Source organism: Arthrobacter sp. Soc17.1.1.1, from assembly GCF_036867195.1.
GTDB lineage: Bacteria > Actinomycetota > Actinomycetes > Actinomycetales > Micrococcaceae > Arthrobacter_D.
The window spans coordinates 3410018-3464815 of the sequence record NZ_JBAJII010000001.1; the positions used below are offsets into that span (position 1 = coordinate 3410018).

59 protein-coding genes, 1 tRNA gene and 1 pseudogene (2 of these 61 only partly in view) are annotated in these 54798 nt (G+C 70.3%); 42 read left to right on the forward strand and 19 right to left on the reverse strand.

The window, feature by feature from the left end; genetic code table 11:
* A protein-coding gene (locus V6S67_RS15775) for a thioesterase family protein (RefSeq protein WP_334211126.1) crosses the window boundary here: on the reverse strand, window positions 1–226 show its 5' portion. 317 nt of this gene lie to the left of the window's left edge; the window shows 226 of its 543 coding nt (coding positions 1–226); it begins with the start codon at window positions 224–226; its stop codon lies off the left edge, out of view.
* A gap of 145 nt (window positions 227–371) precedes the next feature.
* On the opposite strand from V6S67_RS15775, the gene V6S67_RS15780 reads away from it, so the two are divergent.
* Window positions 372–1373 (forward strand): NADP-dependent oxidoreductase, encoded by a 1002-nt coding sequence (locus V6S67_RS15780; protein ID WP_334211127.1) that lies wholly within the window; start codon window positions 372–374, stop codon window positions 1371–1373.
* An 80-nt stretch (window positions 1374–1453) separates the two neighbouring features.
* Here the strand turns inward: V6S67_RS15780 and V6S67_RS15785 are convergent, their stop codons facing one another.
* The gene (locus tag V6S67_RS15785) at window positions 1454–2083 is read right to left on the reverse strand and encodes a GNAT family N-acetyltransferase (protein WP_334211128.1); all 630 of its coding nucleotides are present in this window, start codon (window positions 2081–2083) and stop codon (window positions 1454–1456) included.
* A 142-nt stretch (window positions 2084–2225) separates the two neighbouring features.
* On the opposite strand from V6S67_RS15785, the gene V6S67_RS15790 reads away from it, so the two are divergent.
* A complete protein-coding gene (locus V6S67_RS15790) occupies window positions 2226–2426 on the forward strand; it encodes a hypothetical protein (protein ID WP_334211639.1) in 201 nt (66 codons plus the stop codon).
* Window positions 2427–2555: 129 nt separating this feature from the next.
* Here the strand turns inward: V6S67_RS15790 and V6S67_RS15795 are convergent.
* Window positions 2556–2696: pseudogene (locus V6S67_RS15795) on the reverse strand (alpha/beta hydrolase); the annotation flags it as partial.
* On the reverse strand, window positions 2645–2962 hold the full coding sequence (locus V6S67_RS15800) for a hypothetical protein (RefSeq protein WP_334211129.1): 318 nt from the start codon (window positions 2960–2962) through the stop codon (window positions 2645–2647). The gene V6S67_RS15800 and the pseudogene V6S67_RS15795, both read right to left, overlap by 52 nt.
* A gap of 112 nt (window positions 2963–3074) precedes the next feature.
* On the opposite strand from V6S67_RS15800, the gene V6S67_RS15805 reads away from it, so the two are divergent.
* The 4 genes from V6S67_RS15805 to V6S67_RS15820 all read left to right on the forward strand — a co-directional run bounded on the left by V6S67_RS15805 (window position 3075) and on the right by V6S67_RS15820 (window position 6643).
* Window positions 3075–3935: an aldo/keto reductase gene (locus V6S67_RS15805; RefSeq protein ID WP_334211130.1), complete on the forward strand. Its 861-nt coding sequence runs from the start codon at window positions 3075–3077 to the stop codon at window positions 3933–3935.
* A gap of 131 nt (window positions 3936–4066) precedes the next feature.
* Entirely contained in the window at window positions 4067–4681 is a 615-nt protein-coding gene (locus V6S67_RS15810) for a Rho termination factor N-terminal domain-containing protein (protein ID WP_334211131.1), read from the forward strand.
* A gap of 133 nt (window positions 4682–4814) precedes the next feature.
* Window positions 4815–5591: a sulfite exporter TauE/SafE family protein gene (locus V6S67_RS15815; RefSeq protein ID WP_334211132.1), complete on the forward strand. Its 777-nt coding sequence runs from the start codon at window positions 4815–4817 to the stop codon at window positions 5589–5591.
* A gap of 32 nt (window positions 5592–5623) precedes the next feature.
* Window positions 5624–6643 carry a zinc-binding metallopeptidase family protein gene (locus V6S67_RS15820; protein ID WP_334211133.1) on the forward strand — a complete coding sequence of 340 codons (1020 nt, stop codon included), beginning with the start codon at window positions 5624–5626 and terminating at the stop codon, window positions 6641–6643.
* A gap of 31 nt (window positions 6644–6674) precedes the next feature.
* On the opposite strand, the gene V6S67_RS15825 is transcribed toward V6S67_RS15820, so the two are convergent.
* Window positions 6675–7337 carry a pyridoxine/pyridoxamine 5'-phosphate oxidase gene (locus V6S67_RS15825; protein WP_334211134.1) on the reverse strand — a complete coding sequence of 221 codons (663 nt, stop codon included), beginning with the start codon at window positions 7335–7337 and terminating at the stop codon, window positions 6675–6677.
* 108 nt (window positions 7338–7445) lie between these two features.
* Between V6S67_RS15825 and V6S67_RS15830 the strand changes: the two genes are divergently transcribed.
* The 5 genes from V6S67_RS15830 to V6S67_RS15850 all read left to right on the forward strand — a co-directional run bounded on the left by V6S67_RS15830 (window position 7446) and on the right by V6S67_RS15850 (window position 12646).
* The gene (locus tag V6S67_RS15830) at window positions 7446–8240 is read left to right on the forward strand and encodes a phosphatase PAP2 family protein (RefSeq protein WP_334211135.1); all 795 of its coding nucleotides are present in this window, start codon (window positions 7446–7448) and stop codon (window positions 8238–8240) included.
* Window positions 8224–8844 carry a TetR/AcrR family transcriptional regulator gene (locus V6S67_RS15835; RefSeq protein ID WP_334211136.1) on the forward strand — a complete coding sequence of 207 codons (621 nt, stop codon included), beginning with the start codon at window positions 8224–8226 and terminating at the stop codon, window positions 8842–8844. The genes V6S67_RS15830 and V6S67_RS15835 overlap by 17 nt, the downstream gene beginning before the upstream one ends.
* A gap of 79 nt (window positions 8845–8923) precedes the next feature.
* Window positions 8924–10384 (forward strand): amino acid permease, encoded by a 1461-nt coding sequence (locus V6S67_RS15840; protein ID WP_334211137.1) that lies wholly within the window; start codon window positions 8924–8926, stop codon window positions 10382–10384.
* A gap of 143 nt (window positions 10385–10527) precedes the next feature.
* Entirely contained in the window at window positions 10528–12009 is a 1482-nt protein-coding gene (locus V6S67_RS15845; RefSeq protein ID WP_334211138.1) for an APC family permease, read from the forward strand.
* A 151-nt stretch (window positions 12010–12160) separates the two neighbouring features.
* The gene (locus V6S67_RS15850) at window positions 12161–12646 is read left to right on the forward strand and encodes a DUF4190 domain-containing protein (RefSeq protein ID WP_334211139.1); all 486 of its coding nucleotides are present in this window, start codon (window positions 12161–12163) and stop codon (window positions 12644–12646) included.
* Window positions 12647–12741: 95 nt separating this feature from the next.
* On the opposite strand, the gene ppk2 is transcribed toward V6S67_RS15850, so the two are convergent.
* Window positions 12742–13923 carry a polyphosphate kinase 2 gene (gene ppk2, locus V6S67_RS15855; protein ID WP_334211140.1) on the reverse strand — a complete coding sequence of 394 codons (1182 nt, stop codon included), beginning with the start codon at window positions 13921–13923 and terminating at the stop codon, window positions 12742–12744.
* 206 nt (window positions 13924–14129) lie between these two features.
* Between ppk2 and V6S67_RS15860 the strand changes: the two genes are divergently transcribed.
* Entirely contained in the window at window positions 14130–14945 is an 816-nt protein-coding gene (locus V6S67_RS15860; RefSeq protein ID WP_334211141.1) for a DUF1684 domain-containing protein, read from the forward strand.
* Between the two features lie 59 nt (window positions 14946–15004).
* Here V6S67_RS15860 and V6S67_RS15865 read toward each other — a convergent pair whose 3' ends face one another.
* Both V6S67_RS15865 and V6S67_RS15870 read right to left on the reverse strand, forming a co-directional pair.
* Window positions 15005–15235: a hypothetical protein gene (locus tag V6S67_RS15865; RefSeq protein WP_334211142.1), complete on the reverse strand. Its 231-nt coding sequence runs from the start codon at window positions 15233–15235 to the stop codon at window positions 15005–15007.
* Window positions 15236–15238: 3 nt separating this feature from the next.
* A complete protein-coding gene (locus tag V6S67_RS15870; protein ID WP_334211143.1) occupies window positions 15239–16753 on the reverse strand; it encodes a glycosyltransferase family 2 protein in 1515 nt (504 codons plus the stop codon).
* 239 nt (window positions 16754–16992) lie between these two features.
* Between V6S67_RS15870 and V6S67_RS15875 the strand changes: the two genes are divergently transcribed.
* On the forward strand, window positions 16993–17655 hold the full coding sequence (locus tag V6S67_RS15875) for an alpha-ketoglutarate-dependent dioxygenase AlkB family protein (RefSeq protein WP_334211144.1): 663 nt from the start codon (window positions 16993–16995) through the stop codon (window positions 17653–17655).
* On the opposite strand, the gene V6S67_RS15880 is transcribed toward V6S67_RS15875, so the two are convergent.
* Both V6S67_RS15880 and V6S67_RS15885 read right to left on the reverse strand, forming a co-directional pair.
* Window positions 17652–18158 (reverse strand): mycothiol transferase, encoded by a 507-nt coding sequence (locus V6S67_RS15880; RefSeq protein ID WP_334211145.1) that lies wholly within the window; start codon window positions 18156–18158, stop codon window positions 17652–17654. The two genes, V6S67_RS15875 and V6S67_RS15880, sit on opposite strands and share 4 nt — an antisense overlap.
* A complete protein-coding gene (locus tag V6S67_RS15885) occupies window positions 18155–18865 on the reverse strand; it encodes a GNAT family N-acetyltransferase (RefSeq protein ID WP_334211146.1) in 711 nt (236 codons plus the stop codon). The genes V6S67_RS15880 and V6S67_RS15885 overlap by 4 nt, the downstream gene beginning before the upstream one ends.
* Window positions 18866–19115: 250 nt before the next feature.
* On the opposite strand from V6S67_RS15885, the gene V6S67_RS15890 reads away from it, so the two are divergent.
* From V6S67_RS15890 to V6S67_RS15930, 9 genes are all read left to right on the forward strand, one after another.
* Window positions 19116–20405, forward strand: a complete 1290-nt coding sequence (locus V6S67_RS15890; RefSeq protein ID WP_334211147.1) for an alpha-hydroxy acid oxidase — start codon at window positions 19116–19118, stop codon at window positions 20403–20405.
* A gap of 119 nt (window positions 20406–20524) precedes the next feature.
* Window positions 20525–20824, forward strand: a complete 300-nt coding sequence (locus V6S67_RS15895; protein WP_334211148.1) for a hypothetical protein — start codon at window positions 20525–20527, stop codon at window positions 20822–20824.
* Window positions 20825–20874: 50 nt separating this feature from the next.
* Window positions 20875–21471: a DUF2243 domain-containing protein gene (locus V6S67_RS15900; RefSeq protein WP_334211149.1), complete on the forward strand. Its 597-nt coding sequence runs from the start codon at window positions 20875–20877 to the stop codon at window positions 21469–21471.
* Window positions 21464–22300 carry a cytochrome c oxidase assembly protein gene (locus V6S67_RS15905; RefSeq protein WP_334211150.1) on the forward strand — a complete coding sequence of 279 codons (837 nt, stop codon included), beginning with the start codon at window positions 21464–21466 and terminating at the stop codon, window positions 22298–22300. The genes V6S67_RS15900 and V6S67_RS15905 overlap by 8 nt, the downstream gene beginning before the upstream one ends.
* A 45-nt stretch (window positions 22301–22345) precedes the next feature.
* The gene (locus V6S67_RS15910) at window positions 22346–23110 is read left to right on the forward strand and encodes a hypothetical protein (RefSeq protein WP_334211151.1); all 765 of its coding nucleotides are present in this window, start codon (window positions 22346–22348) and stop codon (window positions 23108–23110) included.
* Between the two features lie 118 nt (window positions 23111–23228).
* Window positions 23229–23489 (forward strand): SHOCT domain-containing protein, encoded by a 261-nt coding sequence (locus V6S67_RS15915; RefSeq protein ID WP_334211152.1) that lies wholly within the window; start codon window positions 23229–23231, stop codon window positions 23487–23489.
* A gap of 111 nt (window positions 23490–23600) precedes the next feature.
* Complete coding sequence (locus V6S67_RS15920; protein ID WP_334211153.1) at window positions 23601–24035, forward strand: hypothetical protein; 435 nt, start codon at window positions 23601–23603, stop codon at window positions 24033–24035.
* 72 nt (window positions 24036–24107) lie between these two features.
* Window positions 24108–25463 (forward strand): alpha-amylase family protein, encoded by a 1356-nt coding sequence (locus tag V6S67_RS15925; RefSeq protein WP_334211154.1) that lies wholly within the window; start codon window positions 24108–24110, stop codon window positions 25461–25463.
* Between the two features lie 93 nt (window positions 25464–25556).
* On the forward strand, window positions 25557–25823 hold the full coding sequence (locus tag V6S67_RS15930; RefSeq protein ID WP_334211155.1) for a hypothetical protein: 267 nt from the start codon (window positions 25557–25559) through the stop codon (window positions 25821–25823).
* 104 nt (window positions 25824–25927) lie between these two features.
* On the opposite strand, the gene V6S67_RS15935 is transcribed toward V6S67_RS15930, so the two are convergent.
* Window positions 25928–26000 (reverse strand) — tRNA-Ala (locus V6S67_RS15935).
* 112 nt (window positions 26001–26112) lie between these two features.
* On the opposite strand from V6S67_RS15935, the gene V6S67_RS15940 reads away from it, so the two are divergent.
* From V6S67_RS15940 to V6S67_RS15955, 4 genes are read left to right on the forward strand one after another with little or no spacing between them, the layout of a single operon-like run.
* Complete coding sequence (locus V6S67_RS15940; RefSeq protein WP_334211156.1) at window positions 26113–27666, forward strand: DHA2 family efflux MFS transporter permease subunit; 1554 nt, start codon at window positions 26113–26115, stop codon at window positions 27664–27666.
* A gap of 36 nt (window positions 27667–27702) precedes the next feature.
* Window positions 27703–29199 carry a S10 family peptidase gene (locus V6S67_RS15945; protein ID WP_334211157.1) on the forward strand — a complete coding sequence of 499 codons (1497 nt, stop codon included), beginning with the start codon at window positions 27703–27705 and terminating at the stop codon, window positions 29197–29199.
* A gap of 59 nt (window positions 29200–29258) precedes the next feature.
* Window positions 29259–29381, forward strand: a complete 123-nt coding sequence (locus tag V6S67_RS15950) for a hypothetical protein (RefSeq protein ID WP_334211158.1) — start codon at window positions 29259–29261, stop codon at window positions 29379–29381.
* A 27-nt stretch (window positions 29382–29408) separates the two neighbouring features.
* On the forward strand, window positions 29409–31184 hold the full coding sequence (locus tag V6S67_RS15955; protein ID WP_334211159.1) for a glycoside hydrolase family 15 protein: 1776 nt from the start codon (window positions 29409–29411) through the stop codon (window positions 31182–31184).
* Window positions 31185–31199: 15 nt separating this feature from the next.
* Here the strand turns inward: V6S67_RS15955 and V6S67_RS15960 are convergent, their stop codons facing one another.
* Window positions 31200–31700: a DUF456 domain-containing protein gene (locus V6S67_RS15960; protein WP_334211160.1), complete on the reverse strand. Its 501-nt coding sequence runs from the start codon at window positions 31698–31700 to the stop codon at window positions 31200–31202.
* 129 nt (window positions 31701–31829) lie between these two features.
* On the opposite strand from V6S67_RS15960, the gene V6S67_RS15965 reads away from it, so the two are divergent.
* Complete coding sequence (locus V6S67_RS15965; RefSeq protein ID WP_334211161.1) at window positions 31830–32876, forward strand: YrzE family protein; 1047 nt, start codon at window positions 31830–31832, stop codon at window positions 32874–32876.
* Window positions 32877–32974: 98 nt separating this feature from the next.
* On the opposite strand, the gene V6S67_RS15970 is transcribed toward V6S67_RS15965, so the two are convergent.
* A complete protein-coding gene (locus tag V6S67_RS15970) occupies window positions 32975–33892 on the reverse strand; it encodes an SDR family oxidoreductase (protein ID WP_334211162.1) in 918 nt (305 codons plus the stop codon).
* A 458-nt stretch (window positions 33893–34350) separates the two neighbouring features.
* Between V6S67_RS15970 and V6S67_RS15975 the strand changes: the two genes are divergently transcribed.
* From V6S67_RS15975 to V6S67_RS16005, 7 genes are all read left to right on the forward strand, one after another.
* On the forward strand, window positions 34351–35190 hold the full coding sequence (locus tag V6S67_RS15975) for a sugar phosphate isomerase/epimerase family protein (protein WP_334211163.1): 840 nt from the start codon (window positions 34351–34353) through the stop codon (window positions 35188–35190).
* A 75-nt stretch (window positions 35191–35265) separates the two neighbouring features.
* Window positions 35266–36039 (forward strand): SDR family NAD(P)-dependent oxidoreductase, encoded by a 774-nt coding sequence (locus V6S67_RS15980; RefSeq protein WP_334211164.1) that lies wholly within the window; start codon window positions 35266–35268, stop codon window positions 36037–36039.
* Window positions 36040–36143: 104 nt separating this feature from the next.
* The gene (locus tag V6S67_RS15985) at window positions 36144–37481 is read left to right on the forward strand and encodes an MFS transporter (RefSeq protein ID WP_334211165.1); all 1338 of its coding nucleotides are present in this window, start codon (window positions 36144–36146) and stop codon (window positions 37479–37481) included.
* Window positions 37482–37526: 45 nt separating this feature from the next.
* Window positions 37527–38426, forward strand: coding sequence for a transketolase (locus tag V6S67_RS15990; protein ID WP_442884889.1), 900 nt, complete (start codon window positions 37527–37529; stop codon window positions 38424–38426).
* Window positions 38423–39448 (forward strand): transketolase family protein, encoded by a 1026-nt coding sequence (locus tag V6S67_RS15995; protein ID WP_334211167.1) that lies wholly within the window; start codon window positions 38423–38425, stop codon window positions 39446–39448. Before V6S67_RS15990 ends, V6S67_RS15995 begins: the two co-directional genes overlap by 4 nt.
* A 117-nt stretch (window positions 39449–39565) precedes the next feature.
* Window positions 39566–40249 (forward strand): GntR family transcriptional regulator, encoded by a 684-nt coding sequence (locus V6S67_RS16000; protein WP_334211168.1) that lies wholly within the window; start codon window positions 39566–39568, stop codon window positions 40247–40249.
* Window positions 40246–40902: a histidine phosphatase family protein gene (locus V6S67_RS16005; RefSeq protein ID WP_334211169.1), complete on the forward strand. Its 657-nt coding sequence runs from the start codon at window positions 40246–40248 to the stop codon at window positions 40900–40902. Before V6S67_RS16000 ends, V6S67_RS16005 begins: the two co-directional genes overlap by 4 nt.
* A gap of 91 nt (window positions 40903–40993) precedes the next feature.
* Here V6S67_RS16005 and V6S67_RS16010 read toward each other — a convergent pair whose 3' ends face one another.
* Complete coding sequence (locus tag V6S67_RS16010; RefSeq protein WP_334211170.1) at window positions 40994–41797, reverse strand: SGNH/GDSL hydrolase family protein; 804 nt, start codon at window positions 41795–41797, stop codon at window positions 40994–40996.
* Window positions 41798–41897: 100 nt separating this feature from the next.
* Between V6S67_RS16010 and V6S67_RS16015 the strand changes: the two genes are divergently transcribed.
* From V6S67_RS16015 to V6S67_RS16025, 3 genes are all read left to right on the forward strand, one after another.
* The gene (locus tag V6S67_RS16015; protein WP_442884821.1) at window positions 41898–42770 is read left to right on the forward strand and encodes an SDR family oxidoreductase; all 873 of its coding nucleotides are present in this window, start codon (window positions 41898–41900) and stop codon (window positions 42768–42770) included.
* Entirely contained in the window at window positions 42763–43392 is a 630-nt protein-coding gene (locus V6S67_RS16020; RefSeq protein ID WP_334211171.1) for a flavin reductase family protein, read from the forward strand. The genes V6S67_RS16015 and V6S67_RS16020 overlap by 8 nt, the downstream gene beginning before the upstream one ends.
* Window positions 43393–43507: 115 nt before the next feature.
* Complete coding sequence (locus V6S67_RS16025) at window positions 43508–44590, forward strand: fatty acid desaturase family protein (protein WP_334211172.1); 1083 nt, start codon at window positions 43508–43510, stop codon at window positions 44588–44590.
* Between the two features lie 78 nt (window positions 44591–44668).
* Here V6S67_RS16025 and V6S67_RS16030 read toward each other — a convergent pair whose 3' ends face one another.
* From V6S67_RS16030 to V6S67_RS16045, 4 genes are all read right to left on the reverse strand, one after another.
* Window positions 44669–45469, reverse strand: coding sequence for an anti-sigma factor (locus V6S67_RS16030; protein WP_334211173.1), 801 nt, complete (start codon window positions 45467–45469; stop codon window positions 44669–44671).
* A complete protein-coding gene (locus V6S67_RS16035) occupies window positions 45456–46025 on the reverse strand; it encodes an RNA polymerase sigma factor (protein ID WP_334211174.1) in 570 nt (189 codons plus the stop codon). Before V6S67_RS16035 ends, V6S67_RS16030 begins: the two co-directional genes overlap by 14 nt.
* A 134-nt stretch (window positions 46026–46159) precedes the next feature.
* The gene (locus V6S67_RS16040; RefSeq protein ID WP_334211175.1) at window positions 46160–46873 is read right to left on the reverse strand and encodes a class F sortase; all 714 of its coding nucleotides are present in this window, start codon (window positions 46871–46873) and stop codon (window positions 46160–46162) included.
* Window positions 46874–46966: 93 nt separating this feature from the next.
* A complete protein-coding gene (locus tag V6S67_RS16045; RefSeq protein ID WP_334211176.1) occupies window positions 46967–47785 on the reverse strand; it encodes a DUF4397 domain-containing protein in 819 nt (272 codons plus the stop codon).
* Window positions 47786–48010: 225 nt separating this feature from the next.
* On the opposite strand from V6S67_RS16045, the gene V6S67_RS16050 reads away from it, so the two are divergent.
* Window positions 48011–48241: a zinc-ribbon domain-containing protein gene (locus tag V6S67_RS16050; RefSeq protein WP_334211177.1), complete on the forward strand. Its 231-nt coding sequence runs from the start codon at window positions 48011–48013 to the stop codon at window positions 48239–48241.
* Between the two features lie 18 nt (window positions 48242–48259).
* Here the strand turns inward: V6S67_RS16050 and V6S67_RS16055 are convergent, their stop codons facing one another.
* Window positions 48260–49108, reverse strand: coding sequence for an HpcH/HpaI aldolase/citrate lyase family protein (locus V6S67_RS16055; protein WP_334211178.1), 849 nt, complete (start codon window positions 49106–49108; stop codon window positions 48260–48262).
* Window positions 49109–49336: 228 nt separating this feature from the next.
* Between V6S67_RS16055 and V6S67_RS16060 the strand changes: the two genes are divergently transcribed.
* The 4 genes from V6S67_RS16060 to V6S67_RS16075 form a co-directional block, all read left to right on the forward strand.
* A complete protein-coding gene (locus V6S67_RS16060) occupies window positions 49337–50701 on the forward strand; it encodes an MFS transporter (protein ID WP_334211179.1) in 1365 nt (454 codons plus the stop codon).
* Between the two features lie 224 nt (window positions 50702–50925).
* Window positions 50926–52572, forward strand: coding sequence for a thiamine pyrophosphate-binding protein (locus V6S67_RS16065; RefSeq protein ID WP_334211180.1), 1647 nt, complete (start codon window positions 50926–50928; stop codon window positions 52570–52572).
* Between the two features lie 148 nt (window positions 52573–52720).
* Entirely contained in the window at window positions 52721–53830 is a 1110-nt protein-coding gene (locus V6S67_RS16070; protein WP_334211181.1) for an SDR family oxidoreductase, read from the forward strand.
* Window positions 53831–53916: 86 nt separating this feature from the next.
* A protein-coding gene (locus tag V6S67_RS16075; protein WP_334211182.1) for an alpha/beta hydrolase crosses the window boundary here: on the forward strand, window positions 53917–54798 show its 5' portion. Its footprint extends 450 nt past the window's final position; only the first 882 of its 1332 coding nucleotides appear in the window; it begins with the start codon at window positions 53917–53919; its stop codon lies beyond the right edge, outside the window.

Consider the following 54798-nt stretch of genomic DNA (forward strand, 5'->3'; position numbering starts at 1 on the left):
GACTCCATCGGCGCGCTCGCATCATCCGCCAGACACCGCTGCGGACCATGAGGTCGAAGCGCCCGAGGTCGAACACCGAGAAGTACATGCCGTTGTTCATGTGCAGCGCGATGTCGATGTCCGTCAGGAGGACGCGCAGGGGGATGCTGCCGGAGTCCCAGATGCCGAGGGCGGGCCGCCTGCCGGAGACGAACAGTTGCAGCATCGTGCGGAGGAACAGGTGCATGCCGTCATATTACTCATCGGTAACATAGCCGTCGACGACGCCGGTGAGTGCGCGACAACGGCCAAAACGGAATATTTTCTCCGCTTTGGCCGTTGTCGCCGTCAGGACACCATCCACGAGGAATCGATCAGCACCAGGAGCAGTCATGACCACCAGCACCCAGATCCAGCTCGTCTCACGCCCCGTCGGAGTTCCCACCGCCGAGGATTTCGCCACGGTGGAGGTCGAGCTCGCCGCACTCGGGGAGAACGAGGTGCGCGTCCGCAACGAGTACGTGTCCGTCGACCCCTACATGCGGGGCCGGATGAGCGACTCCAAGTCCTACATCCCGCCGTTCGAGCTGGGCGAGACCATGACGGGTGGCGCCGTGGGCAGGGTCGTGGAGTCGACCTCCGACGCCCTCCCCGTGGGCAGCGCGGTCCTCCACAGCCTCGGCTGGCGTGATGTCGCGCAGGGGCCCGCCGGCCACTTCTCCGCCCTCCCGGAGACGGACCTGCCCCTGTCGGTCTTCCTCGGCGCCGCCGGCATGACCGGGCTCACCGCGTACGCCGGACTGAAGCGGGTGGCAGGACTGCAGGAGGGGGACATCGTCTTCATCTCCGGAGCAGCCGGCGCCGTCGGCTCCATCGCGGGGCAGGTGGCCCGCAAGCTCGGCGCGTCACGGGTCATCGGCTCGGCCGGGTCGGACGAGAAGGTGGCACTCCTGAAGGAGAAGTACGGGTACGACGACGCGTTCAACTACAAGGACGCCCCCGTCCGGAAGCAGCTCCGGAGCGTCACACCCGACGGCATCAATGTCTACTTCGACAACGTGGGCGGAGATCACCTCGAGGCGGCACTCGACCGCCTCAACCGCGGTGGCCGTGCCGCGCTCTGCGGAGCCATCTCCCAGTACAACGCCACGGAGCGCATCCCGGGCCCCGACAACATGGCCAACCTCGTGAAGAACTCCCTGAAACTCGAGGGATTCATCGTCGGCCAGCACCAGGACCTGCAGGCCGAGTTCGCGGAGAGGATGACGGGCTGGCTCGCCGACGGCAGCGTGGTGTTCGACGAGACGGTCGTCGACGGCATCCAGAACGCCGTCAGCGCCTTCCTGGACATGATGGACGGCGCCAACACCGGCAAGATGCTCGTGCGCCCCTGACCGCTCCGCGGGTGCGGCAGGGACCCCGGCCGGGCCGGCGGCCCCTGCCGGACCGCGATCCCGACGGTGCCCGGTTCCGGCTAGGCCTCCGCCGCGCGCAGTGCCGCCTCGAGCCGCTTGCGCTGGTCGACCGGCAGGAGCGCACGGTACTGCGGGAACTCCGTGAGGAACTCGCGGACGCGCGGGCAGTAGGGGACGACGGCGATGCGGCGCCTGTGGGCATTGAGCAGGACCTGGCGGATGAGCGCCGGCTCGACGTCGACGGCGTCGAAGCGCGGGTCCACGACGGACTGGATCAGGACCGCGTGCGCCCCCTTCATCTCGTACTTGACATGCCCGACCATCGTGCCGTCGCTGAACAGCTCGAAGCGGGCGAACAGGGCGTTGTCCCGGAACCCGCTGCGGGTCCTCACGGGAGCGGAGCGCACCTCCGCCTGCACCTCGCGCCGCTCGATCTCCTCGACCAGCAGTTCGTAGTGGGCCACTGCCTCGATCGGCGGGAAGTCCCGATCGAGCAGGCGGTAGGCCTGGTTGCACAGGACGCGCAGCTGGCGCGTCGAGACGACGGACAGGTCCTCGGGGAATTCCGCGTCGTCGGTGCGAGGCAGGGGGCTGGGCGAGATCCGGGGAATGGCACCCCACCCCGCCTGGTCCACGTCAGTCGGCTGCGCGGACTGGTGCCCGTAATCGGCAAAAGAGGTTGTTTCCATGGTCAGCTCCACGATCGTGGTTCGATGGCCCGCTGCTAGGCCTTTCAGAAACTATAGGCGCATTCTTTCCCGATGGGAAATGAAGGAGCCTTACTATATCTTCATCGAAGCGGTTCCGGGCCTCCGGCTCGAAGGAATAGTGATGCCGCGATCGGCCCGGCCTGACGGCGGCCGGACCACGGCGGGCGACGTACCCGCGCGGTCGACGCCCGGGCGATCCTGGACCTCCAGCTCCGGTCTCGTCGGCTGGCGCCCGAGGAATCCGTTCGTCACCGCGACGATCCCGTCCTGCGCCGTCCGCCGGTCCGTGGTGGCGACCCCGTCGCCGGGCTGGTCCCCGTAGTCGCCGAAGAAGGCATGCACTCCCCCCGCTGATCTCCGCGAAGCGGGCGTCGGCCGGCAGCCGCCGCCGGTCCACGTCGTCGTTCCCTGCCGCGACGACGGATGCCGAGACACCGCCGAGAGAATGGCCGCCCACCGTCCACGCGGTGATCCCAGGATGGGCAGCCAGGGCCGAACGCGCCTGCCCCGTCTGGAGCAGCGCGATGCCGAGCGGCTCCTTCAGGACGACGACGGTGGTCCCCTCCTGCGCCACGCGGGCCAGGAGCGGCACGTAGGCGAGAGCCTCGACGCGGGCTCCGGGGCGATCACCGCCAGCGCGCCGATCCCCGCCCGCACCGGATGCCGCCGGGCCGGCGGAGGCCTCCTCGCTGCACGGAGCGTCAGCGCCGCCACACCGGATCCGGCGACGAGTGCTGCGATCAGGAGCGCCGGCAGCAGCGGGTGCGACCGCGCCACCGCGGGGTTCGTGGCGAAGAGCCACAGCGGTGTGACGAGGAGAGCGATGGCGGAGCATGCGGCGGGGGCACGGTGCAGCATGGCAGGCCTTCTCCCGGCGCTCCGCGCCCTGGGGACACGCCAAGGATATATCTCTACGGTGGAGATACAGGGCCTGTCCGGTTGACGCCGCAGGCGCGGGCGGGAAAGGCTGGTGCGGACACATCCCCCCGAGCAGGAGTTCCCCATGGCCCTGGCCCCCACCGTCCAGCTGCGCAGCGGCGCCCACCTCCCCCTCCTCGGGCTCGGAACCTGGCCGCTGGACGACGCCGGTGCAGCGGACACCGTGGAGCGGGCGATCGGGACCGGCTACCGGCTGATCGACACCGCCGAGAACTACCGCAACGAGAAGGGCGTGGGCGAAGGGATCCGCCGCTCCGGCGTGCCCCGCGAGGAACTGTTCGTCACCACCAAGTTCAACCGCGAATACCACGGCAGGGACGGCGTCCGGCGCGCCTTCGAGGCGAGCAGCGCGCTCCTGGGCCTCGACTACATCGACCTCCTGCTCGTGCACTGGCCCAATCCGGACCAGGGCCGCCAGGTGGAGGCCGTGCAGGGCATCGCCGCACTGCTGGAGGAGGGGCTCGTCCGCGCCGTGGGCACCTCCAACTACAAGCCGGCCCACCTGCAGCAGGTCATCGATGCCGGGATCGTCCCCGATGTGAACCAGATCCAGCTGGACCCGCAGCGGCCGCGCATCGAGGAACGCGCCTTCCACAACGAGCATGGCATCGTGACCGAGTCGTGGAGCCCCCTGGGCCAGGGCGGCGGGCTCCTCGACGAGCCCGGACTGGTGGCAATCGCCGAGGCGCACGGCCGGACACCGGCGCAGGTGGTGCTGCGCTGGCACGTGCAGCAGGGCATGGTCGCCATCCCGAAGTCCTCCGATCCGCGGCGCCTGGCGGAGAACCTCGACATCTTCGACTTCGAGCTCTCGGGCGCGGAGCTCGCCCGCCTCTACACGCTGGACACCGGCGACGCGGAGATCGTGGACTCGGACGAGTTCGGGCACTGACCTGCCGCCGGGGCCACCGGTTCTCCTTGACACCGGCCCCGCCCGCCGGGAACGTAGTAAGCACGCTTAGTTCTTCGCGCGGGCCGGGTGATCCGGCCTGCGCGGGGGCATCGACCGGAAGGAAGATCAGCATGGCGGACGAACCCGGCAACCAGACACCGAACACTCCTGACGTCAGCGAGACGGACCTGCGCGGCATGACAGTGGACGAGCTCCGCGAGGAGGCCAGGCAGGAGGGACTCCCGGGCACCTCCGGGATGCGGAAGGCCGAACTCGTCGACGCGGTCGCCGAGGCGAAGCAGGGCCACGCCACGGGGTCGGACGGGTCCGGCGACGGGCCCGAGGATCCCGACGAGGTCGGCGCCGGACCCGACGGCGGCAGGATCCGCACAGGACCCGAGACCTCGAAGTCCCTCAAGTACTCCCAGGAGATCACCTCTCCCGACGAGGACCCCGAGCGCGAGGGCCGCAGCCTGGCGACGACGCACCACGAGGTCATCAAGCAGTGGGCGGAATCCCGCGGCGCGCGCCCGGCCGCGGTGGAGGGGACGGACCATGGCGACCATCTCGGAGTCCTCCGCCTCGATTTCAACGAGGACACCGACAAGCTGCGCCACGTGAGCTGGGACGAGTGGTTCCGGACGTTCGACGAGCGCCGGCTGAACTTCGTCTACCAGGAGCAGCGCAAGGACGGGAAGCAGTCGAACTTCTTCATCCTCGAGAGCCCCGACCGCGAGGATGCCTGACGGGGCGCCCTGACCGGGGGCGAGGGTGATCGGGCATATCCTTGGCGTGGTGCCCCTTCCGCCGGCAGCCGCGCCTTCCTGACGGCGATGCCCCGGCCCGGCGGGCTCCCTCCATCCACCGAGAGGACCCCGCGTGCTCGAGATCGCCGTGATCCTGGTCGCCGGCTTCTGGGCAGGCATGATCAATGTGGTGGTGGGCTCCGGGACGCTCGTGACCTTCCCGACCCTCCTGCTGTTCGGTTACCCGCCGATCGTCGCCAACATCTCGAACAACATCGGCCTCGTGGGCGGCGGCCTGTCCGGTTCGTGGGGGTACCGCCGCGAGATCGCCGCCAACAGGCGGCTCCTCCTGAAGCTGCTGCCGCTGTCGGTGCTCGGCGGGCTGGGCGGCGCACTGCTGCTGCTCGTGCTCCCGGCGGCGGCCTTCCAGGCGATCGTGCCCGTCCTCATCCTCATCGGCCTCGCCATGGTGGCGCTGGCGCCGCGCGTGCAGCGCGCGGCTGCCGCGAAGGCGGGCGATGCCGACCCCGACGCCGCCCCCTCCCGGCGCCGCTCGCTGGTCCTGCTCGCCGGCATCGGCGTCCTCGGGGTGTACGGCGGGTACTTCGGGGCCGCGCAGGGCATCCTCATCGTCGGCCTGATGAGCATGGTCACCATCGAGAGCCTCCAGCGCATCAACGCCATCAAGAACGTCCTGACCACCGCCGTCAACGGCGTCGCGGCCGTCACGTTCATGGTGTTCGCGTGGAGCTCGATCAACTGGGCGCTGGTGCTCATCATCGCCGTCGGGGCCACCCTCGGCGGATTCCTCGGCGCCCGGGTGGGCCGCCGGCTCTCACCCCTCGCGCTACGCGCCACCATCCTCGTCATCGGCACCGCGGCGCTGATCCGCATCGTGTTCTTCGGCTGACCGCCACCCACCACCCCGGAAGCAGGAATCCCATGCAACGCTTCACCTGCGCCGTCTGCTCGGCGCCCCTGTTCTTCGAGAACTCCCGCTGCCTCGCCTGCGGCACGCAGCTCGGCTTCCATCGCGGCGAGCGCATCATCGCGCCGCTGGACGACGACGGCGTGTACCGGGACCTCGACGGCCTGTCCCTGCGCCGCTGCGTCAACCTCACGCTCTCGGGGTGCACGTGGCTGGTGCGGGAGGAGGGCGACGAATGCTTCAGCTGCACTCTCACCCGCAGCCGCCCGGACGACCACGACACCACCGGCCTGGCCCAGTTCCTCGACGCCGAGCGGTCCAAACGGCACCTCATCTACGAGCTGGACGTGCTCGGCCTGCCGATCGAGGACCGCACCCGGAACCCCGAGCGCGGGCTCGCTTTCGACCTGCTCTCCAGCGTCGAGGAGAAGGTGGTCATCGGGCACCAGAACGGCCTGATCACCATCGATCTCGCCGAGACCGTGGACTCCCACCGCGAGAAGATGCGGGCCAAGCTCGAGGAGCCCTACCGCACCATGCTGGGACACTTCCGCCACGAGACCGGCCACTACTTCGAGGGCACCCTCGTCTTCTCCGACCCGGCCCTGACGGAACGGGCCCGCAGCCTCTTCGGCGACGACCGGGCCAGCTACCAGGACGCCCTCGAGCGGCACTACGCGGAGGGTGCGCCCGAGGACTGGCGCCGGGAGCACATCTCGACATATGCCACCATGCACCCCTACGAGGACTTCGCCGAGACGTTCGCGCACTACCTGCACATCTGCGACACCGTGGACACGGCCCTGCAGTACGGGCTCGCCGAAGGCCCCGGGCCGAACAGCTCCGAGGACTTCGGCGAGGTGGTCCGCGAGACCTGGATCCCGCTCTCGGTGGCCCTGAACCAGGTCAACCGCAGCATGGGCGCCAACGACCTGTACCCGTTCGTCCTGCCGCCCGCCGTCATCGAGAAGCTGGACTTCGTGCACGCGCTGCGCGTCCGCGTCGGGGAGCCGGTGGTCGACGGGGCGGCCTGACGGCGTCGGGGTGTCGGGGCGTCCGGGACGCCTACGGCCAGAGCATCTCCCGGCGCCAGCCCTCGCCGAACCGCGTGTACAGCAGGCGGGTGTGGCGCCGTTCCTGGTCCGCCTGCCAGAACTCGACGGCGTCCGGGGCCACCGTGAAGACCGTCCACGTGGTCGAGGCGAGGCCGTCGGTGGCCTCGATGCGCGCCACCTGGTCCGCGACGGCGTCGTCGAGCTCGTCCCTGCTGCGCAGCACCGAGCTCTGCGACCCTGCCAGCACGAGGGCCCGGGCCACGGGGTGCCGGCGCTGGAAATCGGCGTCGTTCTCCTCGGTGGTGCCGGTCGAGACCGTCCCGCGGATGCGCACCTGCCGGCCCGCTGCGGGCCAGAAGAACGAGAGCGCGGCGGAGGGGTGCGCCGCCAGCTGCCGCCCCTTGGGGCTGTCCGCGCTGGAGGCCACCTGCCAGCCGGACCGGGTGAGGTCCTTGAGGATCACCACGCGTGCGTCGGGCAGTCCGTCGTCGTCCACGGTGGAGAGGGTCACCGCATGCGGCGCCGCGATGCCGTCCTCGACGGCGCGGGTCAACCACTCGACGAACAGGTCCACCGGGGAGTCGGGCGCCGCCAGCGGGTCGAAGGGCGGCATGTCGTCGGGGAACACGGGGACGCCGCGCACGAGGTCGCGGATGAGGCCTGGCTCGGTCATGCCGTCAGCCTAGTGGCCGGAGGTGACACGTGCGGATGAACGGCGCAAACGGCCGCCCGCTGCGCCGGGGGTGTGCTGCCGTGCGGGCCGGCGGCATAGAGTCGGTGGATGCCAGCGCACCAGGACCAGTACGTAGGACCCCGGGACCTCACCCGCTGGGAGTCGCCCATCGGCCGCCTCCTCGTGCGGTTCGTCCGACCGCTCGCCCGCTGGGCGGGACCGCACGGGGCCCTGCTGCTCCTCATCGGGATCGGCGGGGGGATCGCCGCCGCCCTGACGGCCGTGTCGGCCGAGGTCTACGAGGCGGTCGTGGAGTCGGACGGCGTCGCCGCCCTCGACCGCCCGGCGCTGGACCTCGCCGTCTCACTGCGCCAGGACGGGCTGAACGCCTTCATCACGGGCTACACGAACATCGGCGGGCCCATCGGCATGCCCATCCTCGCCGTGTCGATCATGGTGCTCCTCGCGGTGAGCCGCAGATCGTGGTCCCCCGTGATCCTGCTGCCGGCGGCCGCCTTCGGCTCCCTGCTGATGACCGTCGCGGGCAAGGACGCCTTCGGCCGGCTGCGCCCGCCGGTCGAGCTCGCCGTCCCGCCCTACGAGTCGTCGCCGTCGTTCCCGAGCGGGCACTCGCTGAACGCCCTCGTCATCGCCGGTGTCGTCGCGTACCTGCTCGTACTGCGGCAGCACCGCAAACGCACCCGTGCGCTCACGATCGCGCTCGCCATCCTGTTCGCGGTGACCATGGGGCTCAGCCGCGTCTACCTCGGTCACCACTGGCTCACGGACGTCCTGGTGGCCTGGACCCTCGGGATCGCCTGGCTCGCCGTCGTCATCACCGTCCACCGGCTCTTCCTAACCTTCCGGCTGCACCGGGCGGGCCCGCGTGCCGCAGCCGCCTGAGGCTCCCGGGCGGCCCCTGCGGCGGGACGCCCGCCGCAACCGCGAGGTGGTCCTCGCGGCGGCGCGGCGCATGTTCGCCGAGCACGGCGCGGACTGCAGCTTCGAGGACATCGCCCGGGAGGCCGGCGTGGGGGTCGGCACGGTGTACCGCAGGTTCCCGGACCGTCGCACGCTGATCGAGGCGATCCTGGAGCAGCGCATCGTGGACGTCGACGACGCCGCCGCAGCAGCGCTCCGGCTCGACGACCCGTGGGCGGCCGCGCGGCACTTCGTCGGGGCCACCGCCCGCATGCAGGTGGAGGACCGGGGGCTGCGGGAACTCCTGCACGACCACCGGTTCGTGTCGTCCGGGCTCGCCCTGCTGCGCCGGCGCATCACGCCGGCCGCCGATGAACTGGCGCGCCGTCTCCGGAAGGACGGCGCGGCGCGGACGGATCTCACGGGACAGGACCTGGTGGCGCTCATCCGCATGCTCGGCTCACTCGGCCCCGGGCCCGCCGACCGCGCCGACCCCGACGATCCCGCCGGGCCGCCGGCCGGGTTCGAACGATACCTGGACCTCGTCCTGGACGCGCTCGGTCGCGAACGCCCGATCCGCGGCTGAGGAGCGGGTTCCGCTGATCGACAGCCGGCTTCATACTTGCTGGGAAGACAGTGCACTCCCCTCCCCGGAAAGGACGATGATGTCGAAGACCTCAGGCGTACAGGCCACCCAGTCGGTAATGCGGCGCAAACCCATCGACTACGTCGAGGACGAGACAGGCCGCACCGGCCTGTTCAAGAGCCTCGGACTATGGCAGCTGACCGCGATCGGCGTGGGCGGTATCATCGGCGTGGGCATCTTCACGCTCGCCGGCCTCGTGGCCAACGGCGGGGAGGACGGCGACCCGGTGGGCCCGGCCGTGCTGATCTCGTTCCTCATCGCCGGCCTCGCGAGCGCCGCCGCGGCGCTGTCCTACGCGGAGTTCGCGGGGATGATCCCGCGTGCCGGCTCCGCCTACACCTACGGCTACGTGGCCCTGGGGGAGATCATCGGCTGGTTCATCGGCTGGGACCTCCTGCTCGAGTACATCGCGATCGTGGCGGTCGTCGCGATCGGCATCTCGGGGTACTTCACCGAGTTCATGTCCGGGATCGGGATCACCGTCCCCACCTGGATGCAGGGCACCCCTGACACCATCGAGGGCGGCCTGGTCAACGTGCCCGCGATCGTGGTGTGCCTGATCATCACGTTCATCCTCAGCCGCGGCACCAAGACGTTCGGCCGGTTCGAGCTCATCGCCGTGGGCCTCAAGATCCTGCTGATCCTCGGGATCGTGGGCCTCGGCTTCTTCTACGTCAACGCCGAGAACTACTCGCCGTTCCTCCCGTCGGGCTTCGGCGCCGTGTTCACGGGTGCCGCCACCGTGTTCTTCGCGGTCTTCGGCTACGACGCCATGAGCACCGCGGCGGAGGAGGCGACGGACGGCAAGAAGCACATGCCGAAGGCCATCCTCCTGTCCCTGGCGATCGCGATGACCCTCTACGTGCTGGCGACCCTCGTGCTCACGGGTATGCAGAACTACGAGGACATCAGCCCGACGGCCGGCTTCGCCTCGGCCTTCCAGTCCGTGGGCCTCCCCGTCATCGCGACCATCATCTCGGCCTTCGCCGTGATCTCGATCCTGACCGTCATGCTGACCTTCCTCCTCGGCGTGACCCGCGTGTGGTTCTCGATGAGCCGCGACGGTCTGCTGCCGGCCTGGTTCTCCACGACCGACCGTCACGGCACCCCGCAGCGGGTCACCTGGATCGCCGGTATCGCCTCGGCCCTGCTCGCCGGGGTGTTCCCCATCCGGGCCGTCGCGGACCTCACCAACATCGGCATCCTCGCGGCGTTCGTCGTCGTCTGCGTCGCGGTGATCGTGCTGCGCCGCACGCGGCCCGAGGTCCCGCGCACCTTCAAACTGCCGCTCATGCCGATCGTGCCTGCCTTCGGCGTCCTCGCGTCCCTGTTCCTGATGCTGCAGCTGCACTGGGAGACGTGGGTGCGGTTCGGCATCTGGCTCGTGATCGGCCTGCTCATCTACTTCTTCTACGGCCGCAAGCACTCGCTCATGAACCCCGACAGCCCCCGCCACGCACCGTCGAAGCGGGAGGCCTGACCGCTCCCGACATGGAAGGCAACGGGCCCGCCGCACCGTAACGAAGATGCGGCGGGCCCCGCCATGTCCCTATCCTCGACAGGGACCGGCGGCGCATCGTCGGTCGCCCACCGATGCCTACCCAGCGAAGGACCAGCACCTCCATGGACCTCTTCCGGACCAAGTCCGTCGAACAGTCGATCAAGGACTCCGGTGAGAAGGGACACGGTCTGAAGCGTTCCCTCACCACCTGGGACCTCATGATCATGGGCGTCGCCGTCGCCGTCGGGGCGGGGATCTTCTCGGTGGGCGCGCAGGCCGCCGCCTTCAATGCCGGCCCGGCCGTGACCATCTCCTTCGTGCTGGCGGCCATCACGTGCGCCCTCGCGATCATGTGCTACGCCGAGTTCGCCACCGCGATCCCTGTGGCCGGCAGCGCCTACGTGTTCACCTACGCCACCATGGGCGAGCTGCTCGCCTGGATCATCGGCTGGAACCTGATCCTCGAGCTGCTGATGGCGGCCGCCGTCATCGCGAAGTTCTGGGGCGTCTACCTCGGTGATCTCTTCACGGCCCTGGACCTCGACGTCCCCGCCGAGATCAGCGTCCTGGGCCTCGACCTGACGTGGGGGCCGCTGCTGATCGTCGCGGTGTTCACCGCCGTGCTCATCTACGGCACCAAGCTCTCGGCCCGGGTCAACAGCGTCTTCACCGTCATCAAGATCGCGATCGTACTGTTCGTGATCGTGGTCGGCTTCTTCTACGTCCGCCCCGAGAACTTCACGCCGTTCGTCCCCGCCTCCCAGCCCGCGGCGGACAGCGGCGCCGGCTGGGCAGACCAGCCCTTCCTCTCCTTCCTGAGCGGGGCCTCCCCTGCCGCCTTCGGCTTCACCGGGATCATCTCGGGTGCGGCGCTCGTGTTCTTCGCCTTCATCGGGTTCGACGTCGTCGCCACCTCCGCGGAGGAGGTCAAGAACCCGAGCCGCACCCTCCCGCGCGGTATCTTCGCCGGGCTCGCCGTGGTGAGCGTCCTCTACATCCTGGTGACCCTCGTGGTCACCGGCATGGTGCCGTACACGGAGCTCGGGGCCTCGGGGTCGCCGTCGCTCGCGACCGCCTTCCAGCTCGTCGGCGCCGACTGGGCGGCCGGCATCATCTCCCTCGGCAGCCTGATCGGCCTGACCACCGTCATCATGGTGCTGCTCATGGGCCTCGCCCGCGTGATCTTCGCCCTCAGCCGCGACGGCCTCCTGCCCCGCGGGCTGAGCCGCACCTCGGACAAGCACGCCACGCCGGCGCGCACGCAGGTTCTCTGCGGTGTCGTCGTCGCGCTGCTGGCCGGGTTCACCCAGGTGGAGGTGCTCGCCGAGATGATCAACATCGGCACCCTGACCGCATTCATCACGGTGAGCCTCGGGATCATCGTGCTGCGCAGCAGGCGCCCGGATCTCACGCCCGCGTTCCGCGTGCCCTTCGGCAAGGTCATCCCGATCGCGTCGGCCGCACTGTGCCTGTACCTGATGTTCAACCTGGCCACCATCACGTGGGTGTTCTTCGCCGGCTGGCTCGTGGTGGGCTTCGTCATCTACTTCGCCTACGGTTACCGCCACTCCCGCCTCCGTACGGAGCAGCAGGTCACGGTGTAGATCGCCGGTGGATCGCCGGTATGCCCCTGCAGATCGCTGCAGGGGCCGGCAGATCGCGCCTGCCGGAGTGCGCCGGCGCCCGGAACAGGAGATGATGGTGCCCCGGAGCGGCTGCTTCGGGGCACCCGCCAGCTGAACCAGGAGAACCACGATGTCCCAGGATCCGTATCCCGGCGAGCGCCCCTCCACAGGGGGCTCCGAGAACCAGTCCGGCGGCCCGTCCGACGGCGGCGCCTACGGCAGCAGGCCCTACCAGCCCACCCAGCCGTACCAACAGCCGTACCAGCCCGGTGGATACGAGGCCGGCGACTACCCGACGGGTGCGTACCAGTCAGGCGGCTACCAGGCGGGGCCCTACCGGTCCTACCAGCCCTCCTACGCGTCGATGGAGGGCGAGAAGGCCGCGCAGCTCTCCCTGATCCTCGGGATCGTGGGGCTGTTCGTGGCGGGCATCATCCTCGGGCCGCTCGCGATCTGGCAGGCACTCAAGGCCGAACGCCTCGGCGTGCCGGCGACGGCGGGGAAGGTGCTCGGCTGGATCACCACCATCCTCTACGCGCTGGCGGTCCTCGCGGGGATCATCTTCTTCGTGATCCTCGTGGTCGGGCTGGGCGCCACGTCCACCTACAGCAGCTGATCCTGCCGCCGTCAGGGCCGTCGGCCGCCGGGCCCGTGCCGTCAGGGCCGTCAATGCCGTCAGTGCCGTCAGTGCCGTCAGTGCTGTCAGTGCCGTCAGAGCGTGGGGAACAGGCGCGTGGACTGCTCGCCTGCCTCGAACACGCGTGAGTGCGGCCCGGTGCCGACGATCAGCGGATCCGGCGTGCCGACCACGTCATGGTCCTTCTCGTCGTAGTCGAGGACGGACAGGACGTAGCGCAGCGCCTCGATGCGGGCCCGCTTCTTGTCGTTGCTCTTGATGACCGTCCATGGGGCGTCCGCGGTGTTCGTGTAGAAGAACATGGCCTCCTTGGCCTCCGTGTAGTCGTCCCACTTGTCGAGGGACTGCAGGTCCATGGGGCTCAGCTTCCAGCGGCGCACAGGGTCGGTGTGGCGCTGGGCGAAGCGGCGGCGCTGTTCCGCCCGGGACACCGAGAACCAGAACTTGATCAGGTGCGTGTCGGCGCGGACGAGCATGCGCTCGAGCTCGGGGGCCTGCCGCATGAACTCGAGGTACTCCGTGGGGGTGCAGAACCCCATGACGCGCTCCACGCCGGCCCGGTTGTACCAGGACCGGTCGAACAGGACGATCTCGCCGCCCGAGGGGAGCACCGAGACGTAGCGCTGGAAGTACCACTGCGTCTGTTCCTTCTCGCTCGGCTTGTCGAGAGCGATGATGCGTGCGCCTCGGGGGTTCAGGTTCTCCGTGAAACGCTTGATCGTCCCGCCCTTGCCCGCGGCGTCACGCCCCTCGAACAGCACCGCCACCTTGGCCTGGTTCTTCTTCACCCACCCCTGCATCTTGAGCAGCTCGATCTGCAGGGCGCGCTTGGCCTTCTGGTACTCGCGTTCGGTCATCCGCTTGTCGTACGGGTAGTCCTCGCGCCAGGTCGGCTGGTCCGGGTGCGGCAGGAGCACGTGGTCCTCGCCCTCCGCGTGCGGCGTGGGCACCGGGATGTCGGGTGGTGCCCCGACATCCGACATCCCCGTACCTGCCGTGCCGGTCCTGTCGGCAGGAGCGTCCGACGGTTCGTCGGTCAGGGCGTCCGTCGGCTCGTCGCCGAGCACCGCCGCATCGGAGGTCGTCCCCTCCCCTGGATCGTCGGTCGGTCCGCCGGTCGCCTCGCCCGCTGATCGGGCGGTGTCGGCATCGGTGTCGGTGTCGGTGTCGATGGCAGTACCGGTATCGGTGGCAGTACCGGCAGCTTCCTGCGCCGGTTCGTCCGTCGTCTCCGTCGTCTCGGTCATCTCGGTCATCTCGGTTCCTCGTTTCCGCCGGGTCCTTCATGGTTCCAGACACCGCTCCGGGGGTACATCCAGCCCGACCGACCCGGCCGGGCTGGACGACTCCACCGCGGGCTTGGTACGGCGCAGGCAGCCCTCGCACGGGGGATGCCTCCGGGGAATGCCGGACGGGCGATGGGGGTTCTAGCCCGTGCAGCACCCGAACCAGGAGACGATGCATGAGCCCCACCCAGACCGCCGAAGACCGCTGGATCCGCTTCCGCGCAGCGCGCGACGCCGCACTCGCGGAGACGCACGGCTGGCTGTCCCTGACGTCCTTCCACTGGCTCCCCGACCAGCCCGCCGACGTCGGGGAGGTGCCGGGCCTCTGGTCCGCAGCCGGCGACACCGCGAGCGTGACGGCGCGGCCATCCGACGGCCTGACCGACCTGTCGACCGGCCACCTCGTGGACGGCACCATCACCGCCGCGCTCGACGACGAGGACTCGCTCATGTGGGTGGCCTACGGCGGGCCGGACGGGCACCGCGTGGTGGTGGAACTGGCGCGCCGCGCCGGCCGCTACGCCGTCCGGACGAGGGATGCCGAGGCGCCCACCCTGGCGGGCTTCAGCGGGACCCCCGTCTTCGACTACCGGCCCGACCTCGTGCTCGAGGGCCGGTTCGAACCGTTCCCGGAGCCGCGGCCCGAGCGCATCTCCACGTCCCATCCCGACGTGCCCGGGACACAGACGTCCGTCGGTGACGTCGTCTTCACACTCCCCGGCGATCCCCGCGAGCACCGGCTCCGGGCATCGCAGGACGGGACGGGGGCGCTCGCCATCACGTTCCACGACGCCACCAACGGCACGTCGACGGCGTCCTGGCGCAAGGTCACCCTGCGCCGCCCCCGCCCCGACGGATCCGTGGTCCTCGATCTCAACAGGACCATCAACTACCCGAGCGCCTTCACCCCGTACGGCACCTGCCCCCGGCCGGTGGCGGGCAACATCGTCGACGCCCCGATCGAGGGCGGCGAGAAGCGGCCCCTGCCCTGATGGACAGGGCAGGGGCCGCCTGCGGGGTCATGCCTCGGGTGCTCGCCGCAGCCGTGGCCTCAGGCCTCCGCTTCGGGGTAGATGCTCCGTGTCTCGGTGCGTCGGTTGCGGTTGGTCACCCAGTCCGTGGGGTAGATCTTCGGCAGGACGTTGGCCAGCGCCAGTGAGGCGTAGATGACCGTGTTGATCGCGACGAAGGCCGCCAGGATGGCGAACATGTTGGTGTGGAGCACGGCCTCGGGGAGGACGATGCCGGTGCGGATGACGGGTCCTGCTGCGCTGCTGATCATGGCCTAGGCCTCCTGGGACGAGAGTCGGGACGCCGGAGCGGCGTGGGTGAGGTGCTTCCAGTTGGCCTGGCGGCCGAAGGAGAGATCGATGATGCCCTTGACGTAGACGAGGTTGAGGAACATGTCGAAGAACAGCTCGGGGAACAGCGTGAGGGCCAGGATGCGGGCCTTCCAGCCTCCCTTCCACACCGTGACGACCCGCTCGAGGGTGAACAGCAGGCCGAGCCCCAGCCAGAACGGGAACCAGATCCAGGTCTCGAGGGACACGATGGTGAGGATGATGAGTGCGAGGTAGGCACTGAGGGCGATCACGCCGTAGCCGATACCCAGCTGCTGCGCCCAGTAGCGCATGGTGGGGGCCGTGACGCCGTACGCGCCGATGTTCTCGAGTGCGCCCCGCTGCCAGCGCAGGCGCTGGTTCCACAGCGTGCCCCAGGAGGGCATGAGTTCGGTCACCACGGTGCAGTCCTGAGGCGAGATCATGAGGCCTCCGAGGGACTTCAGCGCGATCGTCAGCTCGTTGTCCTCGGTCAGCGCCGCGGTGTCGTACACGTCCCCGTGCACCCCCGGGAGGCTGCGGCCGCGGTTGTCCGCGATGGTGCGCAGTGCCACGGGCCGGAAGAGCGATGCCGTACCGGTGAGCACGAACACCCGGCCGGGGCGCCGGCGCATCTGGCGGGAGTAGCGGATGTACTCGTTGCGCTGGAACTGGCCGATCAGGCCGTGGCCGCCCTCACCGTAGAAGAGGCCGCCCACCGCCATCAGGGCGCGGTCCTGGGCGAAGCGCACCACCGCGTTGGCGAGGAAGCCGTCGTCGAGCTGGGTATCGGCGTCCATGATCATGACCACGTCGTTGTCACCCTGCCCGGGCAGGACCCGCCGCAGCGCCTGGTTGAGCGCGCCCGCCTTCTTCTTCGTGTTGCCCACCGACTCGATGACCTCGACGCCGGCCTCGCGCGCCAGCCGCACGGTGTCGTCCGTGCAGTTGTCGGCGACCACGATGATGCGCTCGGGGCGGTGGGACTGGCTCTTCAGGGACGCGATGGTCTGCGGGAGCGATGCCTCCTCGTTGTGCGCGGGGATGAGCACCGTGACGGTCACCTCTCCGGCGAACTGGCCGCGGTTGGCCGCCATGATCACCTTCGGTGCCAGGGGCCGGCGGCCCGGGTTCATGGAGCGGCGTGTCTTCGTCGCGATGTGCCGTTCCATGAGGGCGAGGCCGGCGGCGGCGAGCAGCGCGAGCGCGATGGCCGTGAGGATGGTGCTCACATCCGGGGCGTCCGCGTTGTAGAGGACGCGCCAGATCCCGATGACGGCGTCGTTCGACTCCGCGATCGTCGTGTCCGGCCCTTTGGCCGCGACGGCGAGCCACAGGAGTCCGGCAGCGGCGGTCACGATGCCGGCGATCACGATGCCGACGATGCGGTCCAGCCGGACGATCGCCCGGCGGGACGTCCTCTCCTCCTCCGATACCGCTGCGGGGTCCTGCCCCTGGGGTGCGTCGAGTGTCATGGTCATTGCTGCGTCGTCTCCTGAGACCTGGTGCCGCGCCGCTCCCGGGGAGCAGCGGCATTCACGTGTTCGGCGCAGGTCCTTCCAGCAGGGCCCGCGCTCTTCTCGAACGAGTCTTCCGCTGCAACCTCGACGCTGCCCTGTGCTGAGACCGAAGAATGCTTCAACGAACGGCACGGGTGGACCCTGACCCTGCATCCATCCCGTAGCGGAGCTCAACCGATCCCCCGGCGCACAATGGGACGGTGAGCGAACCGACCGACGCCCTGATCCCCCGTCCGCGCCGGGAGGTGGCGCCCGGCGCCGTGCACCTGCCCGGCTGGCTCGACCCCGACCGCCAGCGCGAGCTCGTGCGCCTGTGCCGCTCCTGGGCGAGCGGGCCGGTCCCCATGCGCGCCGTGACGATGCCGAACGGCGGCGTGATGTCCGTGAAGAGCGTGAGCCTCGGGTGGCACTGGCTCCCCTACCGCTACAGCCGCACGGCCGACGACGTCGGCGGTCGCCCCGTGGCGCCGTTCCCCGACGTCCTCCGCTCCCTCGGACGGGACGCGGTCACCGCCGCGTGCGGCCCGGAAGCGGGGGCGGACTACGAGCCCGACGCCGCGCTGGTCAACTACTACGACGACGCCGCGAGGATGGGCATGCACCAGGACCGGGAGGAGCGCACGGACGCGCCCGTGGTCTCGCTCAGCCTCGGCTCCTCGTGCCTCTTCAGGTTCGGCAATACCGAGAACCGCAACCGCCCCTGGCAGGACCTCGAGCTCGCCTCGGGCGACTTGTTCGTGTTCGGCGGTCCGTCACGCTTCGCCTACCACGGCGTGCAGAGGATCCTGCCGGGGACGGCGCCGGCGGGGATCGGCTTCGAGGGCCGGCTCAACATCACGCTACGGCAAACGGGCCTGGCCTAGGCGAGGATGATGCCGCGCGCGTAGGCGGCCTGCCCGGCGTGCTGCACGGCGTCGTCGAGCACGCTCACGAGCCGGACGAGCAGGGTCACGGGCGGGTCCCAGCGTTCGTCGACCACGCGGGCGAGGTCCCCGTCGTCGAGCCCTGCCACCAGGCCCTCGGCCAGGGTGTGGACGGCGTCGAAGTAGTCCAGCAGCTGCTGCGCCGAGCCGACCCGGACGGCGTCCACCTGGTCCGACGAGTGGCCGTACCCGGTGTCGGAGGGCTCCAGGGGCAGCCCCCACCGCTCGGCGAAGCCGTCCGTGAGCCACAGCTCGTCGTGGCCGAACGCCTCCGCGAAGTGGCTGTCCTCCACGCGCGTGAGATGCCAGACGAGCCAGCCGATCGGGTTCGCCGATCCGCCCGGACGGAGTGCCAGCTGGTCGGCGTCGAGCCCGTCGACGGCGGTGCGCACCAGATCCGGCAGGCGTCCGTAGGCCTCGGAGAGCACCTCGGCCGGCGTCACCGCGCGTCCTGTCCCGTCGCCGCCGCGCGGGAGGCCATGAGCAGCCGGAACCGGCGCCGCTGCAGCGCAGGGATCAGTGAGAGGAACTGCGGGTGGTCGACCAGGAATTCCTGGGCCTCGGCGCAGCAGGGCAGCACGGCGAGCCGCCGGCGGCGCGCCTCGAGGAACACGGCCCGCATCAGGGCGGGTTCGAGACCTGCGTGCCGGAACCGCGGATCCACGACGGCGTGCAGCAGCAGCACCTGTCCGCCACGCAGCTCGTACTGCACGTAGCCGGCCAGGGCGCCGTCGCGGTGGAGCTCGAAGCGGGAGAACAGGGCGTTGTCGCGGAACCTCCCGCGGGCGTCGTCCCAGCCCGCCTGACCCGCGGCCTTCCGCTCGCGCCGTTCGAGCTCCCCGACGAGGGCGTCGTACTGTTCCCGCGTCTCGAGGGAGTGCTCCGCCAGGTCGAGGAGCTGGTAGGTGCGGTCGCAGAGCCGGCGCAGCTGCCGGGTGGGGAGCGCACCGAGATCGGCGGGGACGTCGCCCGTGTCGCCTGTGTCGGCGAGACTGTCGGCGGGACTGTCGGCGGGGACATCGCCCGTGTCGCCTGTGTCGGCCGGGCTCTCGGCGGGACCGGCCGGAAAGGGAACAGGGCGCCGGGCGGGCCGGGACCGCGGTACGCCTCGCCTGGCGAGGGGTTCGAGTATCTCCGGGATGCGTTCCATGGTGGCTCCACGTCGGGCGGTCCATGGCCTCCTGCTCGACCAGTCCTTGAAGTCTAGGTGCCCCCGGCCGGTCCGGGAACAGGGCGTACCGTGACGGAGATCCGCTGGCGGGGATGCCGGACCCGTTGTAGGGCGGTGTCGGCAGCACGTGCACGACCAGACGCCGTAGGATCTGGGATCAACCCGGGCGGTGCCGTGAAGTCCGCACCGCACGGGCCCGGCACGGTCCGACGACGAGCAAAGGCACACCATGCAGCAATCCTCCGGCCCCGCTGTCCCCCCGGCCCTCAGGCGCCGGGTCCCGAAGGTCGCGGACCTCGCCCCGCTCATGCAGTTCAAGCGCCCGGAGTTCGGCAACGCCGCACGGCTCCGCCGGGCGAACACCATCTGGGACCTCCGTGACCTGGCGAAACGGCGCACCCCCACGGCGCCCTTCGACTACACCGACGGCGCCGCCGAGGCGGAGATCTCCCTCGGCCGCGCCCGGGACGCGTTCCTCGACCTCGAGTTCCGGCCCGGGATCCTCCGGGACGTCCGGACCGTCAGCACGGTGACGCCGGTCCTCGGCAGGGACTCCGCGCTGCCCTTCGGGATCGCACCCACCGGCTTCACGCGCATGATGCAGTCGGAGGGCGAGTACGCCGGATCGCAGGCGGCCGCGGCCGCGGGCATCCCCTACACCCTGTCCACTATGGGCACCGCGTCCATCGAGGACGTGGCGCAGGCCGCCCCGGACGGGCGCAACTGGTTCCAGCTGTACCTGTGGACGGACCGGGACCGCTCCATGGAACTCATCGGCCGCGCGGCCGCCGCCGGGAACGACACCCTCATGGTCACCGTGGACACCGCCGTCGCCGGCGCCCGCCTGCGGGACGTCCGCAACGGCATGACCATCCCGCCGGCCCTCACGCTGAAGACCGTGCTGGACGCCTCGTACCGGCCCGCGTGGTGGTTCGACTTCCTCACGCGCGAGCCGCTCTCGTTCGCGTCGCTCTCACGCTACTCGGGCACCGTCGCGGACCTCATCAACTCGATGTTCGACCCCACCCTCACGTTCGACGACCTCGACTGGCTGCGGGGCGTGTGGAAGGGCAAGCTCGTGGTCAAGGGCATCCAGACGCTCGACGACGCCAGGAAGGCCGTGGACCACGGTGCCGACGGCATCGTACTGTCCAACCACGGCGGACGGCAGCTCGACCGGGCTCCCGTGCCCCTGCACCTGCTGCCGCGGGTGGCGGCGGAGCTCAAGGGCAGGACGGACATCATCCTCGACACGGGCATCATGAGCGGCGGGGACATCGTCGCGGCCCTGGCGCTCGGCGCGGATTTCACCCTGATCGGCCGCGCCTACCTGTACGGGCTCATGGCAGGCGGCCGCGCCGGGGTTGACCGCACCATCGAGATCCTCGGCACGCAGACCGCCCGCACCCTGCAGCTCCTCGGCGTGAACCGCATCGGTGACCTCACCCCCGATCATGTGAGGCTCCTAGGCGGTGCGCCGGACAGCGCGGACCGCTCCGGGTCCGCTCTCCCCCTCTGACGGCGCACACCCACCCCGGACGCACGACATGCCTAGTCAGGGCGCTATTATTCATCGAGTGGCACTGCCTGGGGGCGGGCCCGTTCAAGTCTGGGGAGACGAATATGGAGCGTAGGCGGATGCACTATCCGTTGCGTTATCGGCGCGCGCGATCACTGCTGTGGGTGATCGGCCTGTTCTGGCTGTGGCTGTGGCTCGGCAGCGCTGCGCTGATCGGCGCCCTCCACGACTCTCCGGTGCACGCCGTCCTCGTGACGTACGCGCTCGCCGTCGTCGTCCTGGTCTCGATCCCCGCGGCCCTGCTCGCTGCGATCCGGATGGTCCTCACGCACCCGCGCCGCGGCGGCGTCGTCGTGCCGCTGAATCCCGGCCGGCCGGGGGATTCCGCCCACTGGTGGTACGGCGAGAAGGCGTCCTAGCCCTCGCAGTCCGTGCAGTACTGCCGGCCGTCCTTCTCGAGCCGTCCTCGATGTCGACCGACGCCGAAAGAGGTGGACGGCGTGGGCGCACCGATGGCAGGCTGGGAGCGTCCCACCCTCCGACGACGGGGAACACCATCGCTTCGTCCACCAGACCACCGGCCCCTGCCGAGCAGCGCGGCGGCGCCCTGCTCCGGCGGCGCAACGTGCTGGTGGGGTTCCTCTTCGGGTGCGGGATCATCGCCTTCGTCGACGAGGCCGTGTTCCACCAGCTCCTCCACTGGCACCACTTCTACGACCGTTCCACGCCGGCCGCGGGGCTCGTGTCCGACGGCGTGTTCCACGCCTTCAGCTGGTTCGCCACGGTGGCCTCGCTCTTCCTCTTCGCCGACCTGAGACGGCGCGGCGCCCTCTCCACCCGGCGGTGGCTGGCAGGGATCCTGATGGGTATCGGTGCGTTCCAGCTGTTCGACGGGGTGGTGCAGCACAAGCTCCTCGGCCTCCACGAGATCCGCTACGCGGTGGACCTCCTCCCCTACGACCTGGCGTGGAACGGCGCGGCCGTCGTGATACTGGTGGCGGGGGTGCTCCTGCTCCTCGCCGTCCGGAGGGCCGAGCTCCGAGGTTCCCGCGCCGACGATGGCTGAGGCCCCCCACCACCCGGGCGGTGCCGCGGCGGGCACGGACGCCCTCGGCGCCTTCGCACTGGACACCGCCGTCGTGCTCGTGTGGCTCGGGCTCGCCGTCGCCTACCTGCTCGCCGGCCGTGCGGCCGCCCTGCGTGGACGCATCGACTGGCCGGTCCGGCGGGACGCCGCCTGGCTGGCCGGCTGCGCACTGGGCCTCGCCGCCGGCGCCGGCCCCCTCGCCCGGGCGGCCGGGAGCAGCTTCACCGCACACATGACGGTCCATCTCCTTCTCGGGATGCTCGTGCCCCTGCTGCTGGTCCTCGGTGCACCCGGGACCCTCCTGCTCCGCGCCGTGCCGGCACGGACCGGACGGCGCCTCACGCGGCTCGCGCGATCGGCACCCCTGCGGCCGGCCGCGCATCCGGTGGTCGCTACGCTGATCGTCACGGTGCCCATGGCCCTGTACTGGGATGCCGATGCTCTCGCCCTGCTCCACCACCCCGTGCTCGGCCCCCTGCTGCACGTCCACTTCGTGGCGGCGGGCGCCCTCTTCGCCTATGCCGTCGTGGGCGTGGACCCGAATCCGCACCGGGCCGCGGCCCGGGTCAGGGGTGGCGCGATCGCCGGGACCATCGCGGTGCACGCGGTGGTTGCCAAACACCTCTACGCCGTAGCAGGCTCCGGCTCCTGGCCGGCCGGCACGGAGCAGGCGGCGCAGCTCATGTACTACGGCGGGGACGCCGTGCACGTCCTGCTGCTCGGCGTGTTCTGCGCCCAGGCCTACCGTGAGGGCGGGCGGGACCTGCGGCGCACGGCCCCGTCCGGATCACCGGGGCGCAGTGTGTAGCCTTGCCGGAGCGGGCCGAGACCCGGCAGCCATCGAAGGAACACCATGCCACGCACCTCCCTTGCCGGGCCCTGCCTCGCCGTCCTGCTCGCACTGACCGCGTGCTCCCCCTCCGCGCCCGACCAGGGCGCCCCGGCCGACGCCGGAGGGACGACGTCGCCGGCCACGGGTCCCAGCGGCACACCGGGCCCCGCGCCGTCGGACCGGACCGATGCCGGTAGCTTCTCCCCGGCGGACCTCGCCGGGATCCTCGGCACCCTGAGCGAGGCCGACGGCGCACCCCTGCAGGTGATCCCGGCGGACCGGATCGACCAGAGCATGGCCGAGGCACGCCGGTTCCTCGAGAGCGTCACCATCACGCCCGAGGAGTGCGCGGTCTTCGTCTCCAACAGCCTCGAGGCACCCGAGGGGGCCGCCTACTCCACGGCGGTCTCGACCGTGAACGGCGACGCCGTCCAGACCGTCGTCACGGCGTCGTCCTCGGCGGACGCCGCACAGGCGGCGTCCCGCACCGAGGCCGCCGCGGCGGCCCTCGGGTCCTGCTCCTCGTTCAGTCTGGAGGCGCAGGGAGTGGCCATCGAGCAGACCGTGGAGGCCGTGGACGCCACGACGGCCGCGGAGACCACGTTTGGCACGGTGACCGTGCAGTCGTCCTCGGACGGCGCGAAGCAGCAGACCATGAGCCTGGTCGGCACCCGCGGCGGCCTCGCCGTGACCGCTGTCCGCACGGCGCAGGACGCCCTGCCCGCGGGCACGCAGGCCGAGCTCCAGGCGCTCGTCGACCAGACGTTCGCCGCCGCGAAGGGCTGATCCGGGGGGATCAGACCCGGCGTGTCCGTCCCGCCCGATAGGGTGGGCCGCACAGGGCCGCGGGCCTGTGCTCCGGGCCGACGGTGCACGCGCGGTCGTCGTCGGGGAGGGTACGGGCATGCGCCTTGAAGGCTGGCACATCATCATCATGATCGGTCTGCTGCTGATGCTGGCGGTGGTCGTCGGCGTCGTCCTGATGATCGCCGCCACCCGGCGCGCACGATCGGCGCGGGTGCCGGCCGGAGCCGGGACGAGCCGTGCCGACCAGGGATCCGGCAGCAAGGAACAGCGCCTGGGAGAACTCGACGACCTCCTCCGCAGGGGGGTCATCGAGGAGGACGAGTACCGGGCGGCACGCGCGCGCATCCTCGATTCCTGAGCCCGTACGGCGCCCCGATGCGGAGTGGACAGAGGTAGCTCAGTCCGCATATAACTAGTTTACCGAGCTAATCGGTTGTGGTTCCTGTTCTTGATCGAAAGGTGAGACAGCATGACGCAGACCATCAGTGATGCCATCGGCGCCGGAGATGTCGCCATCGGGTCACCCCTCCACTGCGGCGAACCGATGACCCTGCGCGAGACCTCCTACCGGGGATCGTCGTACGGCCTGGTCCCGCAGCCGGCCCCCGGGTTCGACGTCGAACTCGTCTGGGCCTGCGCATGCGGCTTCCAGCTCTCTCCCGAGGAGCCGAAGGAACTCGCCCACCCCCTCTCCCCCGTCCTGCTCCGCGTCGCGGCGGCTGCAGCGGACGTCGAGTACCTCCAGTGGCAGCTCGACCAGCGGACGGACGTGCTGGAGTCCGCGGTCCTGCACGCCGCCGAGGCGGGCGCGGCGGTCATCGACATCGCCGAAGCAGCACAGCTCGATCCGGCCGACGTCCAGCAGCTCGCTGCAGGCGGTCACCTGCTCGCCGACGTAGGCTAGACGGCACAGCAGGCCTCCCGGGCCCGCCTCCTGCCCGCGACGGGCCCCGTGCGAGGGAAGGGCAGCATCGCCATGAACGAACCCCGATGGGTGGAGCACGCCATCTGGTGGCAGGTGTACCCCCTGGGTTTCACCGGCGCCGAGAAGGCCGCCACCCCCGACCCTGCCGACGCCCACCGGCTGGCGGCACTGGTGCCGTGGCTCGACTACGCGGTGGACCTCGGCGCGTCCGGACTCGCGCTCGGCCCCGTCTTCGCCTCGGAGACACATGGGTACGACACCACGGACTACTTCCGGATCGACCCCCGCCTCGGGACCCTCGAGGATTTCGACACGCTCCTCGCGGAGGCGCACCGTCGCGGACTGCGCGTCCTGCTCGACGGCGTCTTCAACCACACGGGGCGTTCGTTCGCCCCGTTCCAGGACGTGCTGGCGCACGGCCCCGGTGCCTCCACAGCGCCCTGGTTCTCCCTGGAGTGGCCCGCGGGTGCGGGCGCCGGCACCGAACCGGCATACCGCGACTTCGAGGGCCATCACCATCTGGTGGCGCTCCACCACGGGGAGCCCGCCGTGGCGGACTTCGTCGTCGACGTCATGGAGTACTGGCTCGGCCGGGGCGCCGACGGCTGGCGGCTCGACGCCGCCTACGCCGTGCCGTCGTCGTTCTGGGCCGCCGTGACGGCCCGGGTACGCGTCTCGTACCCCGATGCCTACTTCGTGGGCGAGTACATCCACGGTGACTACGCGGCGGCGGTCCGCGACGGCGGGCTCGATTCCGCGACGCAGTACGAGCTGTGGAAGGCCGTGTGGAGCTCGCTGAACGACGCCAACCTCTTCGAGCTCGCCGCCGCCCTCGAACGGCACAATGCGCTCCTCGGATCCTTCGCGCCGCTGACCTTCATCGGGAACCACGACGTCACGCGGATCGCCAGCAAACTCGCCGATCCCGGCCTGCTGGCGCACGCCGTCGTCGTCCTGCTGACGGTCGGCGGCACCCCGTCCGTCTACTACGGGGACGAGCAGGGCTACCGGGGCGTCAAGGAGGACCGGGCCGGGGGAGACGACGACGTGCGGCCGCTCTTCCCGGCCGGACCCGGGGGGCTGTCGGGCGTCGGACGGCCCGTGTACGAGGTGCACCAGGAGCTCATCGGCGTCCGGCGGCGCCACCCCTGGCTGCACCGCGCCACCACGGAGGTGCTGCACCTGTCCAACGAGGCCCTCGTCTACCGCGTCTCCGACAGCACCGACAGCACCGACACCACCGACAGCACCGACGCGCTCGTCGTGGCACTCAACCTCGCCCACGAGCCCCGGTCCGTGGACGTCGCCGCCGGGCCGGTCCTCGCGGGCCGGGCCGCGGTGGACGCCGGGGCCGGCCGGATCCGCCTGCCCGCGCGGGGTTGGGCCGTCCTGGACGCCCCGGGATGACGCCCGACCGGGCTCCGGGATCCACGGGCCCGGACCTGACAGCGGGGGGACGCGCGGAGGGATAATGGTGTCAGGCACAGCGGAGGAGGACGCATGCACGCACAGCACCAGGACCAGGACACCACGGCGGTCGACTTCACGCCCTGGCCGCGGCCCGTTCCGTCGCACGTCCTCGGCGGTATCAAGAAGCTGCTGCTCGTGGCCGTGATCCTCGTGGGCGTGCATCAGCTGTTCCCCGCGACGAGCCTCGGCTCCTCCCTGAGCAGCACCTTCACGCTCCTCGTGGTGATGTCCTGGCTCAGCCCGCTCGCGCGCATCCTCGCGGCGCGGCCCTGGGTGCGCAGGGCCCCCGAGGAGTAGGCACCGCGGCAGTCGCCGGACGCGCCCGACGGGCGATCGATCCCCGGACGACGAAGAAGCGAGGCCCCCGGCGACGGGGGCCTCGCTTCTTCTTCCGGAAACCGTGGAGCTTAGGGGAATCGAACCCCTGACCTTTTCATTGCGAACGAAACGCTCTACCAACTGAGCTAAAACCCCGTACACCACTTCCGAACACCAACACTGTACCCGCGGGAGCCCGCTTGGCCCAAAGCGACCCGGTGCAGGTCCCCGGACCGGGAGTGTCAGGAGCCCGGCGTAGTCTTTCCCCATGCCCACCAACCCCTCCAAGGCAGCCGCTGCCCTGCCCCGGAACGACGACGTGAGGCCCTGGCCGGCGCTCTGGTCGCTCGTCATCGGCTTCTTCATGATCCTCGTCGACTCGACGATCGTCTCGGTCGCCACCCCCGCCATCATGGAGGGCCTCGACGCCGGCATCGACAGCGTCATCTGGGTGACCAGCGCCTACCTGCTGGCCTACGCCGTGCCGCTGCTCGTGGCAGGACGGCTCGGCGACCGGTTCGGGCCGAAGCGCATCTACCTGGTGGGACTCGTGGTCTTCACCCTCTCCAGCGTCTGGTGCGGCCTGTCCGGCTCGGTGGAGGCGCTCATCGTCGCGCGCGTCCTGCAGGGCCTGGGCGCCGCGCTCATGACGCCGCAGACCATGTCCGTGATCACCCGCATCTTCCCGCCCGAGCGTCGCGGCGCCGCGATGGGCCTGTGGGGATCCGTCGCGGGCATCGCCACCCTCGTGGGACCGGTCCTCGGCGGCGTGCTCGTCGACACCGCCGGGTGGGAGTGGATCTTCTTCATCAACGTGCCGGTGGGCGTCGTGGGGTTCATCCTCGCCGTCCGCCTCGTCCCCACCCTGCCGACGACGTCGCACCGCTTCGACATGCTCGGCGTGTTCCTCAGCGCAGCCGGCCTGTTCTGCCTCGTGTTCGGCATCCAGGAGGGTGAGAGCTACGACTGGGGCACCATCGCCGGGCCCCTGTCCGTGTGGTCGCTGATCATCACCGGCGTCGTACTGCTCGTGGCGTTCGTCATGTGGCAGAAGGTCAACCGCGGCGAGCCGCTGGTGCCGCTGACGCTCTTCCGCGACCGCAACTTCTCGCTCGCCAACACCTCGATCACCGCCATGGGCTTCGCGATCACCACCATGACGCTGCCCCTGATGCTCTACGCGCAGACCGTCCGCGGGCTCTCGCCCACCCAGGCCGCGCTCCTGCTGACCCCCATGGCCGTCATCTCGGGCGTCCTCGCGCCGTTCGTCGGCAGGTACGTGCAGCGCAACAACCCGAAGTACATCGCCATCGCCGGGTTCGCCGGCCTGTCGGTGTCCCTGTTCTGGCTGGGCTCCATCCTCACCCCCGACGTCCCGATCTGGCAGCTCCTGCTGCCGGTCTCGCTGCTCGGCCTCTCCAGCGCCGGCATCTGGGCGCCGGTGTCCCTGACGGCCACCCGCAACCTCGCCCCGTCCCTCGCCGGGGCGGGCTCCGGCGTCTACAACACCACGCGCCAGATGGGCGCCGTCCTCGGCAGCGCCGCGATCGGGGCCATGATGCAGTCGCGCCTGATGGCGAACCTCGGTGGCGGCGGGATGAGCGCCACGCCGTCCGCAGCCCTGCCGGACGAGGCGAGGGCCGGGTACGCCCTGTCGATGGGCCAGTCGCTCTACCTGCCCGCGATCGTCATCATCGTCGGCTTCGCTGCGGCCCTGTTCTTCGCACGACCCCAGCAGAACCGCGTGTGGGACCGGGATGCGGGCGCCGTGGGCGCGGCGCCGTCGGACCGCCGGGAGACCGCGACACCCGCCGACACGTAAGCCGTTGCCTCGGCGAACCGCCGGTAGTCTCGTGCCATGGCTGATGAGATGAAGGACACACCCGAGGACGCCGCGACGGACGCCGGGAGGGCCGGGAAGGACCCGGCGAAGGACGCCTCCGACGATTTCGCCGTCCGGCACCACACCTCCCCGTCCGGCCTGGAGTACACGACCACCACCGGGCGGCTGGTCCTCCGGCGCGAGGAGACGAAGGACGGCAGGTCCGACGGCTTCAAGCCGAAGGCCGAGATCTTCATCGTCGCCTACACGAAGCAGGACGCCGAGCCGGGCCGTCCCGTGACCTTCGCGTTCAACGGCGGCCCCGGGTCGGCCTCGGTGTGGCTGCACCTGGGGCTCCTCGGCCCCCGCCTCGTCGATTCCGGTGACGTCGGGGCCATGACCGCCGCGCCGTTCGGGCTCGTCCACAATCCCGAGTCGCTGCTCGAGTCCAGTGACCTGGTGATGATCGATCCCGTCAGCACCGGATACTCCCGCGTGGTGGAGGGCGAGAAGACCGACGAGTTCCACGCCTTCGTCCAGGACAGGGACCTGGTGGCGGAGGTCATCCGCCTCTGGACCACGCGCAACAACCGCTGGCTCTCCCCCAAGTACATCGTCGGGGAGTCCTACGGGACGCTGCGCGCCGTCGCGGTGGCCGGACGCCTCTTCGACGCGTACGGGATGGCCGTCAACGGGCTCGGGCTCATCTCCACGGTGCTGAACATGTCCACCCTGCGCTTCTTCCCCGGCAGCGATCTCCCCTACGCCCTGCACCTGCCCACTTACGCGGCGATCGCGCACTACCACGGCCGTCACGGCGACCGGGAGCTCGCCGACGTGGTCCGTGAGGCGGAGGAGTACGCGGCACGGGACTTCGGGTACGCCCTGACGCAGGGCAACCGACTGACCCCCGAGGAGCGGGCGGACGCCGTCGCGCGGCTGCACACCATCACCACACTCGACGAGGGATTCATCCGCCGCACCGACCTCCGCTGGGCGTACCACGAGTTCGCCGCGGAACTCCTGCGCACCGAGGGCCTCGCCGTCGGGCGCATCGACGGGCGGTTCGCCGCACGGCCCGAGCACCTGCAGTCCTCGGACTCCACCGACGATCCGAGCATCAGGGCCATCACGGGACCGTACTCGGCGGCCATGAACCACTACGTCCGCGCCGAGCTCGGGTACGAGAACGATCTCCCCTACGAGATCCTCACCGCCCGCGTGCAGCCCTGGAGCTACCGCACCTTCGAGGGTGCGCCCGTGGACGTCTCGGGAGTTCTCGAGCGGCTCCTCGTCCACAACCCCGCACTCCGCGTGCACGTCGACTACGGCTACCACGACGGTGCCACACCCCACTTCGCGGCCGAGTACGTGTGGGCCCACATGGACCTCGACGACGCCGCCCGTGCCCGCTTCACCCACCACTACCACGAGGCCGGCCACATGATGTACCTCAACCCGGTAGCACGGACCGCGCAGCTGCGCGCCCTGAACGCCTTCGTCCGCGAGGACCGGGACGACCAGGAACAGTAAGTAGGATGATGAATATGCCCGGCGGTGACCGCCGCCGGCCCCGACCGTAAGGACGCATCATGCTGAAGAAGATCCTCTGGGCACTGGTCCCTGTCATCGCATCCCGTCTGATGAACAGGAACCGTTCCGGGCAGCCGCCCCGCGCCAACAAGACCCGCTACAACGGCAAGTACGGCAGGTAGCAGTCCCCGGCGCCGGGGACAGGACCAATGACCAACGGGTTCAGGGACGAGGACGGCTTCGCCGACATCCGGTCCTACGCCGCGATCGGAGACGGCCGGACCGTCGCCCTGGTGGCACTCGACGGGTCGATCGACTGGTACCCGACGCCGGACCTGGACTCCACACCGTCCTTCGCGCGGCTGCTCGACGCGGACGAGGGCTTCATGAGCCTGGCCCCCGTGGCCGGGTTCTCCGTGGAGCGGCGCTACGTGGACGGCACGAACGTCCTCGAGTCGACGTACACCACGGCCACGGGCACCGTCCGCGTCACGGACTCCCTGAACACCGGTGTGGCCGGACGGCTGCCGTGGGGTGAACTCGCGCGGCGCGTCGACGGGCTCTCGGGCTCGGTGGACATGGCGTGGTCCATCACGCCCGGCACCTGCTTCGGATCCGCCTCGCCCTGGCTCGACAACGGCCCGGAGGACCCGGTGCTGCGCATCGACTCCGTGGCCCTCGGCATCCGGGGCATCGATCACGGGCTGAAGACCCCGGAGGGCCGCGCCGTGGAGGGCGCGTTCACCACCTCCGAGGGGAGCCGGCACCTCGTGGCGGTCGTCTCCACGCACGGCGAGCCGCTCCCGCTGGAGGACCCGCGGCAGATCGACGCGGGCGTGGACCGCACCATCCTCAACTGGCAGACGTGGTCGGACAACTTCGCGTACGACGGCGACTACCGGCACGCGGTGCTCCGCAGTGCCCTCACCCTGAAACTGCTCCTCCACAGCCCGTCCGGATCCATCGCGGCCGCCGCGACCACCTCCCTCCCGGAGAGCGCCGCGGGCGGCAAGAACTGGGACTACCGCTACGCCTGGGTCCGGGACACCGCGTACACCCTGCATTCCCTGACCCGCGCGGGGCTCCGGGAGGAGGTCCACGGCGCCGTGTCGTGGATGCTCAAGAACCTCCGGGCGCAGGGTGCCGACCTGCAGGTGTTCACGCGGCTGAACGGCACCGCACCGGAGGGTACGCGGCGGCCGGACCTGACCGGCTGGCGGAACCTGGGCCCCGTGGTGGACGGCAATCCCGCCGCCGGGCAACTGCAGCTGGGCGTCTTCGGGGACGTGTTCGACATCGTCTGGCAGTACGTGCAGGCCGGCCACGTGCTGGACCCTGCGACCATGCGGCAGCTCGCCGACCTCGCGGACCTGACGTGCGACATCTGGCACCGGCGTGACGCCGGCATGTGGGAGCTGCCGGAGGAACGCCACTACATCACGTCGAAGCTGGGCTGCTGGAATGCGCTCCGGTGCGCCCTGCTGCTCGCCGAGCGCGGCCAGCTGCAGGGGCCCGTGGAACGCTGGGCCGCCGAGCGCGACCGCATCCGCGACTGGGTGTACGAGCACGGCTGGTCGGAGGAGCGCCAGAGCTACGTCTGGTACCCCGGCTCCACGGAACTGGACGCCTCGATCCTCCTGCACGCGGTCAGCGGCTTCGACACGGGGCCGCGCATGTCCTCCACCATCGATACCCTGCGCGAGGAGCTCGGCGCCGGCCCCCTGCTCTACCGGTACAGCGGCATGCAGGAGGAGGAGGCCACCTTCGTGGCCTGCGCCTACTGGATGGTGGCGGCGCTCGTGTCCGTGGGCCGCCGCGACGAGGCCGTGGACCTCATGGAGGAGCTGCTGCCCCTCCAGAACGACGTCGGCATCATGTCCGAGATGATCGAGCCGTCGGACGACTCGTTCATGGGCAACGTGCCGCAGGGCCTGAGCCACCTCGCGCTGATCACCGCGGCCCTGTCCATCGCCGGCAAGTCCTAGCCCTCGGGCAACGGCTCAGGCCGTGGCGAAGTACACCCAGACGCCGATGACCCAGGTGGTGCCCGCGAGGCATGCCAGCGCCAGCTCCGCGAGGATCCCGAGGCCCGTCGCCCTCAGGGCGTGCAGGCTCGAGGTCAGCGCGGCACGGGCCTCACGCTGCCGCACGTACTCGCTCGCGAACAGGCCGAGCGCGAAGCCGACGAACAGGCCGACGACGGGGATCACGAACATCCCGGCGATCCCGGCGAGCACACCGATGGTCACGGACCGGCCCGGGATGCTCCGCTGCCTCAGCGTGCGTCCCGTGAGGATCAGCCCGGAGGCGAGACCGGCCCCGGCCAGGGTGGTGCCGATCGCGAAGACCACCCACCCCTCCGTACTGGTCACGGTGAGTGCCCAGACGAGCAGCGACACGATGATCAGGACGCTCCCCGGCAGTACCGGGACCACCACTCCTGCGATACCGACGGCGATGAGCGCACCGCACACCACCGTCATGAACACCTGTAGCTCCATGGCCCCAGTCTCGCATTCCGCCACGCGACGCGTGCCCCGGGGCACGCCCGGCGCGGCCCCGCGTGGAATACTGGGGGCAATAGTAAGCCACCTTAGCGAGCCTGCGGGCCCGGAACACCAGGAGGACCGATGAGCACCTCGGCAACAGGGAACACCGACGGCGACGGCAGGAGAGCGGGCGACGGCACCGATCCGACCGAACAGCTGGACACCGGCCGCCCGGGCAGCGGAGCGAGCAGCGTGGGACGCGCCGACACCGGCGCGTCCGGGAGCACGCCCACCGGTGCCAGCGGTGCCGGCGGCGGCCAGGGCGACTACGTGCCGGGCGGCTACTCCGCCGACGACGACACCAGCGGTGACTACGTGCCCGGCATGTACTCGGACACAGCGCACACGTCGGACACCCCGACCCGCCAGCAGGCGCAGGCTCCGGTCTCCGCGTCCAGGGACGCCTCGCCCACGCGTGACCCCGAGCCCAGGACGCAGGAGCACACGAAGGTGGTCCCCGTGACCGCGAGCAGGCCACACACCGGCTCCCGCGACGATGACCGGGGCCGCGACGTGCCGCGCGCAGCCGTCGCGGGTACGGGTGTCCCCAGCCTGGAGGACCGCAAGCTCCTCCACCAGCGCGAGAAGGAACACTTCGGAGGCATGAAGTTCGGGTCGGCGTTCTTCGGCTGGCTCACCGCCACCGGGATGTTCGTGCTCCTCTCCGCGCTCGTCGGCGCACTGGCAGCACTCTTCGGCGCCGGCGCCGACCTGTCGGTGGCGGACGTCGCGAGCGGCTCGGGAGAGGCGCAGACCACGGGCATCACGGCCGCCGTCCTCCTCGGCGTGATCCTGCTGGTGTCCTACTTCGCCGGCGGGTACGTCGCCGGGCGCATGGCCCGCTTCAGCGGCGTCAAGCAGGGCGTGGCGGTCTGGCTCTGGGCCCTCATCATCGCCGTCGTGCTCACCATCATCGGCGTCATCGTCGGCAACCAGGCCAACGTCACCGAGCGCTTCCAGGGGCTCGGCGTGCCGTCCGCCCAGGATCTCACGGGACCGGGCCTGATCGGCCTCCTCGTGGTGGCCGCCGTGGCACTCCTCGGCGCGATCCTCGGCGGACTCGCCGGCATGCGCTACCACCGGAAGATCGACCGCACGGACTACGACGCCCTCGACAGCGCCGAGTAGGAACGACGGGTAGCAGCACCCCGCAGGACAGGACAGCCCCGGACTCGCAGGAGTCCGGGGCTGTCCTTCTGTCGGGCGCCGCCTGTCGGCGCTGCGACTCAGGGCGAGGGCATCCCGCCGTTGACGTTGAGCGTCTCGCCGAGCACGTAGCTCGATTCCGGGGACGCCAGGAACACGTAGGCGGGAGCCAACTCGGTGGGCTGGCCGGCGCGGCCCAGCGGGGTGTCCTTGCCGAACTCCGGCAGGTCCTCGGCGGGCTGGCCGCCCGAGGGCTGCAGCGGGGTCCAGATGGGCCCCGGCGCCACGGCGTTGACGCGGATCCCCTTGGGCGCGAGCTGCTGCGCGAGGCCCTTGGTGAAGTTGTTGATCGCGGCCTTGGTGCTCGCGTAGTCCACGAGGGTGGGCGACGGCTGGTACGCCTGGATGGACGTGGTGTTGATGACGGCCGAGCCGGGCTGCAGGTGCTTGAGCGCCTCCTTCGTCACGCGGAAGAACGAGTAGATGTTCGTCTTGTACGTGTGGTCCAGCTGCTCGTCGGTCAGTTCCTCGAGCGACTCGACGGCCACCTGCTTGCCCGCATTGTTGACGAGGATGTCGAGCCCACCGAGCCCGTCCACCGCCTGCTGCACCAGAGAGGTGCAGTACTCAGAGTCCTTCAGGTCACCCGGGATGCAGACGGCCGTGCGACCCTCCGCCTCGATGATGCCCTTGACGACCTGGGCGTCCTCCTCCTCCTCGGGGAGGTAGGAGATGGCGACGTCGGCGCCCTCCCGCGCGTAGGCGATGGCGACGGCCGCACCGATGCCGGAATCCGCACCGGTGACGAGCGCCTTCCGCCCCTGCAGCCGGCCTGTTCCGCGGTAGGAGGTCTCCCCCCGATCCGCCTGGACCTCCATGGCGGATTCGAGCCCGGGCTCCTTCATCTGCTCGGGGGGTGGGGTGATGCTCTCGAAACGCGTCACCGGGTTCTGGAAGGTGTACTGGTCGGTCGATCCTGTTGCGCTCTCGGAGGTCATGCGTGTTCTCCCTGTACAGAGGGTGTGTCCGCTGCGGCTGGCAGCCTCATCGGGCACACGGATGGATGATCGGCGGCGCCGGTAAAGCTAAGCCTACTTATCACCTGGGGTACGCGAAAGCCCGGCCGATCCGCGGGGATGGATCGGGAAAGGGTGGCGTGGCACGGCGAAGCCCGCTAGGGGCAGCGGCGGAGGCGGCCCGGGTTGGTCAGAAGACGACGGAGAAGAACCCGGCGCCGACGGAGAGGACCATCGCGACGATCAGGAGCCAGATGATCGGGGTACGGAGCTTGCGTATGGAGTCCATGGTGCGCCCAGTCTAGTGGCCGGACGGCAGGAGCGGACCGGACCAGGATCGGCGCCCGGGACCTGCAGGCGAGAGCCCTTATGTTGACTGTCAACACTGACATGCGTAGTGTGCCTCACGTCACGTCCCGACTCCCTGAGGATCAACGCCGATGTTCCATCCCCGAGTGGTGTGCTCGTCCATCAGCTTCCGGCACCAGGATCTGCCGACCGCGCTCGGAACCATGCAGGGACTGGGTTTCACCGAGCTCGATCTCGGCGCCCTTCCCGGGGTGTGTGACCACGTGCCCTTCGTCCTCGACAGTCGGGCCGTCGGCGAGGTCAGTCGCACGATCCTGCGCTCGGGCATGGAGGTGCGGTCGGTCAACGGCGACATCGGGGACCTCAACTCCCCGCTGACATCCACCGAGCAGGCGGCCAGAAGCAGGCATCTCGACATGCTCCTCGACCTGGCCTCCGAGGTCGGGGCAGCAGCGCTCGTCCTCCCCTGTGGCGCCCAGTCGCACGATCCTCTGGTGTCGTTCGATGCGGACCTGGACCTGGTCGTCGCTGCCCTGAGCGAGGCAGCCGACCGCGCAGAAGCGACAGGCGTCGAGATCTGGGTCGAGGCGCCGCACTTCTTCCGCCTCTGCTGGGACATCGATCGCGCCCGGCGACTGCTGGATGCGGTACCGGAGGAGTCCGTCGGCCTTGTCATGGATTTCAGTCACATCGTCGCCTCCGGCGGGGATCCCGTGGACTTCGTGGGGCTCTTCGGCGACCGCATCCGCCACGTCCACCTTCGGGACGCCGTCGCCGGCAACATCAACCTGAGTATCGGCAACGGACAGGCGGACTTCGCCGCGGGCCTTCGAGCCCTCACCGACGCCGGGTATCAGGGGCGCTTCGCCCTGGAACTCGAGACCCGCGACGTGAGCGATGACCAGCGCCCCCAGGTGACGGCAGCGGCAGCCGCGTACATCTCACAACTCATCGGCACCCGTGCGGCCTAGCCGCCGCTGCCACCCGCACTCCGCCCACCTCACCCCACCAGATCCAGAACCCGCCTCAACGAGCACAGGAGCATCATGACCAGCATCCAACGAACCGCCGTCATCACCGGAGCCACCTCCCCCCGCGGGATCGGCATCACCACAGCACGCCGTTATGCCAGGGACGGGTGGGCTGTCGTCGTCCTGGACCTGAACGGCGAGACCTCGGCGAAGGTGGCGGCCGAGATCAGCAACGAGTTCGGCGTCCCCGGCTTCGGCTACGAGGTCGACGTCACCCGTGAAGCCTCCGTCGCAGCTGCACACGACGCAGTCGCGGCCGAGGTCGCCGCAGGCACCCTGCCTCCCGTCGGAGCACTCGCCAACATCGCCGGTATCACCTCCCCCGTGCCATTCCTGGAGACCACCCTGGAGCTGTGGAACAAGGTCATGGCGGTCAACGCCACCGGCACCTATCTGGTGACGAAGGCCTTCCTGCCGGCCATGCTCGCGAGCAAGTGGGGCCGCATCGTCAACATGTCCTCCGTCTCCGCGCAGCGCGGCGGCGGCGTCTTCGGCAAGGTCCCCTACTCCGCAGCGAAAGCGGCGATCCTGGGATTCACTAAGGCACTGGCCCGGGAACTCGCGGACAGCGGCGTCACCGTCAATGCCGTGACCCCCGGCGCCGTCGACACCAACATCCGGGTCGGCAGCACCCCGGAGCAGGAAGCGGCGCTGGCCAGGGACATCCCCCTCGGCCGCACCGCGACGACGGACGAGATCGCAGGAGTCATCGCCTTCCTGTCCTCCGACGACGCCTCCTACCTCACCGGGACCACGGTCGACATCAACGGTGGAAGCCACATCCACTAGATCAACGCCTCTCCTGTCGACTGTTGACAATAAATGTGCTCCCGGTCACACTTGTGAAAACGCACTGTCAACAGTCAACAGAACCTCCCAGCAAAGGATGCACGATGAGCAACGAAGCTCTGCAGATGCGAGGCCACGTCCACGGGACGAAGGATGCCCGCAAGGTAGCTGTCGGATCCGGGGTCGGGGCGGTGATCGAGACCTATGACTTCATCGGCTTCGGGACCGCCGCGGCTCTCTACTTCGGGCCGGCCTTCTTCCCCGGCGCGGATCCTGTCACGGCGACCCTGGCCTCGTTCGCCACCCTGGGCGTCGGTTTCGCGGCCCGCCCGCTGGGCGGCATCATCGGCGGCCACCTCGGCGACAAGGTCGGCCGCAAGCCCGTCCTCGTCGCCTCACTGATCATCATGGGCCTGGCGACCTTCGCCATCGGCCTGCTTCCCACCTACGCGACCGTGGGGATCCTCGCTCCCATCCTGCTGGTGGTCGTCCGCATCATCCAGGGACTGGCGTTCGGTGCCGAGTGGGGAGGCGCGATCCTGATGAGCTACGAGCACGCCCCGTGGAAGTCCAAGGGCAAGTACACCGGCATCGTGCAGGCCGGGTTCCCCGTCGGACTTCTCCTGGCGAACCTCGTCTTCCTCGCCAGCGCCGACCTGATCGGCGACTGGGCCTGGCGCATACCGTTCCTGGCCAGCATCGTGCTCGTCGCCGTCGGCTTGATCATCCGGTCGAAGGTCCCCGAATCCCCGGTCTTCGAGGACGTGAAGGAACACGGCGACATCGTCAAGAACCCGATCGTGCAGGTGATCCGCCAGGACTGGCGCAGCATCCTCCGCGGGATCTGCCTCCGCGTCGCCGAGACAGCCGGCTACGCCGTGGCCGTGACCTACATGATCTCCTACCTCAACACGACCGAGCTCGCGACCCGGACCGAGACCCTGACGTCCCTCTGCGTCGCGTCGGGCATCGGCATCTTCGCCACGATGGCATGGGCCCGCCTGACGGATCGGGTGGGGCGGCGCCCCGTCTACATCTGGTCCTGCGCGTTCGCCGTCCTGTTCGGCATCCCCATGTTCCTGCTCGCCAATACGGGCCTGTTCATCTGCGTGATGATCACCATCGTCATCTCCTACGCCGTCTGCCAGAATTCGCTGGCCGGTGCACAGGGAGCCTGGTTCCCCGAGCTGTTCCAGGCGAAGACCCGGGCGTCCGGAGCGTCCCTGGCCTACCAGATCTCAGCCATGGTCTCCGGGTTCACCCCCTTCATCACCACCCTGCTGTTCATCCAGCTCGGCTGGCTCGGCCCGGCCCTGCTGTTCTCCACCTACGCCCTCATCGGCCTCATCGCGGCAGTCATGACCCGCGAGACCTGGGGCCGCAGGGAACGCGAGCTCGCCGAAGAGGCCGGCAAGTCCGTCCCCCTGCCCCAGCACGTCTGAGCCGACACCTTTCCCGGGAACCAGAAAGAGCACCCCATGACTCTGATACCAACACACACCACCACCCAGGACCGCGGTACCCGACCGACTGATCTCGGCGCCCGGGTCACGAACGTCGAAGCGGCCGCCTACCGAGCCCGTCACTACGCCCTGAACATGGGCGAGGTGCAGGGACAGGGGTACGTCGGCCAGGCACTGGGTTCCGCGGACATGTTCGCGGCCGTCTACACCGACCAGCTCCGGCACCGGCCCGAAGACCCGCACTGGGATGACCGCGACCGGTTCCTGCTCTCCACCGGTCACTACGCCATCGGGCACTATGCGGCCCTCGCACAAGCGGGCATCATCCCCGTCGACGAGCTGGACACGTACGGGTCGGACGACTCCCGGCTGCCGATGTCCGGCATGGCGTCCTACACCCCGGGCATGGAGATCTCCGGCGGATCGCTGGGCCACGGCCTCGGCGTGGCGGTGGGAATGGCCCTCGGGCTGCGACTGAGGGACTCCGACTCCAGAATCTTCAACTTCCTCTCCGACGGTGAACTCGACGAGGGATCGACTTGGGAGGCAGCCATGGGCGCCCACCACCACCAGCTCGGAAACCTCACCGCACTGGTCGACATGAATGCCCTCCAGGCCGACGGGGCGACCAGCACCGTACTGAGCATCGAACCGGCCGCCGACAAGTGGGCTTCCTTCGGCTGGTACACGCAGCGCGTGGACGGGAACGACGCCGCAGCCCTCCTGGAAGCGCTCGACAACATCGCCCGGAACGCCCGTGCGACCGGGCAGCCCTCCATCATCCTGTGCGACACGAAGGTCGGTAAGGGCGTGCCCCTCCTCGAAGAACGCGAGAAGGCCCACTTCATGCGCATCGAGGAACACGAATGGCAGATCTGCCGCGAGCAGCTGACCGCCGGATACGAAGGGAAGACTGCCCGATGAGCACCAACACCACCACCGAGGCGCCCGATACGGCAACAGCCATGAAGCCGAAGCTGAAGACCTCGGCCATGATCGCGTCCTTCGCCGACCCGGGCCAGAAGACCGCGCCTGCACCCTTCGGCCACGCACTGGTCAGGGCAGCGGAACAGGATCCTCGCATCGTGGGCCTGACGGCAGATCTCGGCAAGTACACCGACATGCACATCTTCGCCAAGGCATTCCCGGAGCGGTTCTTCCAGATGGGGATGGCCGAGCAGCTCCTCTTCGGGGCGGCCGCCGGACTGGCCGAGACAGGACTGGTCCCGTTCGCCTCCACCTACGCGGTCTTCGCTGCCCGGCGCGCCTACGACTTCCTCTGCCTGGACATCGCCGAACCGAACCTGAACGTCAACATCGTCGGCGGGCTTCCCGGCCTGACGACGGGTTACGGACCGAGCCATCAGGCGACGGAGGACATCGCCATCTTCCGCGGCATGCCCAACCTCACCATCGTGGACCCCTGCGACTCCCTCGACATCGAGCAGGCCGTACCCCAGCTCGCAGCATCGCCCGGACCGACCTACCTCCGCCTGCTCCGAGGCAACGTCCCCACCGTCCTCGACGAATACGACTACACGTTCGAGCTCGGCAAGGCCAAGGAGCTCCGTCCGGGCCGGGACGTCCTGTTCATCTCCAGTGGCCTCATGACCATGAGGGCGCTTCAGGCCGCCGAGGAACTCGCCGCACACAACGTCGACGTGGCAGTACTCCACTCCCCCACGATCAAGCCCTTCGACAACGAGACCGTGCTCCGGGAACTCGGTGCGGATCGGCTGGTCGTCACGCTGGAGAACCACACGGAGGTCGGGGGCCTGTTCGAGACCGTCGCCGGCGTGGCCGTCCGGCAGGGTGCCGCCCGCAGGATCGTGCCGATCGCGCTGCCCGACCTGTTCCTCGACGCCGGCGCACTGCCCACCCTGCATGAGAGGTACGGGCTCTCCCGCAACCGCATCGTGCAGAAGGTCCTCGGCGAACTGTCCTAGGTCTGCGGGGGTCCAGCCATCGTGGGACCGGGCATGCCTCCCCGAAGGATCGGTCGATCCGTAAGATCGATGTCGACGAGTGAATGTCGACAATCACCAGCGGCGAAGGATTTCTCAATGACGGCAGCACCAGCATCGCTTCTCGGAGGGCTGGAGAAGAACAACCTCCGTCAGTTGGCGTTGACGGCCCTCCGGCGGGCCATCACCACCGGTGAGCTCGCTCCTGGCACGCACCTGGTGGAGACGGAACTGTCGGAGAAGCTCCAGATCAGTCGGGGCACCCTGAGGGAGGCCATGCGACAACTGCAACAGGAGGGCCTCATCTCGCCCGGCGCCCGGGGGCGGCTCGCCGTACGGCACCTGGACGCTGCCGATGTCCACGACATCTTCCAGGTGCGGGCCGCGCTGGAGGGTCTCGCGGCACGGATGCTGTCCGAGCAGGACGACCGGGACGCCGTCGTGCGGGACCTGGAGGATGGGATCCGGCACATGGAGGAGTCGGCTGGAGGCGACCTGGACGAGCGAATCGAGGCGGACCTGGGCTTCCATCAGCTGCTCTGTTCGCTCACCGGCAACAAGACCCTCCTGCACTCCTGGAAGTCCCTCGAGGGCTCCATCCGCATGAGCGTGATGTACGCCGGAGTCGGTCAGGCACTGAGCAACATGAGCGCACATCGTCACTCGAGCATCGTGGCGGCCATCAAGACCGGGGATGCCCTCGGCGCGACCCGCGCCGTCGAGGACCATATGCGGGAAACAGCACAGATCCTCACCGGTCACGACGACGGCGACATGGCATGACGTTGCTGCTGATCCGTCACGGTCAGACCCCGAACAATGTGGCCGGCTCGCTGGACACGGCGTTCCCAGGAGCCGGGCTGACCGCTCTCGGCGAGCGGCAGGCCCGAGCCGTGCCTGCCGCACTCGCGAACAGGACGATCCCGAGGATCTATGCTTCGCCGCTCATCAGGACGCAGCGGACCGCCGAACCACTGGCTTCGACGCTTGGACTCGACACCTGCGTGGTCCCCGGGCTGGAGGAGATCAGCGCCGGCAGCCTGGAGATGCTGAGCGATCCCGCATCCGCGGACGCCTACGCGACCTGCCTGCTCGGGTGGATGGAGGGCGATCTGGACCGGCGCATGCCCGGTGGCACGACCGGGCACGAATTCATGGAGCGGTACGACCACGCCGTCCGGCAGATCGTGCAGGACAGCACCCAGGAGGATTCGGTCGCAGTCTTCTCCCACGGAGCCGCGATCAGGGTCTACACCGCCGTGGCCACCGGCATGCCCCCGGCCCGTGCGAGGACCCTGACCATCGACAACACGGGCATGAGCGTCCTGAGTGGCGGTCCGGGTCAGTGGCACCTCACATCGTGGCACCCGGAGCCCCTGGGAGGGACCGCCCTCGAAGGGATCGCCGCGAAGGATGTCACGGGGCAGCCCAGCTGAGTCCCCGTCGGCGCGAGCGCGCCGCGCCATCATCCACGATGCTGCCACGCATGACACGTGCCCGGTTGCCGACGCCGCGAGCGGTGTCCCGCTACGCGTGGCCCGGCAACCGGTCGCGTGCCAGGCGCTTCAGGCCGTCCGCCGGGCGGACGGGCTCCGGCCACCGGGGCTGCAGGTCGTCCCCGAGGGTGACGTTGCGCAGTCGCCGCCCGAACATGGGCACCACCCACTCCCCCAGCCAGGCCGTCTCCCGGCGGAGCCCCGCCAGGAGCCCCGCATGGCCCTCGCGCTCGGGCAGGCGGGGTGTGAGGGAGTGGTCCACGCCGAGGATGCGCAGCACGTGGGCGGCGAGGTTCCGGTGCCCGGCCGGCGACATGTGCAGCCGGTCCGCGTCCCACAACCCCGGGTCCGAGTACTCCTCGAAGCACCAGTAGTCCACGAGGACGGCGTCGTAGGCGCGGGCGATGCGCCGCACGTGGTCGTTGAAGAGCCAGTTCCGGCGCTTCATCGGCTCGAAGACGGGGCTCAGCGGGATGTCGAAGCCGGTGAAGAGCAGGGGCCGCGCCCCGGCGTCCGCGATGCGCGCGACGATCCCCTCGTACTGCCGCATGAGGGCCCCCATGTCGGTGCGCAGTTCGAGGATGTCGTTGCCGCCGGCGTAGAGGCTCACGAGCGTGGGCTCCAGGGCCAGCGCCCGTTCCACCTGCTCGTCGCGGACGTGGTGCAGACGCTTGCTGCGGATGGCGAGGTTGGCGTACTCCCATGTCGGGTCCTGCCGGCCGAGCTGCTTCGCCACGCGGTCCGCCCACCCCCGCACCCCGTTCGGGAAGCGGGCGTTCCAGTCACCGACCCCCTCGGTGAAGGAATCGCCGATCGCCACGAACCGTCCAGCCATTCGAGGGAGCCTAGCCCCGACGGGCGACCCGGGGACGACGGCGGGGCCAACGCCCGGTGAACGCTGCGCCCGGAGGGGCGGAAACAATCTGCGCATCCCCGTGGCTGACACGGACATGGAGCACCGTATCGCAGTCACAGGGTCGACCGGCGTCGTGGGCGGCAGCGTCGCCAGGATCCTCGCCGCCGGGGAGGTACCGCTCATCCTGCCGGTGAGGTCGATCGACCGGGCGCAGCACCTCCCCGAGTCCGTGGTCCGGCAGGCCTCGTACGGGGACGCCGCGGCGGCACGGGAGGCCCTCACCGGTGTGGACGTCCTGTTCATGGTGTCCGCCGCCGAGGCGGCGGACCGCCTCGCGGACCACCGCACGTTCGTCGACGCGGCGCAGGCGGCGGGCGTCCGGCACATCGTCTACACCTCGTTCCTCGGCGCCGCACCCGAGGCCGCGTTCCTCCTCGGCCGCGACCACTGGTACACCGAGGAGCACATCCGCCGATCCGGGCTCGCCTGGACGTTCCTGCGCGACAACCTCTACCTCGACTTCGTGCCGGCCCTCGCGGAGGACGGCGTCATCCGCGGCCCCGCGGGTGACGGCCGGCTCTCCGCCGTCGCGCAGGCCGACGTCGCCCGCTCCGCCGCCGCCGTGCTGCGGGCACCGGATCAGCACGTGGGGAGGACCTACCACCTGACCGGGCCGGAGGCCTTCACCCTGGCCGAGGCGGCAGCCACCATCAGCGAGGTGACCCCCGCGACGGTGCGCTTCGAGGACCAGACCCACGAGGAGGCGATGGCGTCGCGGGCCCACCACGGGGCGCCCCGATGGCAGGTCGAGGCGTGGGTCAGCACCTACACGGCGATCGCGCAGGGCGAGATGGCCGAGCTCTCGCCCGACGTCGAGCGCCTCACCGGACGGCCGCCCGTCGGCCTCCGCGAACTGCTCTCGGCGCAGCACGGGGGTGGTGCCCGTGCGTAGGGACGTGATCCCCGATCCTGCGGACAGCCGTGCGTTCTACCGGTTCCTGACCTCCGTCGTGGTCCCGCGCCCCATCGCGTGGATTTCGTCGACGTCCGCGGACGGCGTCGACAACCTCGCCCCGCACTCGTTCTTCACCATCGCCTCGGTCAACCCGCCGATCGTCCAGTTCACCTCCGTGGGCCGCAAGGACTCAGTGCGCAACATCGAGGCGACGGGCGAGTTCGTGGTCGCCTTCACACCGGAGCACCTCTTCGAGGCGGTCAACGCGACCGGCACCGCCTTCCCGCCCGACGTCAGCGAGTTCGACGCGGCCGGCCTCACCCGGGAGCCGAGCGAGACCGTGCGCCCGCCGCGCGTCCTCGAGTCCCCCGTGGCCCTCGAGTGCAGGCTGCACCGGATCCAGGACATGGGCGACTGCACGCTGGTGTTCGGGGAGGTGGTGCACGCGGTGGTGTCGGACGAGGTGCTCGACGGCGGGCTTCCCGGGATCGGTGCCCTCAGGCCGCTCTCGCGGCTCGGCAGGAACGAGTGGGGGACCGCCGGGACGATCCGCGCCATCACGCGTATCCCGCTTGAGGAATGGCCGGGACACTACACCCCTGCCACCGCGGATCCGTGACCCCACTGTTACCTCCGCACAGCCGTTGCTCAGGGTACTGACATACAGTGGGGGAATCTGCGGGTTAGCACCCCACCCCCGGGCTGGGAAGCCGACCGCGACCCCAGGGACCCCCATGAGCGTTACCGCCACCCCGCGCACCGTCCGCATCTCCAGGCCGAACGACGTCGTGGCCTCCTACTCCGTGCTGCTGAAGCAGGTGCGCAAGGCGGGCCTGCTGAACCGCCGCCGGCGCTTCTACGTCTCGGTGTTCGCGATCCTCGTCCTCGTGATGGGCGCGGCCTGGACAGGCTTCGCGCTCCTCGGGGACACCTGGTTCCAGCTCCTCGTCGCCGCCGTGCTCGGCGTCGTGCTCACGCAGGTCGCGTTCCTCGCCCACGAGGCCTCCCACCGCCAGATCTTCAGGAGCCGCGGGGCCAACGACTGGTCGGGGCGCATCCTCGCCGCCGGTGTGGTCGGCATCAGCTACGCGTGGTGGATGGACAAGCACACGCGCCACCACAACGACCCCAACACCCGCGGCAAGGACCCGGACATCGAGGTGGACACCATCTCGTTCCTCGAGGAGGACGCGGCGAAGGCCAGGGGCATCCAGGCCTGGATCACGCGCCGCCAGGGCTACCTCTTCTTCCCGCTGCTCACCATGGAGGGCATCAACCTCCATGCCCGCTCCATCAGCACACTCTTCGCCCGCCGCCCCATCAAGGGCCGGTGGGTCGAGCTCGCCCTGCTGGGTGTCCGCTTCGGTGCCTATCTCGGTGTCCTCTTCTGGTTCCTGCCCGTGGGTATGGCGTTCGCGTTCCTCGGCGTGCAGCTGGCCGTCTTCGGCATCTACATGGGGGCGAGCTTCGCGCCGAACCACAAGGGCATGCCCGTGGTGCCGAAGGACAGCACGCTCGACTTCTTCCAGAAGCAGGTACTCACCTCGCGCAACATCCGCGGCGGGTCCTTCGTCAACAACGCGTTCGGTGGCCTCAACTTCCAGATCGAGCACCACCTCTTCCCGGACATGCCCCGCCCGCACCTGCGCCGCGCCGCCGTGATCGTGAAGGAGCACTGCGAGCGCCTGCGCGTGCCGTACACCGAGGTGGGCGTCGCGGCGTCGTACGGCGCCGTGGTGTCCTACCTCAACCGTGTGGGCCTCGCCGCCCGCGACCCGTTCGACTGCCCGATGGTAAACCGCTTCCGCCGTCCCTGAGGTCCTGGCAGGTGCTACCCGCCCTTCTAGCTCCTGGCAGGACCTGCCGGGTCAGGCGTCCGCTCGGGTGGCGGCCGCCTAGGCGTCCGGGGCATCGATGGAGCCCCGCACCACGCTGACCCCCGAGTGCGCCGGATCGCCGTCCAGCGGTTCGTCGGAGACGTCGACCACGGGGAACTCCCGCAGGTCGATCGCCTCGGGCACGTCGAACGTGCCGTGGCCGCCGTCCAGGATCCCGATGCTGTACATCCGCGTGGCATCAGGTGCGAGGAGCCACACCTCGCGGAGGCCGGCGGGCTCGGCACCCGAGACGGTGACGTCAAGGCGCCGCAGGCCGTCGCCGGTCTCGGTGAGGACGGCCTCGCCCGAGCCGCTGAACTCGGGCAGCGGAGCCAGCTCCGTGCTCGCGAGGGTCCGCTCCCCGCCGTCCGGGGACTGCACGGCCCACAGCACGCCCCCGCCGACGGCGATCCCGACGACGGCGGCCGCGGCCAGCCACCAGGCGGGGACGGTCCGTCGACCGCGACCGGAGCCGCCAGGGCGCAGCGGGGTGGCGCCGTACGCAGGGTCCGCGGACGCGCCGTGCCGGGCAGGGGCGGCGTGACGGCCGACGGGGTCCACGGTTCCGACCGTCTGCAGGTGGGGCGCCGCCGTCGTCGTACCCGCGAGGCCGAGTTCCTGCGCCACGGCATCCCAGACCGCGGGATCGGGATGCTCGAGCCGCCCGTGCCCTCCGGACCGTGCGAGGACGACGACCTCCTGCAGGGCCGTCACCTCGTCGCCGCAGGCGCTGCACGCGTCGAGGTGCTCGCGTGACCACTGGTCCAGCGGCTCGTCCAGCGCAGCGATCCCCACGCTGTCCGGATCAAGGTGTCGCATTCCAGGCCCCCAATCGACTGCGCAGATGCGCGAGGCTCCTTCGGATGTGACTCTTGACGGTTCCCAGCGGCAGATCGAGCCGTTGTGCTATCTGCTGATGTGTGAGGTCTTCGTAGAAGGCGAGACGAAGGATGGACTGCTGGGGTTCGCCCAGCAGGTCGAGCTCCGCATCGAGGACCACCCGGTCCGTCACAGCATCCACCTCCCGCGCGTGCTGTCTGGGGCTCTCCGGTTCGGCGATCGCGCCGGAACGGGCCACCATCTGATTCTGCCTGGTCCTGGCCGCCAGTGTGTCCAGGATGACGTTCCTGCTGATCCCGAGGACCCAGGCGGGGACGGTGCCATACTGGGGATCGAAGCTGTCCCGGAAGCGCCAGGCCCTCACGAAGACGTCCTGGGTGATGTCAGCGGCCACCGCGCGGTCACCCATGGACCGTAGCGCGACCGTGAACACGAGGGGCGCCAGACGCCGGTAGGCGGCGGTCAGGGCGTCCTCGTCCCCGGCGGAGAACTCCGCGTCGAGTTGCCTCGTCCACTCGGTGCCTGGAGGTGTCACGCCCTACTCCTTCAGCGCGGTGCCGGGCCCAGCACCGCACCGGGACCACGTGGCACACCCGCCCCTCCGCGCCCCGCCGGCGCGATGCCGGGAGGCGGGGGATGCGGGGCAGGCCGACCACGCGGGCCGTGCGTTCAGAGCGGTGAGGCTGTGAGGACAACATTATCCTCGTAGTCGCCCTTGTCCAGCAGCCACTGGCCTCCGCACGTGATGACCTTGAGCTGATGGGGTCCGTCACGCCGGAAGACCTCCGATCCGTCGAGCGTCGCCTTCGGGACGTTCCGGACGTCGTCGACGCTGTACTGCAGCGTCCGGCCGTCCGCGAGACCCACCGTGATCACGGTCCCGGGGTCCACGTCCTTCAGCTGGGCGAAGGGCATCACCTCCGTCTGGCTGTCCACGTGGGCGGCGATCACGGCGTGGCCCGCGTCGGCGCCGGGGGCCGGGCCGTACCGGTACCACCCCGCCTCCCAGAAGCTGTCCGGGATCTCCATGGCGTCGTTCTCGGCGATCCCCACCTCGACCACGCGCACGGAGATGTCGGTACCCGGGATGTCCAGGGACACGGGAGGAGGCGGCGCCGGCTGGAGGGCGGCGTCCGCCGGCTGCACGGGGATGTCGGCGGGGATGCCGGCGGGGATGCCGGCGCCCGCAACAGCATCCCCCCGGTTCCCCGGCTCCTGGGGTACCGGTCCACCCTGCGGGGGCGGGGTGGGAGCGAGGATGGGCGCGACGGGCACGTCCGGCTCGGCGGGCGGCAGGGAGCAACTGCTGATGACGGCGGCGGTCACGATCGTGAGCGCAGCCAGGCGGGCTGCTGGGCGGCGTACGGGGCTGGGTGGGTGCACGGGTTCGTCCTGGTTCCTGGTTCTCGCGGCTCCGGGGGACCGGGTAGGGCGGGGTGCGCGGAGCCCGACGGCGTCCACGCACCCCGCGCTCCGTCAGGCCCGGGCTGCGCGCCTCCGGTTCACGACGACCGCGCCGCCGAGCAGCGCGAGCAGGCCCGCGCCGATCCCGACCGCTGCGCCGGTGTCTTCCGTCCCGGCTGCCAGGCCGGACTGCCCGCCCGGGACGGCGCCCGGCGACGAGTGCACGCCCTCGATGACCTGGGTGGCCAGGGCGAGGTTGCCCGCCTCGAGGCTTCCCCACGCGTAGACGATGGTCGAGGTGCCCTCGCCGAGTGTCAGGTCGGCCGGGCCGATCACGGGCTGGGTGGTACCCGCTGCCGCGACCGCCGCGGAGACCGTGCCGGGATCCGTGGTCAGCGTCGCCTCGCCGGGGTTGCTGAGATTCGGCACGATCGGCGTGCCGCCCGCGAGGACGTCGACGGCCGGCGCGGCGGCCACGTGGCGCACGGTCAGGCGCGACTTGCCGGCCTCGACCGCGGAGACGTCGTTGGTGTAGAAGTTGGCCGTCGGGGTACCTGCGGCATCGAGGTTGGCCGTGGCTGTGTAGTTGCCACCGGCGGCGAGGCTGACGTCCACGGGGCCGATCACCGGCGCGCTCGCGTCGGTCGCGTCCGCCGCGGTGATGGCCAACTGGTAGCTGCCGACCGGCAGCGAGAGCGGACCCGCGAGCGTACCCGGCGTGAAATTGTCGAGGGTGAGGGCGCCGTTGACGTAGACGTCGACGGTGAGGTCGGGGACTCCGTGCAGCACGGACAGCGATGCATCGGACGATTCGGCGGCCGTCGCCGGGGCGGCAGCAGCCGCCGCTCCTACGACCAGCACGGCTCCGACGGTGTACAGGCTTCTTCGCATGACAACTCCTTTGTGTCGTCCCCTGGCGGGACGCTTTTTCGCTGACACCTGGTATTACCGGGAAGCAGGACGGGTTGGATGCAGGAATGCAGGATTTTTCCTGGCGGGTCTCCGGTCGCCGCCCGGACGCCCGGTACCGCACGGCATCCCGGGCCCGGGATTGCAAGCCCGGCGGGGAGCGCGGGGGAAGGCGCGGGCAGCGGCCGGGCTGGATACGGTGGCAGGATGTTCTTCCTCTTCGGCCTCACCACGCGTGAGCACCTGCAGTTCACCCGATCCGCCGACTGCCGCTACTGCGGCCGGCACGCACCGCAGCAGGTCATCCAGCGCAGGACGAAGCTCTCGGTGTTCTTCATCCCACTCATCACCCTCAAGAAGACCCGCCTCCAGGTCTGCACCAACTGCGGTGGGACGTCGAGCATCAGCGGCGCAGAGCAGCGGGCCCTCGCCCACTGAGCCCGCTCCGTGCGGGGCTCAGGCGTTCCAGAGCCCGTACGAGTCCGCCAGCGAGGAGATCTTCTGCGCCCGCGCCAGGCGCGGCAGGTAGGAGCCGTCACCCACCACGGCCCCGGCGGCGTGCTCGCGCAGGAGCTCCGCGGCCCAGTTGATCTCGGACTCGCTCGGCGACAGGCCCCGGTTGATGGTGTCGGTGGCGTCGGTCAGGAGGCACAGCTTGCCGGTCATGCCCATGGACGCCGTGACCTTGCACGCCTCGAGCAGCTCGTCCCCCAGGGCGCCGACGGTGGGGCCGTCGATCGGGCCGGGGAGCTGTCCCACGCGCGAGGCGACCACGAGCTTCGAGCGGGCATAGGCGAGCGCCATCGGATCGTCCGAGGCGCCAGTGTCCCGCCGGAAGTCGCCCACGCCGAACGCGAGCCGGAACGTGCCCGGCGCGCTGGCGATCGCCGTCGCGTTCTCGATACCGAGCGCCGATTCGATCAGCGCGAGCACGGGCGTGCCCGCCTGCAGGCGCATCGCCGTGTGCGTCACCTGCTCGGGCTTCTCCGTCATGGCCAGCATGACGCCGCGCAGACCGGGTGCCCTGGAGAGGGCGGCGAGGTCGTCGGCCCAGTACTCCGTCTCGATGCCGTTGACCCGCACCCATGCCGTCATGCCGGTGGACAGGGCCTCGACCACACGCTCACGCGCCTCGGACTTGCCCGCCGCGGGGACGGCGTCCTCCATGTCGAACACCACGGAATCGGCCTCGGACGTGAGGGCGGGGATGAACGTGTCCTCGGAAGCCGCGGAGGCCAGCAACCAGGATCGTGAGAGCTTGGCGGGGAGCGCTGCAGCGCGGCTGTTTCTGAGGAAGGTGGCCATGCCCAAACACTACTGAGGATCGCCGCGGGTTAGCCAACGGACATCCGAGGCAGCGCGTGAACACTACGACCAAAAGGACCCCCGGCCGGTCCCGGAACCCTTGACCCCCACCCGAGCGCGGCCTAGCATTCGTATACGATTTCGTGCCCGGCGGTGAGGACTGGGGCGTCCTCCCCCGGGAGTAGGGCACACGAGTAGCCACGCACTGCAAAAACAAGGGAGTTTTTCATGGCACTAGCGTCAGAGCGTCCGGACGCCCGATCCCGGGACGGCATGAGCGCCGCGGACCGGAAGGTCCTCGCGGGCACGATGGTCGGCACCACGATCGAGTGGTACGACTTCTTCATCTTCGCCCAGGCCGCCGGCATCGTCTTCGCGGCCCTGTACTTCGGTCCGCTCGAGGGTGAGAGCCCGGGCCTCGCCCAGCTCGTCTCCTGGGCCACCATCGGCATCAGCTTCTTCTTCCGGCCCCTCGGTGCCGTGATCGCCGGACGGCTCGGGGACAAGATCGGCCGGAAGGCGATGCTCGTCTTCACCCTCGTGATGATGGGGTCCGCCACCGCGCTGATCGGCCTGCTCCCCACCTACGCGCAGATCGGCGTCTGGGCACCCGTCCTGCTCATGCTCCTGCGCATCCTGCAGGGCTTCTCCGCCGGTGGCGAGTGGGGCGGCGCAGCACTCATGGCCGTCGAACACGCCCCCGTGGGCAAACGCGGCTTCTGGGGCGCCTACCCGCAGATCGGCGTCCCGGTCGGCATGATCCTCGCCACCCTCGTGCTGTTCCTGCTGCGCAGCTCCATGTCCCCGGAGGACTTCCTCGCCTGGGGCTGGCGCATCCCGTTCCTGCTCAGCGTGGTGCTGATCGTCGTCGGCTACTTCATCCGCGCCGCCGTCGCCGAGAGCCCCGTGTTCAAGCGCATGATCGAGCGGAAGCGCGACACCGCCACTCCCCTGCGCAACCTCCTGAAGACCAACAAGAAGCAGGTCATCCTCGCGGCGGTCATCTTCATCGGCAACAACGCCGCCGGCTACCTCGTGATCGCGTTCCTGTCCTCCTACGCCCAGCGGGCCCTCGGCATGCCGGCCGCACCCGTGCTCCTCGCGACGCTCCTGGCGTCCTTCGGCTGGCTCATCTTCACGCTCTACGGCGGCATCCTGTCCGACCGCATCGGCCGTGTGCGCACCTTCCAGATCGGCTACGCCCTCATCTTCGTCTGGATGATCCCGATGTTCATGCTGATCGACACCCGCAGCATCTGGGCCTACGGCATCGCCATCTTCGTCCTCACCATCGGGCTCGGGCTGTCCTACGGCCCCATGTCCGCGATGTACGCCGAGATGTTCCCCGCCAACGTCCGCTACTCGGGCATCGGCATCGGCTACGCCCTCGGTGCGATCCTCGGCGGCGCCTTCGCCCCGCTGATCGCCGAGGCCCTGCTCGCGCAGACGGGCTGGTCCGGGTCCATCGGCCTGTACATCATGGGCCTGTGCGTCATCTCCTTCATCGGCGTCACCCTGGTCAAGGAGACCAGGGGCGCACCCCTCGAGGCGGAGAAGGACGCCGTCGACTCCGGGGCTGGTCGCCTCTCCTGACCGTTCGGAGGTCCGCGGATGCCCACCGGCCACGTTCGCCGGTGGGCATCCGCGCCTCCCCGCGGTGCCCGCTATAGTGACTGACGTCGGGCGCACCAGGGCGCCGTGCCTGAAAAAGAGGCAATAAGGGCATCGCCCGAGGCACATACGGAACCCACCCATCCAGTCCTCCGGGTCGACCGTGTGCCACTGCCGCCGGGGACTTCGCCTGCAAGGACTTCCCGATGCCCACCGTCTCCGCCCGAATCGTCTCCGCGCTCCTGCCCGCCACCACCGAGGTCTTCGGCGTCATGGGCAACGGCAACGCGCACTTCCTCGACGCCGTCATGGCGGCGCCGTCGCTCCACTTCACCGCCGTGCGGCACGAGGCAGGGGCGGTCGCCGCAGCGGACGCCTACCACCGGGCCAGCGGCCGCCTCGCCGTCGCCACCACCACGTACGGCGCCGGGTTCACGAACGCCCTGACCCCGCTGGCCGAGGCCGTGCAGGCGGACATCCCCCTGGTGCTCGTGGTCGGCGACGCCCCCACCACGGGCATGCGCCCCTTCGACGTGGACCAGTGCCTCGTGGCCAAGGGGCTCGGCGCCACGACCTTCACGGTCTCAGCCGCGCAGCCCGGGGCTGCGGCGACGGCGGCGATCGAGCACGCCCTCCGCCACCGGGAGGCCGTGGTCCTCGCAATCCCCTACGACCTCGCCGCGGCCGACGCCCCGGACGAGGAACCCGCCGCGGCACCCACCCCCGCTCCGCTCGTGCACCCCTCCGCGGCGGACATCGAGCACGCTGCCGCCCTGCTCTCCACCGCCGAGCGGCCCCTGATCCTGGCCGGCCGCGGCGCCTGGCTGAGCGGTGCCGGCGACGCGGCGGCACGCCTCGCCGGCCGTCTCGGCGCCCTCACCGCCACCTCCGGCCTCGGCGCGGGATTCTTCGGGGACGATCCGGCCGCCCTCGGGATCGCCGGCGGGTGGGCGTCCGAGCGCACGGCACAGCTGATCGAACAGGCCGACGTCGTCCTGGTGCTCGGTGCGCGGCTCAACCAGTTCACGATGCGCTTCGGCCACTCCTTCCACCCCGGGGCCCGTGTCATCCAGGCCGACCTCACCGCCGGTCCCACCTCACCCGCGGTCACCGACTTCCTCCACGCCGATGCGCGCCTCACCGCGGAAGCCCTCCTCGCCGCCGTCGGGCCCCGTACGGATGCCGCGAGGTGGAGCGACACGGCCGCCGAGGCCGCCCTGAACGCCCACGATGCCCGCGAGGACGGCGACGCCGCCGCACCCGACGGCCGCCTCGACCCGCGGAGCCTGTGCCGGGCGCTCGACCGGATGCTGCCTGCCGACCGGACGATCGTGCAGGACGGCGGCCACTTCATCGGCTGGGCCCCCGGCTACCTCCGTGTCCCTGCGCCGAACCGCCTGCTCATGGTCGGCACGGCGTACCAGACCATCGGCCTCGGCTTCCCCAGCGCGGTGGGTGCTGCCCGGGCCCTGCCGGACTCCACCGTGGTCCTGTGCACGGGCGACGGCGGTGCGCTCATGGCCCTCGCGGATCTCGACTCGTTCATCAGGACGGCACGCCGGGCCGTCATCGTGGTCTTCAACGACGCCGCCTACGGCGCGGAGATCCACCAGTACGCCGTCCGCGGCATCGACTCCGGCCCCATGATGATCGACGAGGTGGACTTCGCCGCCGTCGCGGCGGCCTTCGGCGCGCGGTCCGCCACGATCGCCGCGCTCGAGGACCTCACCGCCGTCGAGGGCTGGCTGGACTCCGACGAGGACGGCGTCCTGCTGCTCGACTGCAAGATCTCGCAGCAGGTCGTGGCTCCGTACATGCAGGAGATCGTGGCAGTGGCGACCGGCCGACGGTGAGGCGGGGAGCCGTCCCCGTCAAGGGGATCCCCGCGGCACCGGGGTGCGCTCCGCCGGAGACCCCGCGGCAGGCCCCGCGGTTATAGTGGCCGGACCAGGAGCCGGCACGGCTGCCGGCCCCGCCCACGAACCTCTCCCGAGGAGCCCCATGACCGACGAGACCACCCCGACCACCCGGACCACCGGCGCGCAGCCGCCGGACGCCGGGGCGAAGACCGTCCTGGTCGCCGGAGCCGGCGGGGTCATCGGCCGCCATGTCGCGGACGAGTACGCCCGGCGCGGCGCACAGGTGCGGGGGCTGAGCCGGCGCCCCGTCGCCGGCTCAGGGTGGGACCACCTACCCGTGGACCTGCTCGACCGGGAGGCGGCGCGTGCCGGGCTCGAGGCCGCCCGGAACACCACGCACCTGGTGTTCGCCGCGTACATCGAACGGGACACCACCGCCGAGCAGATCGAGGTCAACTCCGCCCTGCTGACGAACACCCTGGATGGCCTCGCCGACGCCGGCGCGCCGCTGACGCACGTCACCCTCTACCAGGGCGGCAAGGCCTACGGCGCGCACCTGGGCTACTTCAACACCCCCGCCAGGGAACGCGACGCGCGACTGATCCAGCCGAACTTCTACTACGACCAGGAGGACATCCTCCGCGCCGCCGGCGCCGAGCGCGGCTTCCACGCCACGATGCTGCGCCCCGAGGGCGTGGTCGGCTACGCCGTCGGCAATCCCATGAACATCCTGATGGTCATCGCCGTCTATGCGAGCATCTGCCGTGAGCTGGGCCAGCCGCTGCGCTTCCCCGGCACCCACGCCGCCTACGACGCCCTGTACCAGGTGACCGACGCCTCGCTGCTGGCCCGCGCCACGGTCTGGGCCGGCGCGGAGCCGCGTGCCGCCGACGAGGTCTACAACATCACCAACGGGGACCAGCTCCGCTGGCGGCACCTGTGGCCGGTGTTCGCCCGCCACTTCGGGATGGACTACGCCGAGCCGCAGCCGGTCCCGCTGGCCGAGGCGATGCCGCACCACGCGGCGCTCTGGCAGGGCATGGTGACGAAGTACGGCCTCGTGCCCACACCCTTCGAGGACCTCGCCGGCTGGGCCTTCGGCGATTTCCTCTTCCGCTCGGGCTTCGACAACGTCACCTCCACCATCAAGGCCCGGCAGCACGGCTTCGGCGACTGCCTGGACACGGAGGACCGGTTCCTCGAGCTCTTCGACCAGCTCGCGGCCGCAAGGATCATCCCGCCGCTGGGCTGAGGGCGCTGCAGCCACTGGCCAACGTCCCCCGGGGATGGTTCACTGCAGAGACTGCCACTGCCACCTCCGACGGAAGCGAGCCCGGGGTGACGACCCTTCCTGCGAGCCCCGCTCCCGAGGGCCCGGATGCCCCGCCGGACGCCGTGCGGGGGCGGTCCGGCCGGCTCGTGGCCGGGGCGCTGGCCGCCGGGTTCCTCGCGGCGCTCCTGCTGGCGGCGGCTCCCGTCCTCCCCGCGACGGAGAGCGGCGTGACCGGCGGCCTCCTGCTGGGGTTCGCACTCGGATGGGCCCTCCTGGCGGTGCTGTCGGGCTTCACGGACCAGCCGCAGCGGTGGGCCGCAGCTCCCGCACTGTTCCTGGGCTCGGGTGGCCTGCTCCTGGTGGTGTTCGGGGCCCCGATGCAGGAGGCGCTCGCCTGGGTGTGGCCTCCCGCCCTGCTGGTGCTGGTGGTCTGGATGGTCGTCAGGATCCGTTCGGCAACAGGCCGGAGCACACGGGCGCTGCTCTATCCCGTGCTCGCGCTGCTCGTCGTGGCCGCACTCGCCGGCGGGCACGAGACCGTCCGTGCAGCCGTCAGCGCGGGAGCCACCCCGGGGCACGGGCGCCTGATCGACGTCGGCAGTCACCGCCTGTACCTCGACTGCACGGGCGAGGGCAGCCCCACCGTGGTGATCGAGCCGGGTGCGGGCCTGGCGTCGTCGGACCTCGACCTGATCGCACCGACCGTCGCCCGGGACACCCGGGTCTGCGTCTACGACCGGGCGGGGCACGGATGGAGCGAGCCGGCAGCCGCCCCGCAGGACGCCGCACGGATCGCCGCCGATCTGCACACGCTCCTGGAGCGTGCCCACGAGCCGGGACCGTACGTGATCGCCGGCCACTCCTTCGGCGGCCTCTACGCGCTCACCTTCGCCGGCCGGTACCCCGGGGACGTCGCCGGGGTGGTGCTGGTGGACTCGACCGCACCG

Coding starts and splice junctions, on each gene's coding strand:
- V6S67_RS15980 (WP_334211164.1), top strand. CDS start 35,266: ATGACCAGCATCCAACGAACCGCCGTCATCACCGGAGCCACCTCCCCC.
- V6S67_RS15865 (WP_334211142.1), bottom strand. CDS start 15,235: ATGATCAGCAGCGCAGCAGGACCCGTCATCCGCACCGGCATCGTCCTC.
- V6S67_RS15970 (WP_334211162.1), bottom strand. CDS start 33,892: ATGACCTCCGAGAGCGCAACAGGATCGACCGACCAGTACACCTTCCAG.
- V6S67_RS16050 (WP_334211177.1), top strand. CDS start 48,011: ATGTTCTTCCTCTTCGGCCTCACCACGCGTGAGCACCTGCAGTTCACC.
- V6S67_RS15960 (WP_334211160.1), bottom strand. CDS start 31,700: ATGGAGCTACAGGTGTTCATGACGGTGGTGTGCGGTGCGCTCATCGCC.
- V6S67_RS15930 (WP_334211155.1), top strand. CDS start 25,557: ATGCACGCACAGCACCAGGACCAGGACACCACGGCGGTCGACTTCACG.
- V6S67_RS15905 (WP_334211150.1), top strand. CDS start 21,464: ATGGCTGAGGCCCCCCACCACCCGGGCGGTGCCGCGGCGGGCACGGAC.
- V6S67_RS15950 (WP_334211158.1), top strand. CDS start 29,259: ATGCTGAAGAAGATCCTCTGGGCACTGGTCCCTGTCATCGCATCCCGT.
- V6S67_RS15900 (WP_334211149.1), top strand. CDS start 20,875: ATGTCGACCGACGCCGAAAGAGGTGGACGGCGTGGGCGCACCGATGGC.
- V6S67_RS16005 (WP_334211169.1), top strand. CDS start 40,246: ATGACGTTGCTGCTGATCCGTCACGGTCAGACCCCGAACAATGTGGCC.
- V6S67_RS15965 (WP_334211161.1), top strand. CDS start 31,830: ATGAGCACCTCGGCAACAGGGAACACCGACGGCGACGGCAGGAGAGCG.
- V6S67_RS15940 (WP_334211156.1), top strand. CDS start 26,113: ATGCCCACCAACCCCTCCAAGGCAGCCGCTGCCCTGCCCCGGAACGAC.
- V6S67_RS15825 (WP_334211134.1), bottom strand. CDS start 7,337: ATGACCGAGCCAGGCCTCATCCGCGACCTCGTGCGCGGCGTCCCCGTG.
- V6S67_RS15925 (WP_334211154.1), top strand. CDS start 24,108: ATGAACGAACCCCGATGGGTGGAGCACGCCATCTGGTGGCAGGTGTAC.
- V6S67_RS15955 (WP_334211159.1), top strand. CDS start 29,409: ATGACCAACGGGTTCAGGGACGAGGACGGCTTCGCCGACATCCGGTCC.
- V6S67_RS15810 (WP_334211131.1), top strand. CDS start 4,067: ATGGCGGACGAACCCGGCAACCAGACACCGAACACTCCTGACGTCAGC.
- V6S67_RS15975 (WP_334211163.1), top strand. CDS start 34,351: ATGTTCCATCCCCGAGTGGTGTGCTCGTCCATCAGCTTCCGGCACCAG.
- V6S67_RS15885 (WP_334211146.1), bottom strand. CDS start 18,865: ATGGAACGCATCCCGGAGATACTCGAACCCCTCGCCAGGCGAGGCGTA.
- V6S67_RS16045 (WP_334211176.1), bottom strand. CDS start 47,785: ATGCGAAGAAGCCTGTACACCGTCGGAGCCGTGCTGGTCGTAGGAGCG.
- V6S67_RS16065 (WP_334211180.1), top strand. CDS start 50,926: ATGCCCACCGTCTCCGCCCGAATCGTCTCCGCGCTCCTGCCCGCCACC.
- V6S67_RS16070 (WP_334211181.1), top strand. CDS start 52,721: ATGACCGACGAGACCACCCCGACCACCCGGACCACCGGCGCGCAGCCG.
- V6S67_RS16055 (WP_334211178.1), bottom strand. CDS start 49,108: ATGGCCACCTTCCTCAGAAACAGCCGCGCTGCAGCGCTCCCCGCCAAG.
- V6S67_RS15860 (WP_334211141.1), top strand. CDS start 14,130: ATGAGCCCCACCCAGACCGCCGAAGACCGCTGGATCCGCTTCCGCGCA.
- V6S67_RS15780 (WP_334211127.1), top strand. CDS start 372: ATGACCACCAGCACCCAGATCCAGCTCGTCTCACGCCCCGTCGGAGTT.
- V6S67_RS15945 (WP_334211157.1), top strand. CDS start 27,703: ATGGCTGATGAGATGAAGGACACACCCGAGGACGCCGCGACGGACGCC.
- V6S67_RS15895 (WP_334211148.1), top strand. CDS start 20,525: ATGCACTATCCGTTGCGTTATCGGCGCGCGCGATCACTGCTGTGGGTG.
- V6S67_RS16000 (WP_334211168.1), top strand. CDS start 39,566: ATGACGGCAGCACCAGCATCGCTTCTCGGAGGGCTGGAGAAGAACAAC.
- V6S67_RS15995 (WP_334211167.1), top strand. CDS start 38,423: ATGAGCACCAACACCACCACCGAGGCGCCCGATACGGCAACAGCCATG.
- V6S67_RS15920 (WP_334211153.1), top strand. CDS start 23,601: ATGACGCAGACCATCAGTGATGCCATCGGCGCCGGAGATGTCGCCATC.
- V6S67_RS15830 (WP_334211135.1), top strand. CDS start 7,446: ATGCCAGCGCACCAGGACCAGTACGTAGGACCCCGGGACCTCACCCGC.
- V6S67_RS15785 (WP_334211128.1), bottom strand. CDS start 2,083: ATGGAAACAACCTCTTTTGCCGATTACGGGCACCAGTCCGCGCAGCCG.
- V6S67_RS15845 (WP_334211138.1), top strand. CDS start 10,528: ATGGACCTCTTCCGGACCAAGTCCGTCGAACAGTCGATCAAGGACTCC.
- V6S67_RS15840 (WP_334211137.1), top strand. CDS start 8,924: ATGTCGAAGACCTCAGGCGTACAGGCCACCCAGTCGGTAATGCGGCGC.
- V6S67_RS15910 (WP_334211151.1), top strand. CDS start 22,346: ATGCCACGCACCTCCCTTGCCGGGCCCTGCCTCGCCGTCCTGCTCGCA.
- V6S67_RS16010 (WP_334211170.1), bottom strand. CDS start 41,797: ATGGCTGGACGGTTCGTGGCGATCGGCGATTCCTTCACCGAGGGGGTC.
- V6S67_RS16030 (WP_334211173.1), bottom strand. CDS start 45,469: ATGCGACACCTTGATCCGGACAGCGTGGGGATCGCTGCGCTGGACGAG.
- V6S67_RS15870 (WP_334211143.1), bottom strand. CDS start 16,753: ATGACCATGACACTCGACGCACCCCAGGGGCAGGACCCCGCAGCGGTA.
- V6S67_RS15790 (WP_334211639.1), top strand. CDS start 2,226: ATGCCGCGATCGGCCCGGCCTGACGGCGGCCGGACCACGGCGGGCGAC.
- V6S67_RS15820 (WP_334211133.1), top strand. CDS start 5,624: ATGCAACGCTTCACCTGCGCCGTCTGCTCGGCGCCCCTGTTCTTCGAG.
- V6S67_RS15850 (WP_334211139.1), top strand. CDS start 12,161: ATGTCCCAGGATCCGTATCCCGGCGAGCGCCCCTCCACAGGGGGCTCC.
- ppk2 (WP_334211140.1), bottom strand. CDS start 13,923: ATGACCGAGATGACCGAGACGACGGAGACGACGGACGAACCGGCGCAG.
- V6S67_RS15800 (WP_334211129.1), bottom strand. CDS start 2,962: ATGCTGCACCGTGCCCCCGCCGCATGCTCCGCCATCGCTCTCCTCGTC.
- V6S67_RS16025 (WP_334211172.1), top strand. CDS start 43,508: ATGAGCGTTACCGCCACCCCGCGCACCGTCCGCATCTCCAGGCCGAAC.
- V6S67_RS15890 (WP_334211147.1), top strand. CDS start 19,116: ATGCAGCAATCCTCCGGCCCCGCTGTCCCCCCGGCCCTCAGGCGCCGG.
- V6S67_RS16060 (WP_334211179.1), top strand. CDS start 49,337: ATGGCACTAGCGTCAGAGCGTCCGGACGCCCGATCCCGGGACGGCATG.
- V6S67_RS15985 (WP_334211165.1), top strand. CDS start 36,144: ATGAGCAACGAAGCTCTGCAGATGCGAGGCCACGTCCACGGGACGAAG.
- V6S67_RS15915 (WP_334211152.1), top strand. CDS start 23,229: ATGCGCCTTGAAGGCTGGCACATCATCATCATGATCGGTCTGCTGCTG.